The 53,017-nt window shown below is 66.3% G+C and carries 59 protein-coding genes and 1 pseudogene (2 of these 60 running past the window's edge); 30 read left to right on the top strand and 30 right to left on the bottom strand.

The window, feature by feature from the left end:
• A protein-coding gene (locus tag ACSQ24_RS10320; RefSeq protein ID WP_436094579.1) for an aminotransferase crosses the window boundary here: on the top strand, positions 1 to 154 show its 3' portion. The gene continues 1,031 nt to the left of window position 1, outside the view; 154 of the gene's 1,185 nt are visible here — the last part of the coding sequence; its start codon lies off the left edge, out of view; the stop codon is at positions 152 to 154.
• 168 nt (positions 155 to 322) lie between these two features.
• Here the strand turns inward: ACSQ24_RS10320 and ACSQ24_RS10315 are convergent, their stop codons facing one another.
• Together ACSQ24_RS10315 and ACSQ24_RS10310 are read right to left on the bottom strand one after the other, a co-directional pair.
• Positions 323 to 1,525, bottom strand: coding sequence for an ABC transporter substrate-binding protein (locus tag ACSQ24_RS10315; RefSeq protein WP_436094578.1), 1,203 nt, complete (start codon positions 1,523 to 1,525; stop codon positions 323 to 325).
• 46 nt (positions 1,526 to 1,571) lie between these two features.
• Positions 1,572 to 2,504, bottom strand: a complete 933-nt coding sequence (locus tag ACSQ24_RS10310) for an alpha/beta fold hydrolase (protein WP_436094577.1) — start codon at positions 2,502 to 2,504, stop codon at positions 1,572 to 1,574.
• An 87-nt stretch (positions 2,505 to 2,591) separates the two neighbouring features.
• Here ACSQ24_RS10310 and ACSQ24_RS10305 point away from each other — a divergent pair, with 87 nt between their 5' ends.
• Entirely contained in the window at positions 2,592 to 3,101 is a 510-nt protein-coding gene (locus tag ACSQ24_RS10305) for a MarR family winged helix-turn-helix transcriptional regulator (protein WP_436094576.1), read from the top strand.
• 9 nt (positions 3,102 to 3,110) lie between these two features.
• Here ACSQ24_RS10305 and ACSQ24_RS10300 read toward each other — a convergent pair whose 3' ends face one another.
• Positions 3,111 to 3,503, bottom strand: a complete 393-nt coding sequence (locus ACSQ24_RS10300; RefSeq protein ID WP_436094575.1) for a hypothetical protein — start codon at positions 3,501 to 3,503, stop codon at positions 3,111 to 3,113.
• Positions 3,504 to 3,756: 253 nt separating this feature from the next.
• On the opposite strand from ACSQ24_RS10300, the pseudogene ACSQ24_RS10295 reads away from it, so the two are divergent.
• Positions 3,757 to 3,864 (top strand): annotated as a pseudogene (locus ACSQ24_RS10295) (ClpX C4-type zinc finger protein); the annotation flags it as partial.
• Positions 3,865 to 4,120: 256 nt separating this feature from the next.
• Here the strand turns inward: ACSQ24_RS10295 and ACSQ24_RS10290 are convergent.
• The 3 genes from ACSQ24_RS10290 to gnd form a co-directional block, all read right to left on the bottom strand.
• Positions 4,121 to 5,650 (bottom strand): UxaA family hydrolase, encoded by a 1,530-nt coding sequence (locus tag ACSQ24_RS10290; RefSeq protein WP_436094574.1) that lies wholly within the window; start codon positions 5,648 to 5,650, stop codon positions 4,121 to 4,123.
• Between the two features lie 278 nt (positions 5,651 to 5,928).
• Positions 5,929 to 6,456 carry a gluconokinase gene (locus tag ACSQ24_RS10285; RefSeq protein WP_436094573.1) on the bottom strand — a complete coding sequence of 176 codons (528 nt, stop codon included), beginning with the start codon at positions 6,454 to 6,456 and terminating at the stop codon, positions 5,929 to 5,931.
• A gap of 4 nt (positions 6,457 to 6,460) precedes the next feature.
• Complete coding sequence (gene gnd / locus ACSQ24_RS10280) at positions 6,461 to 7,447, bottom strand: phosphogluconate dehydrogenase (NAD(+)-dependent, decarboxylating) (RefSeq protein ID WP_436094572.1); 987 nt, start codon at positions 7,445 to 7,447, stop codon at positions 6,461 to 6,463.
• 214 nt (positions 7,448 to 7,661) lie between these two features.
• Between gnd and ACSQ24_RS10275 the strand changes: the two genes are divergently transcribed.
• Complete coding sequence (locus ACSQ24_RS10275; protein WP_436094571.1) at positions 7,662 to 9,473, top strand: monovalent cation:proton antiporter-2 (CPA2) family protein; 1,812 nt, start codon at positions 7,662 to 7,664, stop codon at positions 9,471 to 9,473.
• 245 nt (positions 9,474 to 9,718) lie between these two features.
• On the opposite strand, the gene ACSQ24_RS10270 is transcribed toward ACSQ24_RS10275, so the two are convergent.
• Complete coding sequence (locus ACSQ24_RS10270) at positions 9,719 to 10,009, bottom strand: hypothetical protein (protein WP_436094570.1); 291 nt, start codon at positions 10,007 to 10,009, stop codon at positions 9,719 to 9,721.
• A gap of 5 nt (positions 10,010 to 10,014) precedes the next feature.
• Positions 10,015 to 11,025: a 1-aminocyclopropane-1-carboxylate deaminase gene (locus ACSQ24_RS10265; protein WP_436094569.1), complete on the bottom strand. Its 1,011-nt coding sequence runs from the start codon at positions 11,023 to 11,025 to the stop codon at positions 10,015 to 10,017.
• A 156-nt stretch (positions 11,026 to 11,181) separates the two neighbouring features.
• Here ACSQ24_RS10265 and ACSQ24_RS10260 point away from each other — a divergent pair, with 156 nt between their 5' ends.
• The 3 genes from ACSQ24_RS10260 (at position 11,182) to ACSQ24_RS10250 (ending at position 12,511) form a co-directional block, all read left to right on the top strand.
• Positions 11,182 to 11,646, top strand: coding sequence for an Lrp/AsnC family transcriptional regulator (locus tag ACSQ24_RS10260; RefSeq protein ID WP_436094568.1), 465 nt, complete (start codon positions 11,182 to 11,184; stop codon positions 11,644 to 11,646).
• 96 nt (positions 11,647 to 11,742) lie between these two features.
• Entirely contained in the window at positions 11,743 to 12,171 is a 429-nt protein-coding gene (locus ACSQ24_RS10255; RefSeq protein WP_436094567.1) for a MerR family transcriptional regulator, read from the top strand.
• Positions 12,107 to 12,511 carry a carboxymuconolactone decarboxylase family protein gene (locus ACSQ24_RS10250; RefSeq protein WP_436094566.1) on the top strand — a complete coding sequence of 135 codons (405 nt, stop codon included), beginning with the start codon at positions 12,107 to 12,109 and terminating at the stop codon, positions 12,509 to 12,511. Before ACSQ24_RS10255 ends, ACSQ24_RS10250 begins: the two co-directional genes overlap by 65 nt.
• A 182-nt stretch (positions 12,512 to 12,693) precedes the next feature.
• Here ACSQ24_RS10250 and urtE read toward each other — a convergent pair whose 3' ends face one another.
• From urtE to urtA, 5 genes are all read right to left on the bottom strand, one after another.
• A complete protein-coding gene (gene urtE / locus ACSQ24_RS10245) occupies positions 12,694 to 13,389 on the bottom strand; it encodes an urea ABC transporter ATP-binding subunit UrtE (RefSeq protein ID WP_436094565.1) in 696 nt (231 codons plus the stop codon).
• Between the two features lie 61 nt (positions 13,390 to 13,450).
• Entirely contained in the window at positions 13,451 to 14,215 is a 765-nt protein-coding gene (gene urtD, locus ACSQ24_RS10240) for an urea ABC transporter ATP-binding protein UrtD (RefSeq protein ID WP_436094564.1), read from the bottom strand.
• A 5-nt stretch (positions 14,216 to 14,220) separates the two neighbouring features.
• Entirely contained in the window at positions 14,221 to 15,360 is a 1,140-nt protein-coding gene (gene urtC, locus ACSQ24_RS10235; protein ID WP_436094563.1) for an urea ABC transporter permease subunit UrtC, read from the bottom strand.
• Positions 15,357 to 16,955, bottom strand: coding sequence for an urea ABC transporter permease subunit UrtB (urtB, locus tag ACSQ24_RS10230; RefSeq protein ID WP_436094562.1), 1,599 nt, complete (start codon positions 16,953 to 16,955; stop codon positions 15,357 to 15,359). Before urtB ends, urtC begins: the two co-directional genes overlap by 4 nt.
• A 292-nt stretch (positions 16,956 to 17,247) precedes the next feature.
• The gene (urtA, locus tag ACSQ24_RS10225; RefSeq protein ID WP_436097865.1) at positions 17,248 to 18,507 is read right to left on the bottom strand and encodes an urea ABC transporter substrate-binding protein; all 1,260 of its coding nucleotides are present in this window, start codon (positions 18,505 to 18,507) and stop codon (positions 17,248 to 17,250) included.
• A gap of 847 nt (positions 18,508 to 19,354) precedes the next feature.
• Here urtA and rnr point away from each other — a divergent pair.
• The 4 genes from rnr (at position 19,355) to rpmG (ending at position 23,231) form a co-directional block, all read left to right on the top strand.
• Positions 19,355 to 21,706 (top strand): ribonuclease R, encoded by a 2,352-nt coding sequence (gene rnr, locus ACSQ24_RS10220; RefSeq protein ID WP_436094561.1) that lies wholly within the window; start codon positions 19,355 to 19,357, stop codon positions 21,704 to 21,706.
• A 24-nt stretch (positions 21,707 to 21,730) separates the two neighbouring features.
• Positions 21,731 to 22,174, top strand: a complete 444-nt coding sequence (locus ACSQ24_RS10215) for a DUF983 domain-containing protein (protein WP_436094560.1) — start codon at positions 21,731 to 21,733, stop codon at positions 22,172 to 22,174.
• Positions 22,171 to 22,905, top strand: coding sequence for an NUDIX hydrolase (locus tag ACSQ24_RS10210; protein WP_436094559.1), 735 nt, complete (start codon positions 22,171 to 22,173; stop codon positions 22,903 to 22,905). Before ACSQ24_RS10215 ends, ACSQ24_RS10210 begins: the two co-directional genes overlap by 4 nt.
• A gap of 158 nt (positions 22,906 to 23,063) precedes the next feature.
• On the top strand, positions 23,064 to 23,231 hold the full coding sequence (gene rpmG / locus ACSQ24_RS10205) for a 50S ribosomal protein L33 (protein WP_091828458.1): 168 nt from the start codon (positions 23,064 to 23,066) through the stop codon (positions 23,229 to 23,231).
• Positions 23,232 to 23,316: 85 nt separating this feature from the next.
• Here rpmG and ACSQ24_RS10200 read toward each other — a convergent pair whose 3' ends face one another.
• A complete protein-coding gene (locus ACSQ24_RS10200) occupies positions 23,317 to 23,643 on the bottom strand; it encodes a hypothetical protein (protein ID WP_436094558.1) in 327 nt (108 codons plus the stop codon).
• A gap of 278 nt (positions 23,644 to 23,921) precedes the next feature.
• On the opposite strand from ACSQ24_RS10200, the gene ACSQ24_RS10195 reads away from it, so the two are divergent.
• Positions 23,922 to 24,125, top strand: coding sequence for a hypothetical protein (locus ACSQ24_RS10195; RefSeq protein ID WP_436094557.1), 204 nt, complete (start codon positions 23,922 to 23,924; stop codon positions 24,123 to 24,125).
• A gap of 290 nt (positions 24,126 to 24,415) precedes the next feature.
• Here the strand turns inward: ACSQ24_RS10195 and ACSQ24_RS10190 are convergent, their stop codons facing one another.
• Complete coding sequence (locus ACSQ24_RS10190; RefSeq protein WP_436094556.1) at positions 24,416 to 25,792, bottom strand: PleD family two-component system response regulator; 1,377 nt, start codon at positions 25,790 to 25,792, stop codon at positions 24,416 to 24,418.
• A gap of 16 nt (positions 25,793 to 25,808) precedes the next feature.
• The gene (locus ACSQ24_RS10185; protein WP_126110694.1) at positions 25,809 to 26,180 is read right to left on the bottom strand and encodes a response regulator; all 372 of its coding nucleotides are present in this window, start codon (positions 26,178 to 26,180) and stop codon (positions 25,809 to 25,811) included.
• A gap of 142 nt (positions 26,181 to 26,322) precedes the next feature.
• Between ACSQ24_RS10185 and ACSQ24_RS10180 the strand changes: the two genes are divergently transcribed.
• Both ACSQ24_RS10180 and ACSQ24_RS10175 read left to right on the top strand, forming a co-directional pair.
• Entirely contained in the window at positions 26,323 to 26,613 is a 291-nt protein-coding gene (locus ACSQ24_RS10180; RefSeq protein WP_436094555.1) for a DUF3572 domain-containing protein, read from the top strand.
• Positions 26,610 to 27,965, top strand: a complete 1,356-nt coding sequence (locus ACSQ24_RS10175) for a DNA polymerase IV (RefSeq protein WP_436094554.1) — start codon at positions 26,610 to 26,612, stop codon at positions 27,963 to 27,965. Before ACSQ24_RS10180 ends, ACSQ24_RS10175 begins: the two co-directional genes overlap by 4 nt.
• Here ACSQ24_RS10175 and ACSQ24_RS10170 read toward each other — a convergent pair.
• Together ACSQ24_RS10170 and ACSQ24_RS10165 are read right to left on the bottom strand one after the other, a co-directional pair.
• Entirely contained in the window at positions 27,922 to 28,743 is an 822-nt protein-coding gene (locus ACSQ24_RS10170) for a cell envelope integrity EipB family protein (RefSeq protein WP_436094553.1), read from the bottom strand. The genes ACSQ24_RS10175 and ACSQ24_RS10170 overlap by 44 nt on opposite strands.
• A 98-nt stretch (positions 28,744 to 28,841) precedes the next feature.
• Positions 28,842 to 29,417 (bottom strand): TetR/AcrR family transcriptional regulator, encoded by a 576-nt coding sequence (locus ACSQ24_RS10165; protein ID WP_436094552.1) that lies wholly within the window; start codon positions 29,415 to 29,417, stop codon positions 28,842 to 28,844.
• A 122-nt stretch (positions 29,418 to 29,539) separates the two neighbouring features.
• Between ACSQ24_RS10165 and ACSQ24_RS10160 the strand changes: the two genes are divergently transcribed.
• The 9 genes from ACSQ24_RS10160 (at position 29,540) to ACSQ24_RS10120 (ending at position 36,661) form a co-directional block, all read left to right on the top strand.
• Positions 29,540 to 30,352, top strand: a complete 813-nt coding sequence (locus tag ACSQ24_RS10160) for an SDR family NAD(P)-dependent oxidoreductase (RefSeq protein WP_436094551.1) — start codon at positions 29,540 to 29,542, stop codon at positions 30,350 to 30,352.
• 105 nt (positions 30,353 to 30,457) lie between these two features.
• Positions 30,458 to 30,931, top strand: a complete 474-nt coding sequence (locus tag ACSQ24_RS10155) for a RidA family protein (RefSeq protein WP_436094550.1) — start codon at positions 30,458 to 30,460, stop codon at positions 30,929 to 30,931.
• Complete coding sequence (locus ACSQ24_RS10150) at positions 30,931 to 31,680, top strand: glycerophosphodiester phosphodiesterase family protein (protein ID WP_436094549.1); 750 nt, start codon at positions 30,931 to 30,933, stop codon at positions 31,678 to 31,680. Before ACSQ24_RS10155 ends, ACSQ24_RS10150 begins: the two co-directional genes overlap by 1 nt.
• Positions 31,681 to 31,844: 164 nt before the next feature.
• Positions 31,845 to 33,032, top strand: coding sequence for a GNAT family N-acetyltransferase (locus ACSQ24_RS10145; protein WP_436094548.1), 1,188 nt, complete (start codon positions 31,845 to 31,847; stop codon positions 33,030 to 33,032).
• Positions 33,033 to 33,064: 32 nt separating this feature from the next.
• The gene (locus tag ACSQ24_RS10140) at positions 33,065 to 33,520 is read left to right on the top strand and encodes an HIT family protein (protein WP_436094547.1); all 456 of its coding nucleotides are present in this window, start codon (positions 33,065 to 33,067) and stop codon (positions 33,518 to 33,520) included.
• Positions 33,521 to 33,667: 147 nt separating this feature from the next.
• A complete protein-coding gene (locus ACSQ24_RS10135; protein WP_436094546.1) occupies positions 33,668 to 34,135 on the top strand; it encodes a carboxymuconolactone decarboxylase family protein in 468 nt (155 codons plus the stop codon).
• Positions 34,136 to 34,204: 69 nt separating this feature from the next.
• Positions 34,205 to 34,678, top strand: coding sequence for a carboxymuconolactone decarboxylase family protein (locus tag ACSQ24_RS10130; RefSeq protein ID WP_436094545.1), 474 nt, complete (start codon positions 34,205 to 34,207; stop codon positions 34,676 to 34,678).
• Positions 34,641 to 35,576, top strand: a complete 936-nt coding sequence (locus tag ACSQ24_RS10125) for a sigma-70 family RNA polymerase sigma factor (RefSeq protein ID WP_436094544.1) — start codon at positions 34,641 to 34,643, stop codon at positions 35,574 to 35,576. Before ACSQ24_RS10130 ends, ACSQ24_RS10125 begins: the two co-directional genes overlap by 38 nt.
• 299 nt (positions 35,577 to 35,875) lie before the next feature.
• Positions 35,876 to 36,661 carry a M48 family metallopeptidase gene (locus tag ACSQ24_RS10120; protein ID WP_436094543.1) on the top strand — a complete coding sequence of 262 codons (786 nt, stop codon included), beginning with the start codon at positions 35,876 to 35,878 and terminating at the stop codon, positions 36,659 to 36,661.
• A 112-nt stretch (positions 36,662 to 36,773) separates the two neighbouring features.
• Here ACSQ24_RS10120 and ACSQ24_RS10115 read toward each other — a convergent pair whose 3' ends face one another.
• From ACSQ24_RS10115 to ACSQ24_RS10080, 8 genes are all read right to left on the bottom strand, one after another.
• Positions 36,774 to 37,316 (bottom strand): hypothetical protein, encoded by a 543-nt coding sequence (locus tag ACSQ24_RS10115; protein WP_436094542.1) that lies wholly within the window; start codon positions 37,314 to 37,316, stop codon positions 36,774 to 36,776.
• Between the two features lie 224 nt (positions 37,317 to 37,540).
• A complete protein-coding gene (locus ACSQ24_RS10110) occupies positions 37,541 to 37,897 on the bottom strand; it encodes an AzlD domain-containing protein (protein WP_436094541.1) in 357 nt (118 codons plus the stop codon).
• Positions 37,894 to 38,628 (bottom strand): AzlC family ABC transporter permease, encoded by a 735-nt coding sequence (locus ACSQ24_RS10105; protein WP_436094540.1) that lies wholly within the window; start codon positions 38,626 to 38,628, stop codon positions 37,894 to 37,896. The genes ACSQ24_RS10110 and ACSQ24_RS10105 overlap by 4 nt, the downstream gene beginning before the upstream one ends.
• Positions 38,629 to 38,818: 190 nt before the next feature.
• Positions 38,819 to 39,094 carry a hypothetical protein gene (locus ACSQ24_RS10100; protein ID WP_436094539.1) on the bottom strand — a complete coding sequence of 92 codons (276 nt, stop codon included), beginning with the start codon at positions 39,092 to 39,094 and terminating at the stop codon, positions 38,819 to 38,821.
• A gap of 4 nt (positions 39,095 to 39,098) precedes the next feature.
• Entirely contained in the window at positions 39,099 to 41,612 is a 2,514-nt protein-coding gene (gene clpA / locus ACSQ24_RS10095; RefSeq protein ID WP_436094538.1) for an ATP-dependent Clp protease ATP-binding subunit ClpA, read from the bottom strand.
• Between the two features lie 43 nt (positions 41,613 to 41,655).
• Entirely contained in the window at positions 41,656 to 42,003 is a 348-nt protein-coding gene (clpS, locus tag ACSQ24_RS10090) for an ATP-dependent Clp protease adapter ClpS (protein WP_436097864.1), read from the bottom strand.
• A 246-nt stretch (positions 42,004 to 42,249) separates the two neighbouring features.
• Complete coding sequence (locus tag ACSQ24_RS10085; protein ID WP_436094537.1) at positions 42,250 to 43,335, bottom strand: Rieske 2Fe-2S domain-containing protein; 1,086 nt, start codon at positions 43,333 to 43,335, stop codon at positions 42,250 to 42,252.
• 199 nt (positions 43,336 to 43,534) lie between these two features.
• Positions 43,535 to 43,879 carry a phasin family protein gene (locus tag ACSQ24_RS10080; protein WP_436094536.1) on the bottom strand — a complete coding sequence of 115 codons (345 nt, stop codon included), beginning with the start codon at positions 43,877 to 43,879 and terminating at the stop codon, positions 43,535 to 43,537.
• 327 nt (positions 43,880 to 44,206) lie between these two features.
• On the opposite strand from ACSQ24_RS10080, the gene ACSQ24_RS10075 reads away from it, so the two are divergent.
• The gene (locus tag ACSQ24_RS10075; protein ID WP_436094535.1) at positions 44,207 to 45,901 is read left to right on the top strand and encodes a serine hydrolase; all 1,695 of its coding nucleotides are present in this window, start codon (positions 44,207 to 44,209) and stop codon (positions 45,899 to 45,901) included.
• A 16-nt stretch (positions 45,902 to 45,917) separates the two neighbouring features.
• On the opposite strand, the gene ACSQ24_RS10070 is transcribed toward ACSQ24_RS10075, so the two are convergent.
• Both ACSQ24_RS10070 and ACSQ24_RS10065 read right to left on the bottom strand, forming a co-directional pair.
• Positions 45,918 to 46,646: a DnaJ domain-containing protein gene (locus ACSQ24_RS10070; protein WP_436097863.1), complete on the bottom strand. Its 729-nt coding sequence runs from the start codon at positions 46,644 to 46,646 to the stop codon at positions 45,918 to 45,920.
• Positions 46,646 to 47,395 carry a VWA domain-containing protein gene (locus tag ACSQ24_RS10065; RefSeq protein WP_436094534.1) on the bottom strand — a complete coding sequence of 250 codons (750 nt, stop codon included), beginning with the start codon at positions 47,393 to 47,395 and terminating at the stop codon, positions 46,646 to 46,648. Before ACSQ24_RS10065 ends, ACSQ24_RS10070 begins: the two co-directional genes overlap by 1 nt.
• Before the next feature lie 84 nt (positions 47,396 to 47,479).
• Between ACSQ24_RS10065 and panC the strand changes: the two genes are divergently transcribed.
• Genes panC through ACSQ24_RS10050 form a run of 3 tightly spaced genes read left to right on the top strand, consistent with a single transcriptional unit; the run spans position 47,480 to position 49,024 of the window.
• Positions 47,480 to 48,328, top strand: a complete 849-nt coding sequence (gene panC, locus ACSQ24_RS10060) for a pantoate--beta-alanine ligase (RefSeq protein WP_436094533.1) — start codon at positions 47,480 to 47,482, stop codon at positions 48,326 to 48,328.
• Between the two features lie 17 nt (positions 48,329 to 48,345).
• Positions 48,346 to 48,567 (top strand): hypothetical protein, encoded by a 222-nt coding sequence (locus ACSQ24_RS10055; protein WP_436094532.1) that lies wholly within the window; start codon positions 48,346 to 48,348, stop codon positions 48,565 to 48,567.
• A gap of 4 nt (positions 48,568 to 48,571) precedes the next feature.
• Positions 48,572 to 49,024: an HIT family protein gene (locus tag ACSQ24_RS10050; RefSeq protein WP_436094531.1), complete on the top strand. Its 453-nt coding sequence runs from the start codon at positions 48,572 to 48,574 to the stop codon at positions 49,022 to 49,024.
• Between the two features lie 120 nt (positions 49,025 to 49,144).
• Here the strand turns inward: ACSQ24_RS10050 and ACSQ24_RS10045 are convergent, their stop codons facing one another.
• Positions 49,145 to 49,582 (bottom strand): DUF1489 family protein, encoded by a 438-nt coding sequence (locus ACSQ24_RS10045; protein WP_436094530.1) that lies wholly within the window; start codon positions 49,580 to 49,582, stop codon positions 49,145 to 49,147.
• Positions 49,583 to 49,966: 384 nt separating this feature from the next.
• Between ACSQ24_RS10045 and ACSQ24_RS10040 the strand changes: the two genes are divergently transcribed.
• Entirely contained in the window at positions 49,967 to 50,746 is a 780-nt protein-coding gene (locus tag ACSQ24_RS10040) for an SDR family NAD(P)-dependent oxidoreductase (protein WP_436094529.1), read from the top strand.
• 109 nt (positions 50,747 to 50,855) lie between these two features.
• Positions 50,856 to 51,695, top strand: coding sequence for an aminoglycoside phosphotransferase family protein (locus ACSQ24_RS10035; protein ID WP_436094528.1), 840 nt, complete (start codon positions 50,856 to 50,858; stop codon positions 51,693 to 51,695).
• A gap of 6 nt (positions 51,696 to 51,701) precedes the next feature.
• Here ACSQ24_RS10035 and ACSQ24_RS10030 read toward each other — a convergent pair whose 3' ends face one another.
• Complete coding sequence (locus ACSQ24_RS10030; protein ID WP_436094527.1) at positions 51,702 to 52,676, bottom strand: threonine ammonia-lyase; 975 nt, start codon at positions 52,674 to 52,676, stop codon at positions 51,702 to 51,704.
• Between the two features lie 96 nt (positions 52,677 to 52,772).
• Here ACSQ24_RS10030 and ACSQ24_RS10025 point away from each other — a divergent pair, with 96 nt between their 5' ends.
• On the top strand, positions 52,773 to 53,017 hold the beginning of the coding sequence (locus tag ACSQ24_RS10025; RefSeq protein ID WP_436094526.1) for a helix-turn-helix domain-containing protein. 376 nt of this gene lie beyond the right edge of the window; 245 of the gene's 621 nt are visible here — the first part of the coding sequence; the start codon lies at positions 52,773 to 52,775; the stop codon falls past the right edge of the window.

Raw genomic sequence — 53,017 nt, 5'->3', positions numbered from 1 at the left:
CGTGCGCCGGCTGGTGCAGGAGCGCGGCGTGCTTGCCCTGCCCGGCCCCTATTTCGGACCCGGACAGGAACGGCATTTGCGAATCGCCATCGCCAATGTCGCGGCCGAGCGTATCGCCGAGCTGGGCGAGCGATTGAAAGGGTTCGCGCTCTAGCTTCTCAGTTCCTTCGCCCTCCTCAGCCCTCATCCTGAGGAGCCATTCCGTCAGGAATGGCGTCTCGAAGGATGCTTCAGGAGGTTCCGGAGGCAACGGGAGCATCCTTCGAGACGCAGCCTTCGGCTGCTCCTCAGGATGAGGGCTATAGATGTGCGAGCAGCCCCTTCACCCCTTGGCCGCCGGGCAGCGGCTCTCGCTCAGCGGCCAGACCGTCTCCTCCGGCGCGATCTTACGCACGATCTCGAAATAATCCCACGGCCCCTTCGAATCCGCCGGCTTCTTGACCCTTGCGAGATACATCTCGCGCAGCACCCTGCCGTCGGCCCGGATCGTCGCGCCCTTGGTGAAGGCGTCGTTGATCGGCATGGCCCGCATCGCGGCAGCGACCTTGTCGGGATCGTCGGTGCCGGCCTGCCTGATCGCCTTGAGATAATGCAGCACCGAGCCGTAGACGCCGGCATGCAGCATCGACGGCATCATCCCGGCCCGCTCCAGGAACTGCTTCGACCAGGTGCGCGAGGGCTCGTCGAGGTCCCAATAGGAGGCGGTGGTCAGATAGGTGCCCTGCGTCGCCTTGAGCCCGAGGCTGTGCACGTCCTGCAGGAAGAAGATCAGTGCCGCGAGGTTCTGGCCCTGCTCGGTCAGGCCGAACTCGCCGGCCTGCTTGATCGCGTTGACCGTGTCGTTGCCGGCATTGGCAATGCCCACCACCTTCGCGCCCGAGGTCTGAGCCCGCAGCAGGAAGGAGGAGAAGTCGGCATTGTTCAGGGGGTGGCGCACCGCGCCGACGACCTTGCCGCCATTGGCCTCGACCACGTCGGTCGCGTCCTTCTGGAGCTGGTGGCCGAAGGCGTAGTCGGAGGCCAGCATGAACCAGGAGGTGCCGCCGGCCTTGACCACCGCCGAGGCGGTGCCGCGGGCGACGCCATAGGTGTCGTAGGTCCAGTGGAAGCCATAGGGCGAGCACTGCTCATTCGTCAGCGCCGTGGTGCCGGCGCCGGAATACATCACGATCCGCTTCTTCTCGCGGGCGAGCGATTGCAGCGCCAGCGCCACCGCCGAGTTGGGCACGTCGACGACGGCATCGACCTTGTCGATGTCGAACCATTGCCGGGCGATCGAGGTGCCGACATCGGCCTTGTGCTGATGGTCGGCGAAGACGATCTGGATCGGCTTGCCGAGCACGGTCGCTCCGAACTCCTTCACCGCCATCTCCGCCGCGATCACCGAGCCTTTGCCGCCGATATCGGCGGTCACCCCGCTCATATCGGTCAGCACGCCGATCTTGACGACATCGTCGCTGACCTGGGCCAACGCCGGCAGGCTGGCGAGCGCCATCAGGGCGCCGCCCGCTAGAAGCGACCGCATCAGATTCCCTCCCGAGCTATCGTCCGGCATTGCCGCCGGTTCGATCTCAAAGACCCTTTGCCTCCAGCCAGGCGACGATCAGGGCCGCGATCTCGTCGCTGTTGTCCTCGCACATCGGCATGTGGCCGTTACCGCTGATGCCGCGTTCCGGCAGCCAGATGAACTCGGCGCCGAGATAGCGCGCCGTCGCCTCGTCGATCGCGCGCGGATGGCGCGGGTCGCTATCGCCGGTGACGATCAGGATCGGCAGGTCGGCCAGGTTCGCCGGGTCGGCGATTCGCAGGCCCTTGCCGTCGATATTGAAGCGCTCGTTCATCAAGCGCGCGCTCTCAGGCACGATCGAGCGCCGATAGGCCTCGAAGGCCTGCTTCGGGAAGCGTTCGGAATTGGCCCAATAGGCCCGCATGAACTCGGGCGGGATGAAGAGCGGCCTGTCCTCCTCGACCCGGACCGGACAGCCGAGACTCTCATCGTCCTTGAGCTTCGCCACCGCCTCGGCATCGTCGGGCAGCACCGGCAAGAGGTTCGCCGGCCCGCCCGGCGCGACGCCGACGATCGCCGCGACCGCCTTTGGACTACGCTCCGCGATCCACCAGGCCATCGGACCACCAGCCGAATGCACCAGCAGCACCGCCGGTCCGATCTCCTCGAGCAGGCGTTGCAGGCTCTCCGCGATCTCGACGCTCGATAGAGTGGCGAAATCCGGCCGCATCGGCGAACGGCCATGACCCGGCCAGTCCGGCACGAAGACCTCGCGGCCCGAAGCGGCAAAGGCGGGCGCCCAGCCCGGCCGTCCATCCGGCGTGGTGATGTAGCAGGCGCCGGTATGGCCGCCGCCATGGACCAGCACGATCGGCAACCGCCCGGCTTGAGGCGCCCCGAGCCGATCGACATAGATCGGATGGGCGTCCGTGCCCGAATAGAAGCACTCCGGCGCGCGCGAAAGCGCCTGCCGACTTGTGGCACCAGCCTGGTCCATCGCCTCCTCCCGGCACGGCAAAACCGTGCCATTTATTGCCCGGAATGCTAGGACCAGCTTATGGCGCGCGCAACAAAAAAGTCTAATGTGAGACTAATTCAGCAGGACGATACCCGCGAGCTGGACGCCGGGCAGCGGCGCGCCATCCTCGACGGCACCGCGATCCCGACCGCCTACAAGATCGGCTACATCCTGAACTTCTACCGCGAACCGTCCTTCCGGGCGATCGAGATGGAGTTCGGGCTGACCCGGCCGGAGATCGTCATCCTGATCTTCCTGACCGTGCGCGACGGCGCCACCGCCAGCGAATTCTGCGAGTTCTCCGGCCATCTCAAGGCCAGCGTCAGCCGCGCCGTGATCCTGCTCGAGAAGAAGAAGCTGATCCGCCGCGAGCCCGACAAGGCCGACAGCCGCCGCCAGCTCCTTTTCCTGACCGCTGAAGGCCGCGCGCTCTACGAACGCTATATCCCGGCACTGCAGGCCAGGGAGCAGGCGATGCTCGCCTGCCTGTCAGGCGAGGAGCGGAACCAGCTCGGGCAGTTGCTCGACAAGCTCGCCGCCCATGTCCCACAATGGGGTTTCGCCTCCGAGTTGTGACGCCCGACCTCAGCGCAGCAGCGCCGCGTAGCGCTCGCGATAGGCATGGACCAGGAGACCGCCCGTCACGATCAGAATGATCGCGACCGGAATGCCGGCGGGGTTGATGGCGAAGTGGAACAGCACGATCACCGCCATCACCGGCGCGATCAGGGCAAGGCCAAGAGCCGGCACGACGTTGAGCAGCAGGCTCAGGCCGCCGGCGAGGTTCACCGCCTTGAGGAAGGGCCAGAAGAAGCCGGAATTCTGCAGCGCCGCCTCGAAGACGAGCCCACGCTCGGAGGTCGGCGGGTGGATCAGATGGGCGCCGGTGGCGAGCCACCAGAAGCCGTCGACGGCACTGACAATGAAGAGCAGGCCGAGCACCAGGCGAGGCAGCGTGACCAAGAGAAAATTGCGCATGGAAGAGGCTCGATGAGGCAGGAGGGAGTTGCTGGATAGCTGCGCCAGCTTGGTCCCGGCAGAGGCACTTTTGCCGCGCGACCCTACGTCATGATGCCTGCGCAAGGCGCGTCAAGCCGAACTTGACAAAATACTGGAAATGCCGGAGCCTCTTTGTCAAGCTTACCTTGACAAAGAGGCAGCTATGGCAGCTCCGGAGCAGGCTCACGACACCACGAGCTCGGGCAAGCGGCAACAGCGTCGAGACAAGGCCCTGAAGCCCAGCCTGCACTGTTCGTTCTGCGGCAAGAGCCAGCACGACGTCGAGAAACTCGTCGCCGGGCCGGCGGTCTTCATCTGCAATGAATGCGTCGCCAAATGTAATGCGTTCATGGCGATGCCAATCGATGCGCCGCGGCCGGATACGGAAGTCCGGAGCATTCAGCAGCTCGAGACACTCCCGACGGAGCGGCTCCTGCACTGGCTCAAGGTCGAGGCGGCCCTCTACGAGGACACCGCCAGCAAGTTGGCGAAGACAGTCGACGTCCTGCGCAAGCGCAAGACCTCGTGGGCCGCGATCGGAGAAGCGCTCGGGATTTCCCGCCAGGCGGCCTGGGACCGCTTCTCCTAACGACGCCTTACATCGTCGCGCCGATCTGCCAGGGCACGAACTCGGCGTCGCCATAGCCCATCTCCTCGGACTTGGAGCGCTCGCCCGAGGCGATCCGCAGCAGGTGCTCGAAGATCTCCTTGCCCTTCTCCTCCAGCGTCACGCCGTCGAGGACATCGCCGCAATTGATGTCCATGTCGTCGGTCTGCTTCAGATACATCGGCGTGTTGGTCGCGAGCTTGACCGAGGGCGTCGGCTTGCAGCCATAGGCCGAGCCGCGGCCGGTGGTGAAGGCGAGGATGTTGGCGCCACCGGCGACCTGCCCCGTCGCCGAGACCGGATCGTAGCCGGGCGTGTCCATGTAGACGAAGCCCTTGCTCCGGACCGGCTCGGCATAGTGGTAGACCGCGGCCAGCGTCTTGGTGCCGCCCTTGGCGGCAGCGCCGAGCGACTTCTCCAGGATGGTCGTCAGCCCGCCGGCCTTGTTGCCGGGCGACGGGTTGTTGTTCATGTCCATCCGCGCGCGGGCGGTATAGTCCTCCCACCATTTGATGATGCCGACGAGCTTCTCGCCGACCTCGCGGGTGGCGGCGCGGCGGGTGAGCAGGTGCTCGGCGCCGTAGATCTCGGGCGTCTCGGAGAGGATCGCGGTGCCGCCATGCTCAACCAGGAGGTCGACCGCCTTGCCGAGCGCCGGGTTGGCGGTGATGCCGGAATAGCCGTCCGATCCGCCGCACTGCAAAGCGAGCATCAGTTCGGACGCCGGCACCGTCTCGCGCTTGGCCTGGTTGGCAATCGGCAGCATCACCTTCAGCGCCTCGATCCCGGCCGCCACAGCCTTCCTGGTGCCGCCGGTTTCCTGGATGGTCAGTGTGCGGAAGACATCGCTCTCCTCGACGCCATAGGCTTCCTTCATCCGCTTGATCTGGAAGCCCTCGCAGCCGAGGCCGACGACCAGCACTGCGGCCATGTTCGGATTGCAGGCATAGCCCCAGGTCGTGCGCTTCAGGACCTCGAAGCTCTCGCCATTGTAGTCGATGCCGCAGCCGGTGCCGTGCGTCAGGGCGATGACGCCGTCGACATTGGGATAGTCGGCGAGCAGGCCCGAGCGCTTGACCTCCTCGGCCATGAAGCGCGCGGCGGAAGCCGAGCAGTTCACCGAGGTCAGGATGCCGACATAGTTGCGCGTGCCGGCATTACCGGCCTTGCGGCGAAAGCCCTCGAAGGTTGCCTGCTGCTCGACCGGCAGCACGAACTCGGTCTTCGCCTCGGCGGCATAGGCATAGTCGCGCTCGAAGGCGTGGAAGCCGGTATTATGCTCGTGTACCCATTCGCCCGGCGGGATATCGAGCGTGGCGAAGCCGATGATCTGGCCGAACTTGCGGATCGGCTCGTCCTTGGCGATCGGCACCAGCGCAACCTTGTGGCCACGCGGAATCCGCTTCAGCGCAGTGACACCGGCGGCCGTGACGCCGACATCGATCGGATCGACCGCGACCGCGACATTGTCGGCGGCGTTGAGCTTCAGCGTGCGCGGTGGGACGGCTTTGTCGAGCATGATGATACCTTGGAACGGCGGCTCCCCCGCCTCCCCCAAGCAATGCGCCGATTGCGGCCTTTTTTCAATCGGTTGAAAGAAGGAACGGAATTGCGTGAGGTGCGGCTCCCTTCTCCCCTTGCGGGAGAAGGTGGCTCGGCGAAGCCGAGACGGATGAGGGGTCGCGCGACCTTTCCGATGGACCGGCGCGCAATCGACCGACGGCAAGCGCGATGCGACCCCTCATCCGCCTGCCGGCCCCTTCTCCCGCAAGGGGAGAAGGGGTGCGCGCCAACTGCTCACCCCAACCGCAACTCGCGTACCACCTGCTCGACGATCGCGTCCTTGCTCGCCTCGACCTGGACGACGAGCGGGTTCTCGTCCGCGCCCGGCTCCTCCAGCGTCGCGAACTGGCTGTCGAGCAGGGCCGGCGGCATGAAATGGTGCTGTCGCGCCGCCATGCGCTCGCCGATCAATTCGCGCGAGCCCTTGAGGTAGACCAGCGCGACATCGGGCCGCTTCCCGACGATCACATCGCGATACGCCCTCTTCAGCGCCGAGCAGGTGACGATGCCGTTGCCGCCGGTGGCACGCAGTTCGTCGATCCAGGCCGCGATCGCAGCCAGCCAGGGCTTGCGGTCCTCGTCGGTCAGCGGGATGCCGCCCGACATCTTCGCGACGTTCGCAGGCGGGTGGAAACTGTCGGCATCGCGGAAGGGCCAGTCGAGCCGCTCAGCCAGCCGTTCGCCGAGCGAGGTCTTGCCCGAACTCGCCACGCCCATGACGACGATCACGGCCGGCGCGCCGGCCCCGTTCACGCGGGTCATCGGCTCAGCCCTGCTTCTTCGGCTCGACATGGCCGCCGAAGCCGGCGCGCATGGCGGAGAGGATCTTCTCGGCGAAGGTGTGGTCCTTGCGCGAGCGGAAGCGGGTGTAGAGCGAGGAGGTCAGCACCTCGGCCGGCGTCGCGGTCTCGATCGCGGCCTGCACGGTCCAGCGCCCCTCGCCCGAATCCGAGACATGGCCGGAATAGGCGCCGAGCTCCTCGTCGGCCGCCAGTGCCTCGGCGGTGAGGTCGAGCAGCCAGGAGGTCACGACCGAGCCGCGCCGCCAGACCTCGGCGATCTCGGCGACGTCGAAATCGAAGCCGTATTCCTCCGGCAAGCCGTCCCTGGCCGAGGCGTTGCGCAGCAGGTCGAAGCCCTCCGCGAAGGCCTGCATCATCCCGTATTCGATGCCGTTATGGATCATCTTGACGAAATGGCCGGCGCCGGCCGGGCCACAATGCAGATAGCCCTGCTCGGCCGTCGGATTGCGGCCGTCTCGATGCTTCGTCGGCTCGATCTCGCCCTTGCCCGGCGCCAGCGCCTGGAAGATCGGCTCCAGGCGATCGAAGACGCCCTTGTCACCGCCGATCATCAGGCAATAGCCGCGCTCCAGCCCGTGCACGCCGCCGGAGGTGCCGATGTCGAGATAGTGCAGCCCCTTCGCCTCGAGCTCGCGCCCGCGCCGGACATCGTCCTTCCAGAAGGCGTTGCCGCCATCGATCAGCGTATCGCCGGGCGCCATCATCGCGGCGAGCTCGGCAAGCGTTGTCTCGGTGATCTCGCCGGCCGGCAGCATGATCCAGATCGCGCGCGGCGCCTCAAGCTTCGCCACCATCTCCTTGAGATCGCCGACATTGACAGCGCCGTCCTTGGCGAGCGCCTCGCCCGGCTTCGGGTCGCGGTCATAGACCACGCATTGGTGCCCGGCGCGGTGCAGCCGGCGGACGATATTGGCTCCCATGCGGCCGAGGCCGACCACTCCAAGCTGCATCGCGAACGCTCCTACCGGCCGACGGGAAGCCGGCTTTGGCGACGCTACATGCCCCGGCAGAGAGCAGCGGGCAAGCGCAGGGGTAGCCGGCACGGCAGCTGCATGAGATCGCCCGGGCGGTCTGGCGGTCGAGCGAAAGCTTGCCTAAACGGCTCCGACGCCCTCTTTTTTGAATGCGCGGATATCCACAGCGAAGGCGGGCAAAGGGAGCGTTATGGCGGCGGAGGGCTTCTCGCAGGATCTGGTTCAGGCCGTCGGGCTTCTAGGGGCGGGCGTCATCGCGGTGCCGATCTTCCGGAAGCTCAAGCTCGGCTCGGTGCTCGGCTATTTCGCCGGCGGCCTCGTCATCGGCCCGTCCGGCATCGGCCTGTTTTCCAATCCCGAAAGCGTGCTCCACGTCGCCGAGTTCGGCGTCGTCATGTTCCTCTTCATCATCGGGCTGGAGATGCAGCCCTCGCGGCTCTGGAACCTGCGCGGCGAGATCTTCGGCCTCGGCGTCGCCCAGGTCGGGCTCTGCGGCGCGCTCCTGACCGGGGTCGGCATTCTCGCCGGCCTGCCCCCCGCCGCGGCTTTCATCGCGGGCATGGGCTTCGTGCTGTCCTCCACTGCGGTCGTGATGCAGATGCTGAACGAGCGCGGCGAAGCCTCGACGCCGCACGGCCAGCAGGCGGTCTCGATCCTGCTGCTCGAAGACCTCGCCATCGTGCCGCTGCTCGCGGTCGTCGCCGTGCTGGCACCGGCGAAGGCTGCCGACAGTGGCGGCCTCATGCCCCTGCTGATCGGCGCCGGCTCGCTGGTCGGCCTCGTCGTCGCCGGCAAATGGCTGCTCAACCCGATGTTCCGGCTGCTCGCCAATGCGCAGGCCCGCGAGGTCATGACCGGCGCCGCGCTGCTCGTCGTGCTCGGTTCGGCATTGGCGATGCAGCTCGGCGGATTGTCGATGGCGATGGGCGCCTTCCTCGCCGGCGTGCTGCTGTCGGAATCGACCTTCCGCCATCAGCTCGAGGCCGATATCGAGCCGTTCCGTGGCCTCTTGCTCGGCATGTTCTTCCTGGCGGTCGGCATGTCGCTCGATCTCAAGCTGATCGGCCAGGAATGGCGGGCCGTCGCCCTCGGCGTCGCCGCCTTCATGCTGGTCAAGGCGGCCGGCATCTTCATCGTCGCCAAGCTGTTTCGCACCCGCACGCGCGCTGCGATCACCCGCGTCGCGCTGTTCTCGCAGGGCGGCGAGTTCGCCTTTGTGCTCTACAGCGCCGCGGCCTCAGCCGGAATCTTCGATGCACGGATCAACGCCATCGCCAGCGCCATCGTGATCCTCTCGATGGCGATCACGCCGCTGGTCGTGCTCGCCATCGACCGCTTCATGCCGCCTGAGTCGGAATCGCTGGATGGCATCGAGCATGCCGACGGCCTCAAGGGACGCATACTCGTCGTCGGCTTTGGCCGCTTCGGCCAGGTCGCGAGCCAGGCTTTGCTCGCCCGCGGCTGCAGCATCTCGCTGATCGAGACCGATGTCGAAATGATCCAGGCCGCGGCCACCTTCGGCTTCAAGGTCTATTACGGCGACGGCACCCGCGCCGACATCCTGCATGCCTCGGGCGCCCATCAGGCCGAGGCGATCCTGGTCTGCGTCGAGAAGCGCGAGACGGCCAACGCGATCGTGCGGGTGGCGCAGGCCGAGTTTCCGCATGCGAAGCTCTTCGTGCGCGCCTTCGACCGCGGCCATTCGATGGACCTGATTCGCGCCGGCGTCGATTACCAGATCCGCGAGACCTTCGAATCCGCCATGGTCTTCGGCGGCGAGGTCCTGCGTGCGCTGGGCGTGCCCGAGGACGAGGCCGTCGAGATCGTCGAGGATATCCGTCGCCGCGACGCCGAGCGCCTCGACCTCCAAGTCGCGAGCGACATCTATGCCGGGCAGGATCTGATCCACGGCAACCAGCCGACCCCCGCCCCGCTCACCAAGCCGAAGGCGGCGGGCACTGTCCATGGCGACTTGCCGGATGCGGCCGGCGCCAGGCCGTAGCGGCCCGGCGCCCCTGTCAAATTCCTCTGCGAAAGGTGCGCGGGCTAAACCCCTCCCCCTTGTGGGGAGGGGCAGGGGTGGGGGTTGCAAAGCCGGAGCGGTCGGTCGAACCAGACAGCGCGACCGCTGCTGCCAAGCATCTTTTTCTGCTGACTATCGCCAGGCGGCGCCACCCCCATCCCCAGCCCTTCCCCACAAGGGGGAAGGGAGGAGCACAGGCGACCGGCCGCTCCCAGAGGATTCCGTCAGGGGAACATCAACGGCAGCGGCTCGGCCTGCCAGGTGGGCTCGAGCGCGAGCAGCCTGACGTCAGCCGGAGCAAGTCCGTCGCCGACCGCCTCGGCGCTGAAGCGCTCCGCCTCGATCTGCCTCGGAAAGCCGACCGCCACAATCGTGCTGCCGGGCGCATTCCGGTCGCGGGCGACGAAGCTCAGCTTCGCCCGCCCGCCAAGGCCGAGCCGACCGATGCGCGCGAGCAGGGCCTCGCGCAGATCGTCGCGGCCCGCCGCGATCTCACAAAGGACGAGCGCCTCCACGGCGCTCAACCGTTGCGGAAGGTGTAGCTGTAGCCGTTGATCGCCGGCACGCCGCCGAGATGGGCGTAGAGCACCTTCGAACCGGCCGGGAAGAAGCCCTTCTTCACCAGGTCGATCATGCCCTGCATCGATTTCCCCTCATAGACGGGGTCAGTCATCATGCCCTCGAGCCGCGCCGACAGGCGGATCGCCTCGATCGTCTCCTGCGACGGCACGCCATAGACCGGGTAGGCGTAATCCTCGTTCAGGACGATATCGTCTGCTGTGATCGCCTTGCCGCCGACGAGGTCTGAGGTCTTCTGAGCGATGTCGAGCACCTGCGCTTTCGTCTGCGCCGGCGTCGCGGAGGCGTCGATGCCGATGACGTTGCGCTGGCGCCCATCCTTGGCGAAGCCGACGACCATGCCGGCATGGGTCGAGCCGGTGACGGTGCAGACGACGATATAGTCGAACGTGAAGCCGAACTCGGCCTCTTGCGCCCTCACCTCCTCGGCAAAGCCGACATAGCCGAGCCCACCGAACTTGTGGACCGAAGCGCCAGCCGGGATCGCATAGGGCTTGCCGCCCTTGGCCTTCACATCCGCCAGCGCATTTTCCCAGCTCGCCCGGATGCCGATGTCGAAGCCCTCGTCGACCAGCTCGACATGAGCGCCCATCACCCGCGACATCAGGATGTTGCCGACGCGGTCATAGACGGCGTCCTCATGCGGCACCCAGCTTTCCTGCACCAGCCGGCACTTCATGCCGATCTTGGCGGCGGTCGCCGCGACCATGCGGGTATGGTTCGACTGCACGCCGCCGATCGAGACGAGCGTGTCGGCGCCGGACGCGATCGCATCCGGCACGATGTATTCGAGCTTGCGCAGCTTGTTGCCGCCGAAGGCGAGGCCGGAATTGCAGTCCTCGCGCTTGGCATAGAGCTCGACGCCGCCGCCGAGATGCGCGGAGAGGCGCGGCAGCTTCTCGATCGGCGACGGCCCGAAGGTCAGGGGATAGCGTTCGAACTTGGCGAGCATGGCGGGTCTTCCTCGTGAAATGGCTCGCAAAAGTTAGCAAAACGCCTTTGAAAGGTGCTCCCGAACTTCGCCCCAGATTTTTCTTTCGCTTTCACATAACTCGCAATCTGCTAGCTTTGAGCCACATCAGCTGCGGCAAAAACGGAAGAATCCTTCATGGAGGTCGAACTCGACAAAACCGACCTCAGAATCCTGCGTTTGCTGCAGGCCGATGGGCGCATGGGCAATGCCGAGATCGCCAAGCGGGTGAACACCAGCGCCGCCACCTGCCATCGCCGCATCCAGCGCCTGTTCGCCGAAGGTTATGTCACCGGCGTGCGCGCGCAGATCGATCCGCACAAGGTCGAGAAGGGCACGCTCGCCATCGTCGGCGTCGTGCTCGACCGCTCGACGCCGGAAAGCTTCGGCCTGTTCGAGGAGGCGGTGAAGCAGCTCCCCGTGGTGCTCGACTGTCACATCGTCGCCGGCGATTTCGACTATTTCCTCAAGATCCGCGTGCGCGACCTCGCCGACTTCAACAGGCTGCACGCCAAGACGCTGCTCGCTTTGCCGGGCGTGCGCCAGACCCGCACCTTCTTTGTGATGAAGGAGGTCATCGACAACGCGCCGCTGGAGTTTTGAGACGGCGCAGCCCTCTCAAAAAAACTCGCGCGGCGGCATTGACTTAGAGTGCGCTCGAACTCGTAGCTTCCCCGGCGTCGTGACGAGAAGGCAGCCATGAAGATCGGTGAACTGGCAAGGCGATCGGGGCTGTCGGCCCATACGATCCGCTACTACGAGCGGATCGGGCTGCTGCCCTATGCCGACAGGGATCGGTCACGCCAGCGCGACTACGACGCCTCGATCCTGACCTGGATCGATTTCCTCGGCCGGCTCAAGACCACCGGCATGCCGATCCGCGAGATGCTGCACTATGCGGCCTTGCGCGAAGAGGGAGCCGGCACGGAAGCCGACCGTCGTAGTTTGCTGGAACGGCACCGCGAGCAGGTTCGCGCTCGCGTCGCCGAACTCGAAGCCTGCCTTCTCGTCCTCGACACCAAGATCGCCGGCTATGCCGACATCGAGAAGAGGATCGAAGACCATGACGCACATCAACGCACACGCCGAAACAAGCAGGCTGGAGCGCGGCAGGCGGGCTCTCGCTGAGATCGATGGCGAAGCCGGCCACAGAGTGATCGCAGCGCTCGCCGACATCGCACCCGATTTCGCAAACTACGTATTCGAGTTCTCGTTCGGAGACATCTATTCGCGTCCGGGACTCGACCTGCGTTCCCGCGAGATCGCGACGATCGCGGCGCTGGCCGCGCTGGGCAATGCCCAGCCGCAGCTCAAGGTGCATATCGAGGCCGGGCTGAACGTCGGCTTGTCGCGCCAGGAGATCACCGAGATCCTGATTCAGATGGCGGTCTATGCCGGCTTCCCGGCGGCGCTCAACGGGTTGTTCGCGGCGAAGGAGGTCTTCGCCGCGCGCGACCTCGCGGCTTGAACCAAGGCCGCATCGGACCCGCTGACTCCTGATCAGCGGTTCAGATCTCCGTCATGCTCGCCCTTGTGGCGAGCATCCACGTCTTGAACACCGCATGCCCGAAAGACGTGGATGGTCGGTACAAGCCCGACCATGACGGATGGGGCACGCACCTAAATCGGTTTGCCTCAACGCCTTGGCAGCTACACCTGAATCAATCTCTGAACCTGCGCCCCGTCGAGCTCCGCCATCGGCCCGGCCAGCACGACCTCGCCACGGTCCATCACGAACATCGTGTCGGCAAGGTCGCGGGCGAAGTCGAAATACTGCTCGACCAGCACGATCGCCATGTCGCCGCGCTGGCGCAGATAGTCGATGGCGCGGCCGATATCCTTGATGATCGAGGGCTGGATGCCCTCGGTCGGCTCGTCGAGAACCAGCAATTTGGGTCGGGTGACCAGCGCTCGCGCAATGGCGAGTTGCTGTTGCTGGCCGCCCGAGAGGTCTCCGCCGCGCCGGCCCAGCATGGACTTCAGCACGGGGAATAGGTTGAAGAGCTCGTCCGGGATGTAGCGCTCCTTGCGGGGCAAGGGCGCGAAGCCGGTCTCCAGGTTCTCTTTGACGCTCAATAGCGGGAAAACCTCGCGGCCCTGCGGCACGAAGCCGATGCCGGCGCGCGCCCGGTCCTCGGTGCGTAAGGTCGAGATGTCCTGGCCGCCGAAACTGATCCTGCCGCCGCTGATCGGCTGCTGTCCGACGATGGCACGCATCAGCGAGGTCTTGCCGACGCCGTTGCGGCCCATGACGCAGGTGACCTTGCCGATCTCCGCAGTGACCGAGACGCGTCGCAGTGCCTGGGCGGCACCGTAGTGCAGGTCGATGGCGTCCACAGTCAGCATGAGCAGTTGTCCCGCCGCATGATCTGATCGGAAGACCGGTTTTCACGTTTCCGCATCACCCTTACCGCCCCAGATAGACTTCGACGACTCGCTCATTGGCACTAACCTGATCGAGGGGGCCCTCGGCCAATACCGAGCCCTCGTGCAGCACCGTGACCTTCACGCCGAGCTCGCGGATGAAGCCCATGTCGTGCTCGACCACGATCACGGAATGGTCTTTCGCGATCTCCTTCAGCAGCACCGCCGTCTGCGCCGTCTCGCCATCGGTCATGCCGGCGGCCGGCTCGTCGACGAGCAGGAGTTTGGGATCCTGCGCCAAGAGCATGCCGATCTCGAGCCATTGCTTCTGGCCGTGCGAGAGCGAGCCGGCGAGCCGCTCGCGCTTGTCCGCGAGCTTGATGATGCCGAGGATTTCGTCGATGCGCTTCTGCTGGGCGCTCTCGGTCTGCCAGAACAGCGTCTTCAGCACGGTCCGCTTCGACTTCAGCGCCAGCAGGATGTTGTCCTCGATCGTGTGGAAGTCGAACACCGTCGGCTTCTGGAACTTGCGGCCGATGCCGAGATTGGCGATCGCCGCCTCGTCGAGCTTGGTCAGGTCGACCGAACCGCCGAACATCACGGTGCCTTCGTCCGGCCGGGTCTTGCCGGTGATGATGTCCATCATGGTGGTCTTGCCGGCGCCGTTCGGGCCGATGATGGCGCGCATCTCGCCGGGCTCGATCGTGAGCGACAGACCGCGGATCGCCTTGAAGCCGTCGAATGAGACGCTGACGCCGTCGAGATAGAGCAGCGAGGAGGTCAACGCGCCGGGAGTGGGAGCATTCATGCGCGTCACTCCGCCGGAGCCGGTTCGGCCGCCGGCACGGGAGCGGGCCGCTTCCGGCTCTCCCACCAGCCCTGAGCGGTGCCGAGAATACCCTTGGGCATGAACAGCGTGACGAAGACGAAGAGTGCACCGAGCGCAAACAACCAGTACGGCGCCATGAAGCCGGAGGTGAACACCGTCTTGGCCCAGTTGACCACGACGGCGCCCAGCGCCGCGCCGACCAGCGAGCCGCGCCCGCCGACCGCGACCCAGATCACCGTCTCGATCGAGTTGGCCGGGGCGAATTCGCTCGGATTGATGATGCCGACCTGCGGTACGTAGAGCGCCCCGGCGACGCCCGCCATGCAGGCCGAGACGGTGAAGACGAAGAGCTTGAAGCGGTCGACCCGGTAGCCGAGGAAGCGCGTGCGCGATTCAGCGTCGCGGATCGCGATCACCACCTTGCCGAGCTTCGACGAGACGATGCCGCGCGCGATCAGGAAGCCGGAGATCAGCATCACGCAGGTCATCGCGAACAGCGCCGCGCGTGTGCCCTGCGCCTGCACGTTGAAGCCGAGTATGTCCTTGAAATCGGTCAGGCCGTTATTGCCGCCAAAACCCATGTCGTTGCGGAAGAAGGCGAGCAGCAGCGCGTAGGTCAGCGCCTGGGTGATGATCGAGAGGTAGACGCCGGTGACGCGGCTGCGGAAGGCGAACCAGCCGAAGACGAAGGCGAGCAGGCCGGGAACCAGCAGCACCATCAGCATGGCGAAGGGGAAGGATGAGAAACCGTACCAGTACCAGGGCAGTTCCTGCCAATTCAGGAAGACCATGAAATCGGGCAGCACCGGATTGCCGTAGACGCCGCGCGAGCCGATCTGGCGCATCAGGTACATGCCCATCGCATAGCCGCCGAGCGCGAAGAACGCGCCGTGGCCGAGCGAGAGGATGCCGCAATAGCCCCAGACCAGATCGAGCGAGATCGCCAGCAGCGCGTAGCAGAGATACTTGCCCCAGAGCGACATGGTCGCGGTCGAGACGTGGAAGGGCGAGCCGGCCGGCATCAGCAGGTTCGCCAGCGGCACCAGAACGCCGATCGCGGCGATCAAAGCGAGGAAGACGAGGCCCCGCTTGTCCATGTTCGAGAGGAGGAAGCGGGTGATCATGCTTCCACCGCCCTGCCCTTCAGCGCAAACAGGCCGCGCGGGCGCTTCTGGATGAACAGGATGATGAAGACGAGCAGCGCGATCTTGCCGAGCACGGCGCCTGCATAGGGTTCGAGCAGTTTGTTGGCGACGCCGAGGCTCATCGCGCTGATCAGCGTGCCCCAGAGATTGCCGACGCCGCCGAAGACCACGACCATGAATGAGTCGATGATGTAGCTCTGGCCGAGATTGGGGCTGACATTGTCGATCTGCGAGAGCGCGACGCCGGCCAATCCCGCGACGCCGGAGCCGAGTCCGAAGGTCAGCGCGTCGATCCGGCCGGTGCGGATGCCCATCGCCGAGGCCATGCGCCGGTTCTGGGTGACGGCCCGCATCTGCAGGCCCATCGGCGTCAGTTTCAGGATCACCAACAGCGCCGCGAAGACGAGGGCGGCGAAGACGATGATCCAGAGCCGGTTCCAGGTGATGGCGAGGCCGCCGAGCTCGAAGGCGCCGGACATGAAGGCTGGCGCGCCGACCTCGCGATTGGTCGGCCCAAACGCGGTGCGCACCGCCTGCTGCAGGATCAGGCTGATGCCCCAGGTCGCGAGCAGCGTCTCCAGCGGCCGGCCATAAAGGAAACGGATGACGCCGCGCTCGATCGCGATGCCGACTGCGCCGGCGACGATGAAGGCGGCCGGGATCGCGATCGCCAGCGACCAGTCGAACAGCCCCGGGAAGCGCGCCCGGATCACCTCCTGCACGATGAAGGTGGTGTAGGCGCCGAGCATGACCATCTCGCCATGGGCCATGTTGATCACGCCCATCACGCCGAAGGTGATGGCAAGGCCGATCGCGGCGAGCAGCAGAACCGAGCCGAGCGAGAGCCCGTACCAGAGGTTCTGCCCGGCCCGCCACAGAGCGAGCTTGCCTTCGATCTCGGAGATGGCGCGCGCCTGCGCTTCCTTGAGGCCCGGCGAGGCGTCGCCCGGCAAAGCGCGCAGCGTCGCCAGCGCATCTTGGTCGCCACGCTCGCGCAGAACGTCGACCGCGGCCATGCGGTCGAAGGGCGGCGCGTCGGTCTTGGCGATCAGGATCGCAGCCTGCGCCTGCCTGAGCGCCAGGCGTGCCCGGTTGTCGGTCTCCTTGGCGATGGCGGCTTCGAGCACCGGCAGCACCGAGACGTCGCGCGCCCGGAACACCGCCTCGGCGGCGGCAACGCGCTTGCCGGGATCGGGATTGATCAGCCCGAGCCCGCCGAGCGCGCCCTGGATCACGCGCCTGACATTGTTGTTCAGCCTGACTGGATTGACGCCAGCCGGCTGGGCGACGAGCGCCTGTCCCGTCCGCGCGTCGAGGAAGCCGCCCTCCTTGGTCTTCACCGCGACCGCGCCGCCACCGGCGAGCAGCCGGCCATCGGCGAGCGCCTCGATGATGACAGCCGCATTCGGATGCGCGCTCTGGACGAGGATGTCGATGGCGCGCGCCGTATCCGAGAAGCTGTCGGCACCGAGCCGGGTGAAAGCTTCGTCGGCGGACTGCGCGAGGGCGACGGCCGGCGCGAACAGCGCCATCATGACAGCCAGCGATCGCAGGAAGGATAGGAGGAAGGGCATCGGCTCGCTTCTGGTCTTGATGCACAAGCCGCGACTATTGAGGCGCGGGATCCCCTCTCCCGTGTGGGAGAGGGGTAGGGGTGAGGGCCTGCCCGCAAACGAAAGGGCTCGATCGGCTCTCATCAAAGAAGCGGCCAGGGCACGGTTAGGGCGTCTAAGGGCGGTCCCTCACCCCTGCCCCTCTCCCATCCGGGAGAGGTTCCCCGCGCTTATCCGTTTGGTTGATCAGCTCTGACTGAAGTTTCGAAGGGCGGCCGGGCTTTCCGACCGTGCCGCCCTTCCCCCTCTTAACTCAGGCGCCGCCGCCGCATTTGCCGGTCTTGACGTTGAAGTTGCCGCACTTCTTCTCGACCCAGTCGCCGACCAGGTCCTTGGAGCCGTCGAGCTCCTTCGACCAGGCGTCGCCGGCGACGAGACCGGTCTTCGACACGACGTCGAACTGGCCGTCGGCCTTGATCTCGCCGATCAGCACCGGCTTGGTGATGTGGTGGTTCGGCAGCATCTTCGAGACCCCGCCGGTCAGGTTCGGCGCCTCGACGCCGGGCAACGCGTCGATGACCTTGTCGGGATCGAAGCTCTTGGCCTTCTCGACAGCCTTCACCCACATGGCGAAGCCGATGACATGGGCCTCCATCGGGTCGTTGGTGACGGCCTTCTCGTTCTTCTTGTAGGCCTTCCACTGCTTGATGAAGGCCTCGTTCTCCGGCGTCTTGACCGACTGGAAGTAGTTCCAGGCGGCGAGATGGCCGAGCAGCGGCTTGGTGTCGATGCCGGCGAGCTCTTCTTCACCGACCGAGAAGGCCACGACCGGGATGTCGGTCGCCTTGATGCCCTGGTTGCCGAGCTCCTTGTAGAACGGCACGTTGGCGTCGCCGTTGATGGTCGAGACCACCGCGGTCTTCTTGCCGGCCGTGCCGAACTTCTTGATGTCGGAGACGATGGTCTGCCAGTCGGAATGGCCGAACGGCGTGTAGTTGATCAGGATGTCCTCCTTCTTCACGCCCTTGGCGAGAAGATAGGCCTCCAGGATCTTGTTGGTCGTGCGCGGGTAGACATAATCGGTGCCGGCGAGGACCCAGCGCTGGACCTTCTCCTCCTTGGCGAGGTAGTCGACGGCCGGAATCGCCTGCTGGTTCGGCGCGGCGCCGGTATAGAAGACGTTGCGCTCGCTCTCCTCACCCTCGTACTGGACGGGATAGAACAGGATCGAGTTCAGCTCCTTGAACACCGGGAGCACGGACTTGCGCGAGACCGAGGTCCAGCAGCCGAACACGGCCGCGACCTTGTCCTTGACGATCAGCTCGCGCGCCTTCTCGGCGAAGAGCGGCCAGTTCGAGGCCGGGTCGACCACGACCGCCTCGAGCTTCTTGCCGAGCACGCCGCCTTTCTTGTTCTGCTCCTCGATGAGCATGAGCATGACGTCTTTCAACGTCGTCTCGGAGATCGCCATCGTGCCGGAGAGCGAGTGCAGGATGCCGACCTTGATGGTCTCTTGCGCCGCCGCCGGCAGCAGCGAGGAGAGAACCGTGGCGCCCGCGAAGGCGGCGCCCATGACCGTGCGACGAGTGAGTTTCACTGCGATGTCCCCTGAGGTCCCTGTTGACCGCGCCCTTGCCGGGCGCCGGCTGCCGTTCCGGCTAGCGGGGAAGATCGCAAGCGACGTGCCAACCTGGGTCAAGACCATCGGGTCATCGCAACAAGGCGTGTTCAGGGCGGTTTCGCGAGCGATTTCCTGCCGACAGGTTCCCATCTCACGCAAGGATCATGCGTCGAGGCGCTATCTGAACAGAAAATAGGCAAGTCGCTCGCCCATGAATTAGGCAACTCTATCCAAAGCCGGCTTAGCGCCTGATTTTGTTGCAGCCATGCGAGCTGTGAGCCGCTGAATCTTTGCCGTTTACGAGGTGCTTGGAATCACCCTAGCCTCCTCCTTGTCGGTAACAACTGAAAGGAGGTGATCCAGTGTCTCATTGTCATCAACCGCTGTCGCGGGGACTGCGTGACCTGGTCTCGTCCCATAAGGGGTTCGGTTGCGCTTGAGTTTCCGTGACGCTTAGCCCTGTTACCGGGGCTGCGGTTCGGCAATGGAAGGGCTGCCCGCAAGGGCAGCCCTTCTCCGTTTCGGACTCCTCTGTGAAAGCCGCAAGGAGCGGGAAACCCCTCCCCCTTGTGGGGAGGGGCAGGGGTGGGGGTCGCAAAGCCGGAGTGATTGGCAGGACCCGAGGGAGCTGTCGCTGCTGCCAGACCTCATTTCCTGCCGACGATCACCAAGCGGCACCACCCCCATCCCCGGCCCTTCCCCACAAGGGGGAAGGGAGGAGCCCGGTGCCCGGCCTGTCGCCGAGGAATTTTTCGGATAGCAGTTCTGCACAGGCCGTTCTGGCGCGCCCGGCCGCGGCATGGCAGAACTCGTGGATGTCCTTCGCGCCCAGCCGCTGCTGACGAGGCCCCAACCTTTGCCCCGTCCCGACTCCGACCTCTCCCGCGACGCCATCCTCGCCTTCATCGAGGAGGAGCGTGCAGCCGGCCGCGAGCCCGGCCGACGCGACATCGCCAAGGCCTTCCAGCTCGATGGTGGCGGCAAGATCTGGCTGAAGCGCCTGCTGCGCGAGCTCGAGCTGGAGGAGAATGGCGGGTCCAGCCCGGTCAAGCCGCATGCCGCCCTCCCTGCCGTCCTGCTCTGCGAGATCAAGACGCGCGACCGCGAGGGCGATCTCATCGCCGTTCCGCTCGAATGGAACGAGGAGGACCAGGGCGAGGCGCCGAAGATCCTGCTCGAACGCCAGCGCGAGTTCCGCCGCAAGCCGAAGACCACGACCGCCGCCGCTCCGGGCGTCGGCGACCATGTCCTGCTCAAGCTGACGAAACTGCGCGGCGTCGAGGGCTATCAATGGTCCGGTCGCACCCTCAAGGTGATGGGCAAGGCCAAGGCGCAGGTGCTCGGCATCTTCCGCGCCCTCCCCGACGGCTCCGGCCGGCTCGTCCCTGTCGACAAGAAGGCGCAGGGACGCGAGGCGATTGTTCCGAAGGGGCAGACCGGCAATGCGGAGGACGGCGATCTCGTCTCGGTCTCCTTCGCCCGCGAGAGCCGTTTCGGCCCGCCCCAGGCCAGGGTGCGCGAGCGGCTCGGTTCGCTGAAATCCGAGCGTGCCGTCTCGCTGATCGCGATTCACGCCCACGGCATTCCCAACGAATTCTCTCCCGCCACCATTGCCGAAGCGGAAGCAGCCAAGCCGGCCTCGCTCGCCGGTCGCGAGGACTGGCGCGCCTTGCCGCTGATCACCATCGACCCGGCCGACGCCAAGGACCATGACGACGCGGTCCATGCCGCGCCGGACGACGATCCCGACAATCCCGGCGGCCACATCGTCACCGTCGCGATCGCCGACGTCGCCTCATACATTCGCCCCGGCTCGGCGCTCGACCGCGAGGCGCTGGAGCGCGGCAACTCGGTCTATTTCCCCGATCGCGTCGTGCCGATGCTGCCCGAGCGCATCTCGAACGATCTCTGCTCGCTACGCGGCGGCGAGGACCGCCCTGCCCTCGCCGTCCGCCTGATCCTCAAGGCCGACGGAGCCAAGAAGAGCCACAGCTTCCACCGCATCATGATGCGCTCGGCGGCGAAGCTCTCCTATCAGCAGACCCAGGCCGCGATCGACGGCAAGCCGGACGAGACGACCGCTCCGATCCGCGACAGCATCCTGATGCCGCTCTGGGCCGCTTATGGCTCGGCAGCGCGCGCCCGCGACGCCCGCCAGCCGCTCGATCTCGATCTGCCCGAGCGCAAGCTCGTGCTCGACGCCAACGGCAAGGTCACCCGCGTGATCGTACCCGAGCGCCTCGCAGCCCACCGGCTGATCGAGGAGTTCATGATCCTCGCCAACGTCGCCGCCGCCGAGACCTTGGAGAAGGCGAGCAGCCATCTGATCTATCGCTGCCATGACGAGCCCTCGCTCGAGAAGATGCGGGCGCTCGGCGAGGTCCTGGCCTCGATCAGCATCAAGCTGCCGAAGGACGCGGCGCTCAGGCCGGTGCTGTTCAACCGCATCCTCGCCATGATCAAGGGCTCGGAGAACGAGCTGCTAATGAACGAGGTCGTACTGCGTACCCAGGCCCAGGCTGAATACGTCGCCGAGAATTACGGGCATTTCGGCCTGAATCTGCGCCGTTACGCTCATTTCACCTCGCCGATCCGCCGCTATGCCGACCTGATCGTGCATCGCGCCCTGGTGGCGGCCCTCAAGCTCGGCGAGGACGGCCTGCCGAAGGCGACCACGCTCGCAGAGCTGCGCGAGGTCGCGACCCGGATTTCGGCGGCCGAGCGGCGCGCCATGGCGGCCGAGCGCGAGACCACCGACCGGCTGATCGCGCATTTCCTCGCCGACCAGATCGGCTCGAGCTTCGACGGCCGCATCGCCGGCCTCAACCGCGCCGGCCTCTTCGTCAAGCTCGACGGCACCGGCGCCGACGGCTTCATCCCGGCGTCGACGCTCGGCGCCGACTATTATCGCCATGACGAGCGCGCCCATGCGCTGGTCGGCGACCGCACCGGCGAGAGCTGGCGCCTCGGCGACCGCGTCCATGTCAAGCTGGTCGAGGCAGCGCCGGTCGCAGGGGCGCTTCGCTTCGAGTTGCTCACAGAGGGCCGCCCCGCGACATCCGACCGCTCTGGCAAAAGGTCACGGCCTGCTTTACCTATGGGGCGAAAGCAGGGCCGCCCCCCGCCCAAACGATCGGGCCGCAAGCGCTGACGCCCCGCATAACGAAGACATCCCATGTCCATACATTGTCACCAACCCAAGCCGGTCCAGGCCCGCGACTGGCGTCAGGCTATGCGTCGCGGCCTCTTCGGTCGCTGCCCGCATTGCGGCGAGGGCCGGCTCTTCCGCGCCTTCCTGAAGCCGGTCGATTCCTGCGAGGCCTGCGGCGAGACGCTGCATCACCAGCGCGCTGACGACCTGCCGCCCTATATCGTCATCACCATCGTCGGCCATGTCGTCGTCGGCGGCATCCTGCTGGCGGAAAAGTACAGCGACTGGTCGATCGCCATGCACCTCTGGGTCTGGCTGCCGCTGACAGTGCTGCTCAGCCTCGCCCTGATGCAGCCGGCGAAGGGCGCGGTCATCGGTCTGCAATGGGCCATGCGCATGCACGGCTTCGGCGGCGCCATGCCCAAGCCCGAACGCCAGCCCGCGATGAAGGCCGTGGGCGGCCGATGAGCGACCATACGGTCACCCTGACGCAGGCCGAGCGGGCGCGCACCAACGTCAACCTACGCCCGCGCGATGCGGCGACGATGCTGATCCTCGATCATTCCGGGAAGAAGCCCAGGGTGCTGATGGGCAAGCGCCATGCCGGCCACAAGTTCATGCCGGGCAAGTACGTCTTCCCGGGCGGGCGCATCGAGGCGGGCGACCGCCGCATGGCCGCTAGCGGCGCGCTTGCCGGCTCCTGCGAGCAGCGCCTGCTCGCACGCTGCGTGCGCCCGAGCGTGCAGCGTGGCCGCGCGCTGGCGCTCGCCGCGATTCGCGAGACCTTCGAGGAGACCGGCCTGCTTTTCGGCAGCGCCGATTACGGCGCACCCGAGAACCCGCCTGGCGGCGTCTGGGCCGACTTCGCCGCCAGGGGCGTCTTCCCCGACCTCGGCGCCATCACCTTCGTCGCCCGCGCCATCACGCCGCCGCGCCGGCCCAAGCGCTTCGACACGCGTTTCTTCGCGGTCGATGCCCGCGCCGTCGCCGCCAAGGTCGAGGACGTCATCGGCCCTGATTCGGAACTCGTCGACCTCGTCTCCGTCACCTTCGACGAAGCCCGCGAGCTCGACCTGCCGACCATCACCAAGGTGATCATCGCCGAGGTCGAGGAACGGCTGAAGGCCGGATTCAGCCAGCATCTGCCGGTTCCGTTCTATTGGGAGAAGCGCGGCAGCTTCGTGCGCGAGCTCCTCTGACACCATCGGGCGGCGGAAAATCCTTATCCCCCGCCCGATATTCCTTGACTTGCCACCGCCGATACGGCATTTCCTGCCCATCGGATTGCCGGGCTCGCCCGGCCATTTTGTTTTTTGCGCGGGCCGAAGGCGGCCCCATCTGTATCGAGGGCTCCGCCATGGCCAAGGCCGTGACCATCAAGATCAAGCTCATCTCGACCGCGGACACCGGGTACTTCTACGTGACCAAGAAGAACTCGCGCACCATGACCGAGAAGATGTCGAAGAAGAAGTACGACCCGGTCGCGCGCAAGCACGTCGAGTTCAAGGAAACCAAGATCAAGTAAGGGCTGCGCCCTAACCGCTTGATCCGGTTCGAAGAGCCGCCGGTTTCCGGCGGCTTTTTCATGTCTGCCTTCCGAAACGCTGGCTTCAGAACGCCGGCTTCGGCACGAACAGGCAGAACGGCCGCTGCGACGGCGCGATGACCGTACCGGTCAACATCCCGCCGCTGCGGCAGATGTGGAAGCGCCCGTCTCGCGAGACGCGCGTTGCCTGCTCCGGCACGAAATGTCCGTCATGGGTGAGATACCCACCCGGAACGATGCGTGGATCAGGCTCTTTCGCATCGGCATCGAGGCCCATCGGCCAGCAATCCCGGTCGCTGCAGCAATCATACGGGTACCAGCTATGCGCGTGAACAGGCCCTCCGCCCCACGGCAACAGCGCGAGGCAGAGCGCCGATGCGATGAGACGCATGGGTCGCTCCTTGGCGAGGATGTCAGGCCAGCATCTTCGCAGCCAAATAGCAGGGCATGCGAATCGTCATCAGATTAGCATGAGACGACGCTGGTCAATGAGACCTTACGTCGCTCAACTGCCTAATCTTCGGCCAGTATTTGCCGAGATCGACAGCTGATGACTTCAACGCGATCAGCGGTCCACTGTTCCGCTGCGACGTCGCTGGCGTCGGATGCTTCGATCTTTTACCCTGCCGCTCGGGCGCGGCACCGCCGCCCACCGGCAGGAGCACCGTCTTGAACAGCCGCCCCGACCCAACAGAACAGTCACCGCGTTCGGGCGGGTTGTTGCGCGGCTTCCTGCGCCTGATCGTCGAGGTCGACGAGTCGCGCCGCTGGACGCATCGTCTGCGCGCCGCCCTTCTTCTGCTGCTGCTGCTCGCAGGCTTCGGCCTGATCGGTTACTGGGTGCCGGAGCTGATCGAGCGCCATCTGCGCTGATACGGGCTGCGGCTTCGGGCCCGAAATCCACTCATGAATGAGGTGGCCGGCCGACGACGGGGCTGAGGAGGCCAGGATCCCGCCATCGACCGGCCGAGCCCAGCGGTAACCCAGGAGATGCGGCGGAACCTGGGCTTCCGAAGGGCGTTCCGGACGGCCGCTGAAGCAGCCGTTCTCTTGGAAACCACCCTACGTGGAAGCCCCCTCGAATCAATCGAATCGATTGATTCACCATTATTCATCGAAACTTAACCCTACTTGGAAACCTTACCGGCCGGGTGCCGTGCCCTTCAGGCGGCGCTCGCGACGATGACGCGATTGCGGCCGGCGGCTTTCGCCCGGTACACCGCCTCGTCGGCCCGTTTCATCATCTCGACCGGCCCGGCATCGCCCGCGCGCCGGCTGGCGACGCCGATCGACACGGTCACCACGACCGACTTCTGCCCGCGCTGGATCTGGAAGGGCTCGCCCTCGACCCGCTGCCGAATCCGTTCCGCCACCGCGCGCGCCGCGTCGAGCGCGGTGTCCGGCAGGACCACGACGACCTCCTCGCCGCCCATGCGCGCCACCAGGTCGATGCCGCGCGTGCAAGCGCGGATCCGGTCGGCGAATTCGCGCAGCACCTCGTCGCCGGCGTCGTGACCCCAGCTGTCGTTGACCACCTTGAAGCGATCGACGTCGAGCACCAGCAGCGAGAGCGCCCGGGCCCGGAGCGCCGACTCGTCGAACAGCACCGACAGCCTGCTGTCGAGATACCGACGATTGTGCAGACCGGTGAGCTGGTCCATCACCGCCATTTCCATCGAGGACTGCACGCTGTCGCGCAGCCGCTCGGTGAAGCGCTTGCGGCGAACCAAAGTCCGGGCCCGCGCCAGCAATTCGTTCCGGTCGATCGGCCGGACCAGGAAGTCATGCGCGCCGATCTCGAGGCCGCGCAGCACACGGGTCCGGTCTTCGGCCTCACCGAGCAGAAGCACGGAAACATTGCGGGTCCGTTCGAGCGAGCGCAGCTGACTGCACAGGCGCAGGCCGTCATAGTTCCGCAGGTCGAGGCTCACCAGCACGATCTCGAAATCACCTTCGGCGGCGCGGGTGAGCGCCGCCTGCGCATCTGGCTCGGTCTCGATCGAATGGAAGGCGGAGAGCGCCTGGACCAGACGCTGGGCGATCAGGGGCCTGTCCTCGATCAGGAGGACGCGGCCATTGAGCCCGGTTTCGGCCGCGGCGGCGGCGAGCGGATCGGCGATGCCGAGCTGGCGCGAGGCGAGCGCACGCTGGCGCAATTCGTCCGTGACCGATTTGAGCCGGACGAGACTGCGCACGCGGGCAAACAGCGCGGTGTCGTCGATCGGCTTGGTCAGGAAGTCGTCGGCGCCGGCATCGAGCCCCTTCAGCCGGTCGCTCGGCTGGTCGAGCGCCGTGACCATGACCACGGGGATATGGGCCGTGGTCGCGCTGTTCTTCAGCCGGCGGCAGACCTCGAAACCGTTCATGCCCGGCATCATCACGTCGAGCAGGACGAGATCGGCCTCGCCGCGCTCGCAGATCGCCAGCGCCTCGATGCCGTTCGTCGCGGTAGCGACGTCGAAATATTCGGCGCTGAGCTTGGCTTCGAGCAGCTTCACATTCGCGGCGATGTCGTCGACGACCAGGATCCGGGCTGACATGGCTCAGCGCTTCCCTTCAGGCCGTGCCGACATAGGCGCGAACAGTCTCCAGGAATTTGCCGACCGAGATAGGCTTCGAGATATAGGCCTCGCAGCCGCCCTCCCGGATGCGCTCCTCGTCGCCCTTCATCGCGAAAGCAGTGACCGCGATGACCGGGATCGACTTCAGCGCATCGTCCTCCTTGATCCATTTGGTCACCTCCAGCCCCGAGACCTCCGGTAGCTGGATGTCCATCAGGATAAGGTCGGGCCGGTGCGTGCGCGCCAGCTCGATCGCCTCAATGCCGTCGGCGGTCTTGAGCGTCGCATAGCCATGCGCCTCCAACAGATCGTTGAAGAGCTTCATGTTGAGCTCATTGTCCTCGACGATCAGAACCGTCTTTGTCATTTGTCCCCCAAGGCCGCCCGGCCAGGCATCCGACAAGACGGATTTCCCGGGCCGGCGACCGCGTTCAGTGCTAGCTTTAGCATGCGAGCTGTTGACGAAACGCAAACCTGAAACCAGACTCGTCGGTCATAGATAGATAGCCATGCCGCACCCGATCACCAGCGAGGAAGCTGAGACGCTGGCACTGAAGGCCCTCGCCTTCCTGGCCTCGGAGCCGGAGCGGCTGGAACCGTTCTTGGCTGTCACCGGCCTTGGCCCGGCCACCTTGCGCGGCGCGGCGCAGGAACCCGGCTTTCTTCTAGCCGTGCTGGACCACATCTGCGCCAGCGATTCGCTGTTGCTGGAGTTTGCCGGAAACTTGAGCCTGAATCCGGAAATCGTCGCGCAGGCGCGCGAAATCCTCGCCGGCCCACCTGAAGCCTTCGAGCCATGACCCCGCCGGCGGGCGCCGCCAGCTCCGGCCGGGTGCTCTGCCGCGATTGCCTGCAGGACCATGGCGAGGCGTTTTCCCCGCCGGGTCTGCGTCGCTGCCCGGCCTGCGGCTCGCCGCGCCTCCTTCGCCATGCCGAGCGCGACAGTCTCCATCTCGCCCATATCGATTGTGACGCCTTCTATGCCGCGATCGAGAAGCGCGACGACCCCAGCCTGCTCGACAAGCCGGTGATCGTCGGAGGCGGCAAGCGCGGCGTGGTCTCGACCTGCTGCTACATCGCGCGCATGTCCGGCGTGCGCTCGGCCATGCCGATGTTCAAGGCGCTGAAGGCCTGCCCCGAGGCGATCGTGGTCAAGCCGGACATGGCGAAATACGTCGCCGTCGGCCGCCAGGTCCGCAAGTTGATGCAGGAATTGACCCCGCTGGTCGAGCCGATCTCGATCGACGAGGCCTTCCTCGATCTCGGCGGCACCGAGCGGCTCCACCATGCCAGCCCGGCGCTCACCCTCGCCCGCTTCCAGCGCCGGATCGAGGATGAGATCGGCATCACCATCTCGGTCGGGCTGTCCTACGCCAAATTCCTGGCCAAGGTCGCCTCCGACCTCGACAAGCCGCGCGGCTTCTCGATCATCGGCCAGGCCGAGGCTGTCGCCTTCCTCGCGCAAAAGCCGGTCGGGATGATCCCGGGCATCGGCCAGGCCGGCGTGGCAAAGCTCGGCCTGGCCGGTTTCCGCACCATCGGCGACCTCGCCAAGGCCGAGATCGCCACGCTCTATCGCCTGGTCGGCAAGGACGGGCCGCGCCTGAAGAACCTCGCTCTGGGTATCGACCCGCGCAAGGTCACGGTTGAGCACGAGGCCAAGACCGTCTCATCCGAAACGACGCTCGACGTCGACCTCGCCCGCTTCGAGGAGCTGGAGCCGATCCTCTGGCGGCTCTGCGAGAGGACTTCGCGGCGGCTGAAGGCGCAGGAGCTCGCCGGGCGCACCATCACCCTCAAGCTCAAGACCCATGATTTCCATCTCATCACCCGCGCCACGCGCCTGCCCGAGCCGAGCCAGCTCGCCGCCCGTCTCTTCGCCGCCGGGCGCGACCTGCTCAAACGCGAATGCACCGGGCCGCGCTATCGGCTGATCGGCATCGGCATGAGCGATTTCTCAGATCCGGCCGAGGCCGATCGCGGCGACCTCGCCGACCTGCAGACGCCGAAGCTGAAGGCAATGGAAAACGCCCTCGACGCGGTCCGCGCCAGGTTCGGCGAAGCCGCGATCGAGAAGGGCCTGTCGCTGCGCGATACTCGCCGTCGCGCTACTTCGCGCACTCGCTCGCCGGAAGCAGATCCAGACGGGTGAGCGTGCCGCGCAGCGCGAACGAGCCGTAGTCGAGCCGGATCGCACCGGTGACGCCGTTCTCGTAGAGCTCGAAGGAGACAGTATAGGCTGGCGTGCTCTCGCCCGATCCGACCTTGAAATAGGAGATCGTCACTGGCCAGCGGGCGAGCTTCTCGAATTCCGGCTTCCGCAGCGGCGCCTCGGTGGCGGGCGTCGCGATCTTGCGGCCGATCACCGAAAGCGTGTCGTAGACGTCCTTGCCGGAATTGGCGCCGTCATAGAGGCGGACGTTGAAGGTGTTCTGCCCGGCTCGCGCCGCCTTGATCACCGCCTTCATCTGCTCGTTCGGGAACATCGCCGCGCTCGCCTCGCGATGCGTCTCGGGCTTGGGCGCGCGCAAGCTCACCTCGTAGCCGGCCTCGCCCTTCTTGGCGGTGCCGTCGACGACGTCGGCAGGCGCACCGGCGGCCGAGCTCTCGGTCTTGAAGCGGTAGCTCTTGGCGTCGCCTTCCTCGAAACTCGTGGTCCGGGCATCGATGACGCGCGGGCCGCCCTCGCTGGTGAGCTCCGTGACCTGGCGGAAGGAGAGCGCATAGCCGTCGCAGGCGTCGCCCGAGAAGTCGAAGGCGATGCGGCCGCGCGCCGTGGTGATGTCGCGCGACGGCTTGCCGTCGTCGAGCACGAGATCATAGACCGCCCGATGCGGCACCAGCACGACGCGATCTGTCGGGCTCTGAGCCCAAGCTCCCGTAGCCGCCATCACCGCCAGGCCTGCGATCCCGCCGCGATACGTCTTCATGCCGATCCTCGATTCGCGCTCTGCTTAAGTCGAACTGCAGCCCCTGCGAATCTAGGTGCATTGCGGCAATGGCGCAAACAAGGCGAGCGGGACGCCGCTCACTGTTGCGTGGGTTCGAGCGCGACCCTGGCCGCAGCGAGGACCTCGTCCGACAATGCCTCGTCGTCGACCATGCGGGAGAGGACGAGCGCGCCGACCAGCGTGGCGTAGCTCGCAATTGCACTGGTCCTTCGCTCATCCGCGGTTTTTCCCGGCGCAAAGGCAGAGAGGCCCGCGATCCCCGCGCGCACGCCCTCCGTCGCAGCCAGACGCGACGCCTCGCCCTGCCGAGCAATGTCGCAGCCGAGCGCCGCGACCGGACAGCCATGGCCGGGATCGTCGCGATGCGACGGTGACAGATAGTGGCTGGCAATCGCCTGCAGGGGCGCCTGCGGCTGCGCCGCCCCCGCCTCGGCGGCCCATCGATTGGAATTGACGAAAGCGCGCCCGATCGCCTCGGCCGCGAGATCGTCCTTCGAGGCGAAGTGCCCATAGAAGCCGCCATGGGTCAGGCCGACCGCCTTCATCACATCGGCGACGCCAACCCCGTCGAAACCGCGCTCGCGAAACAGCGTCGCCGCCGTTTCGAGAATGCGCTCGCGGTTCTCCCGCATCTGTTCGCGACTGACCCGCATCGCCCGCTCCTCTGAAAATCCAAAAATCCAGCTCTTGACTCTTTATATGATGATCGCCATCTAAATTCAATCGTGATGATCATCATGAAAAACATGATGCCGAACCCGAACAGGAGATGGACATGGCTACGCAGCAGCTAGGCACCGCCCTTATCACCGGCGCATCGACCGGGATCGGTGCCGTCTATGCCGACAGACTGGCCCGCCGCGGCTATGATCTCGTCCTCGTCGCCCGCGATGAGGCGCGCCTTTCCGCCCTGGCCGAGCGTCTCGGCCGCGAGACCGGCCGCAAGGCCGAATGGCTGAAGGCCGACCTGACGGCCAAGGCGGATCTCGCTTTGGTCGAGCAGCGCCTGCGCGAGGACGAGAGCCTGACCGTGCTGGTCAACAATGCCGGCATGTCCGTCGCCGGCACGCTGGTCGAAGGCGATATCGATCGCTTCCAGACCATGATCGAGCTCAATGTCATCGCACCGACCCGCCTCGCCGCCGCGGCCGCCCGCAACTTCGCTGCCCGCAACCAGGGCGCCATCATCAACATCGCCTCGGTGCTGGCGCTCGCGCCGGAGCTGTTCAACGGCAGCTACAGCGGCACCAAGGCCTATGTGCTGAACCTCAGCCTCTCATTGCAGAAGGAGCTCGAGGCCGCCGGCGTCCACGTCCAGGCCGTGCTGCCGGGCGCCACCCGTACCGAGATCTGGGGCCGTGCCGGCGTCAATGTCGACGGCTTCCCACCCGAAATGGTGATGGAGGTCGACGATATGGTCGATGCGGCGCTGGCCGGTTTCGACCAGGGCGAGCTCGTCACCATTCCCTCGCTGCCGGATCCGGCCGACTTCGAGCGCTACAGCGCGGCGCGGCTGGCACTCGGCCCCAATCTCTCGCGCAACCGGCCTGCCGAGCGCTATCGCACGGTGCGTGCCGACGCCGCCTGATCCGCCCTGCTCGGCAGGCACATCGGCCAAGCCGCGCCGCGCTTGCGACCCGGCTTGGCATCGGCGATGAAAGGCTCCTGTTCAGATCCGGTCAGGAGCCCTCCGATGAACGCCGTCGACACCAAGCTCGCCGCCCTCGGCATCACCCTGCCCGCCCCGGCCGCTCCGGTCGCGAACTACGTGCCTTACGTGATCACCGGCAACCTGCTGATCATCTCCGGCCAGATCTGCTTCGGCCTCGATGGCAAGCTCTCCGACGCGCACAAAGGCAAGCTCGGCGGCGAGATCTTCAACGAGGCCGGGCTCGAGGCGGCCAGGCTCTGCGCCATCAACGTCCTCGCCCAGGCCAAGGCGGCGCTCGGCGGCGATCTCGGCCGGATCGTGCGCTGCGTCCGCCTCGGCGGCTTCATCAACGCGACCCCGCATTTCGCCGCATTGCCGGCTATCATGAACGGCGCCTCCGACTTCATGGTCGAGGTGCTCGGCGATGCCGGCCGCCATGCCCGCTCGACCGTCGGCGTCGCCAACCTGCCGGCCGACGCCGCTGTCGAGGTCGAAGCCATGTTCGAGATCGCCTGATGCCGGCTGAAGCCTGGCTCACCGCCCGTCCGATCGCGCATCGTGGCCTGCACGATGCCGCCGGCGGCGTGATCGAGAATTCGCTCTCGGCGGCCGCGGGCGCGATCGCCGGCAACTTCGCCATCGAATGCGACGTCCAGCTCAGCGCCGACGAGGATGCGGTCGTCTTCCACGACTTCGTCCTCGACCGGCTCACAGCAGAGAGCGGCCGCGTCGATGCCCGCAAGGTGGCCGAACTCACGCAGATCGGCCTGAAGGGCGCCAGCGATCGTATCCCGACGCTGACCGCCTTCCTCGACGCCATCGGCGGAAAGACGCCCCTCGTAATCGAGGTCAAGAGCCGCTTCGACGGCGATCTGCGCCTGGCGAAGCGCACTGGCGAGATCCTCGCCGCTCACAAGGGCCAGCCGATCGTGCTGAAATCCTTCGATCCGGTGATCGTCGCCGCCTTGCGCGAGCTCGCGCCCGGATTCGCCCGCGGCATCGTCGCGATGAACGAATACGGCTATGCTGATTACGACCATCTCTCGGCTTCGCAGAAGCACGCGCTCGCCAACCTCCTGCACTTCGAGGAGAGCCGGCCGGACTTCGTCTCCTGGAAGGTCGCCGATCTGCCGAGCGCCGCGCCCTTCCTCTGCCGCAAGGCGCTGGGCCTGCCGCTGATGAGCTGGACGGTGCGTACGCCGGAGGACCGCGCCCGCGCTGCCGAGCATGCCGACCAGATGGTCTTCGAGGGCTTTCTGCCTTGAGCGAAACCGGCACACGCGAAACTCTTCGGGTCCGCGTTGCCACCTCGCTGAAAAGCGTCCCGGCCGAGGACTGGGACGCTTGCGCCAATCCCGGCGCCGCAAAACGATCGCCTGAAGCGCCGGACCGTCCCCTTCCCCCCGCTTGCGGTGGGGAAGGGTCAGGGATGGGGGGCCGCAAAGCAGGCCTCGACGATTCTCCAGTCTCGCACCAAGCGGCACTGCCCCCCACCCAACCCTCCCCACCGCAAGCGGGGGGAGGGCTAGTGCCAGACCCGGACAACCCCTTCGTTTCGCACGCTTTTCTGCGTGCGCTGGAGGAGAGCGGCTGCGTCGGCGGTCGCACCGGCTGGTCGCCGGCCTATCTCCTGGTCGAGGATGCGAACGGCCGCCTGATCGCCGCCGCGCCGTCCTTCGTGAAGGGCCACAGCCAGGGCGAATACGTCTTCGACCACAGCTGGGCCGACGCCTATATGCGCGCCGGCGGCCGCTACTACCCGAAGATCCAGGTCGCGGCCCCGTTCACCCCCGCCACCGGGCCGCGCCTGCTCGTCGCCGAGGGAGCCCGGGCAGTCGAGGCGCGTGAGGCCCTGATCGCCGGGCTCGACGCACTTCGCGAGCAGGTCCGCGGCTCGTCCATCCATGTCACCTTCGCGCAGGAGCCGGACATGACGGCGCTGCTCGAGGCCGGCTTCCTCGAACGCCACGACATCCAGTTCCATTGGCAGAACCAGGGCTTCGGCAGCTACGATGATTTCCTCGCCACGCTGGCTTCGCGCAAGCGCAAGGCGCTGAAGCGCGAGCGGCGCGAAGCCCTCTCGGCCGGGATCGAGATCGCAGTGCTCTCCGGCTCCGACCTCACCGAAAGCGTCTGGGACGATTTCCATGCGTTCTACGAGGACACCGGCTCGCGCAAATGGGGCCGGCCCTATCTCAACCGCCGCTTCTTCTCCGAGATCGGCGCTGCGATGAGCGAGCGCGTCGTGCTGATGCTCGCCCGCCGTGCCGGCCGCAACATCGCCGGCGCCATCAATTTCCGCGGCGGCAACACGCTCTACGGCCGCAACTGGGGCTGTATCGAGGACCACCCGTTCCTGCATTTCGAGCTCTGCTACCACCAGGCCATCGACTATGCGATCGCGCACGGGCTCGCCCGGGTCGAGGCCGGCGCCCAGGGCGAGCACAAGCTCGCGCGCGGCTACCGCCCGGTGATCACCCGCTCGGCCCATCTCCTCGCCGATCCCGGCCTCGCACGCGCTGTCGCAGCCTATCTGCCCGGCGAGCGCCGTGAGATCAGCTCTGCAGTGGCTGCGCTTGCGCAGGAGAGCCCCTTCCGCAAGGCTGGAGACAGCTGAACCACCTCGTCGAACCACCGGGACACGCGCCGATGACCGCCTATGATCCGAACAACATCTTCGCCAAGATCCTGCGCGGCGAACTGCCGGCCCACCGCGTCTATGAGGACGAGCGGGCGCTTGCCTTCCTCGACATCATGCCGCGCGCGCCCGGCCACACCCTGGTGATCCCGAAGAACCCGGCCCGCAACCTCCTCGACATCGATCAGGGCGACCTCGGCTATGTCGCGGGAATCGCGCAGCGCATCGCCAGGGCGCAGATGGCCGCCTTCGCCGCCGATGGCATCACGGTGCAGCAGTTCAACGAGAGCGCCGGCGGCCAGGTCGTCTTCCACCTCCACGTCCACGTGATCCCGCGCCATGAAGGCGTCGCGTTGCGGCCGCCGGCCACCTACAAGGCGAGCCAGGATGAGCTCGCAGCCTCCGCGGAAAAAATTCGCGCTGCCTTGGAGCATGTTCCGCAAAAGTGGGAACCACTTTTGCGATAAGAACATGCTCAACTTATTGGTTTTGCGCGAATTCTTGTCGTCCGGCCTCCGGCCGAACGGAAAGCGCGCCAAAAATCTTTGAGAAGCATGTCACGCGGGCGCTGGCCGTCTCGTCCTGTCTTCATCACCACCTGATGGAGAGACAAGATGACCCAGCGCCTCAACGGCTTCCAGACCGCCCCCGACGCCTACAAGGCCATGCTCGGCCTGCAGGATTATGTGAACCAGTCGAAGCTGGAGCACAGCCTGCTCGAGCTGGTGAAGATCCGCGCCTCGCAGATCAACCGCTGCGCCTACTGCCTGCACATGCACATCGCCGACGCGCGCAAGGCCGGCGAGAGCGAGGTCCGCATCAACCTGCTCAGCGCCTGGGAGGAGTCGGAGCTCTACACCCCGCGCGAGCGTGCCGTCCTGCGCTGGACCGAGGAGCTGACACGGCTCGTCGACCGCAGCCCGAGCGACGAAGCCTTCGCCGAATTGCGCGAGCACTTCGACGAGAAGGATTGCGTCGACCTCTCGGTCGCCATCGGCATGATCAATCTCTGGAACCGGATCAATTGCGGCTTCCGCACCTTGCATCCGCTGGATCGCCGCCGCGAGGCGGCCGCGGCCTGACGCTGCGCCGACATAAGCCTGCTGGCTCGGACCGCCGAGCCAGACCTGCCTCAGTCCGAAAGCCCAATCATGAGCAAGCGCCTCAACCCCTACGTCACCGCCCCCGACACCATGAAGCCGCTGCTCGCACTCGAAGCCACGATCAAGGAGAGCGGCCTCGAGCACAGCCTGATCCATCTCGTGAAGATGCGGGCCTCGCAGATCAATGGCTGTGCCTATTGCCTGCACATGCATTCGGCCGATGCGCTCAAGGAGGGCGAGAGCCCGGCCCGGCTCTTCCTGCTCGACGCCTGGCACGAGTCGGCGCTCTATACGCCGCGCGAGCGCGCCGCTTTGGCCTGGACCGATGCGCTGACGCTGATCTCGCAGACCCATGCGCCCGACGAGGCTTATGACGAGGTACTGCGCCAGTTCAGCCCGGAGGAAACGGTGAAGCTCACGCTCCTGATCGGCACGATCAACACCTGGAACCGGATCGCCATCGGCTTCCGCACGAGCCATCCCAATGACCGGCCGGCCAAAGCCGAAGCGACAGCCGCCTGAGACGATCACCATGACCGCCCCGGACGACATCTTCGAGACGCATCGCCGTTTCCTGACCCGCCTCGCCTATCGCATGCTCGGCTCGGTCAGCGATGCCGAGGATATCGTCCAGGAGGCCTGGCTGCGCTGGCGCGACGTGCCGCAGGACGCGGTCGAGGCGCCGCGCGCCTATCTCGCCCGCACGGTCACGCGCCTCTGCCTCGACCAGATGAAATCCGCCCGCAGCAAGCGCGAATTCTATGTCGGCGCCTGGCTGCCGGAGCCGCTGGTCGAGGAGATCGGCGCGGCTGAATCCGACGTCGACACGCAGCTCGATGCCCCGATCGCACTGATGCTGGCGCTCGAACGGCTGACGCCGCTCGAGCGCGCCGCCTTCCTGTTGCACGACGTCTTCGACCTGGATTTTGCCGAGATCGCCCGCACCATCGATCGCAGCGAGAGCGCCTGCCGTCAGCTCGCCAAGCGCGCCCGCGAGCATGTCCGCATCGACATGCCCCCGCGCAACAAGGTCGAGCCCGCCGAGGCGAAGCGCTTCGTCGAGGCCTTCTTCAAGGCCGCCCACAAGGCCGACACCAGCGATCTGCAGACCTTGCTCGCCCAAGATGTCGCCTTCCATAGCGATGGCGGCGGCAAGGTGCTGGCGGTGCTCAACCCGCTCTACGGCATCGAGCGCGTCCTGCGCTTCTTCGCCGGCATCGCCAACAAGGTCATCAGCCAACAGAAATCGACGACCGTTTTCAAGCCTGTGATGATCAACGGCCTGCCCGGCTATCTCAGCCTCGAACGCGGCGAGACCTTGCAGGCGACCGCCCTCGACATCCGCGACGGCCGCGTCCACGCGATCTATGTCGTGCGCAACCCGGACAAGCTCAGGCACATCTCGCTGACGGCGAGTTAAGACTACTCACTCACCTGCCGTCATTCCGGCCGCAGCGAAGCGGAGCGCCGGAATCCACCGTGGTGGCCTTCGATGGATGCCGGAGCTGCGCGGCTACGCCGCTTGTCCGGAATGACGAGTGATCAGGACGATAGCCAATTCAGCGTCGTCCGGGCGCCCGCTCCGAGCCAACGCGATTATGGCTCAAATGTGGGCAAGGCATTCCGGCTAGCTGATTTGAATCTTTGCTGGAGCCTTGCGCTATGAATTTTGACATTTCCCAAGTCAAACACCCAAAAGAAAAGCTCTACGGCAGCATCATGCTCGTCGTCGGAATCGCCATCTGGGCGGTGGTACTCGGTGCCATCGCCGTTGCCCTGTTGAGCGGGTCGGTCTGGCACGCGCTGCTGCTGCTCTTCTATTTCGGCATCTTCTGGCTGGTCTCCTATTGGGCCCGCGCCCTCACCCGCGCCTACATGATCGGCCATTTCGTCATGGTCGGGCCCGACCAGTTCCCGCATCTCCATCGCATGGTCGAGGACGGCGCCCGCGCGCTCGGCCTGCGCGAGATTCCGCAGACCTTCGTTTACAATTCCAGCGGCGTCCTCAACGCGATGGCGCTGCGCCTCGTCGGCCGCCAGCGCTATATCTGGCTGACCTCGGCCCTGCTCGACGCCGACAATGACGAGCAGATCCGCTTCGTCGTCGGCCACGAGCTCGGCCACCATGTCGCCGGCCATCTCGACGAGCCCTGGAGCTATCTGCGCCTGCCCGGCCACATCATCCCGTTCCTCGGCGCTGCCTATTCCCGTGGTCGCGAATTGACCTGCGACCGCATCGGCGCCTTCGTCGCCCGCGATCTTCAGGCTGCCCGGACCGGCTTGCAGATGCTGGCCTGCGGCAGCGCCAAGCTGAACGCCCAGATGAACCCCGACGCCTTCCAGAAGCAGGAGCAGATGGTGCCGGGCATTGCCGGCTTCTTCCTGAAGATCGTCTCGCACTATCCGCGCCACACCCGCCGCGTCGAAGCGGTGACGCAATGGTACCGCTCGCAGCAAGGTGCAGCCGTTGCGGCTCAGCCTGGGCTGCGCCCCCGCCTCGCCTGAGCGAAACGCGGCTGACAAAATTGAACCCGGCGCGAGCAACTCGCGCCGGGTTTTTGATATGGCGGAATTGGTTCTGAATGCCGTCAGGAAACCGGTGCCGGATCCTTTCCTCTCACCAGCCGCGGCTGCCGAAAGATGGCATCGTCCACTGCATCGCCGGCTTGAACCCCTTGGCGATACCTGCCTTGATCACACGCGCCTCACTATTGATCAGCAGCGCGAAGGTCAGTGTTTCTGCCGGTGTCCATACCGCCTTCTTCGCGTAGTTCAGGCAATCGAAGCTGAGGCAGGCGCCACCGGCCAACAGCACGTTCGCCACCGCGGATGCGCAGTTCTTGACCGTCATGTTGTAGGTCAGGTCCTTCTTCATCTCCTGGTACTTTGCCCGCATACGGCCCTCGTCGAGACAATCGATGACGACCGCCCGATCCGGATCGCGCCCTTCCGCGTGCACATCATGGACATAGGTCGGAGTTCCCGCACCGAACATTTCCGCCGGCTTGAGCGGCTTGGCGCCGGGTGTTCCCTTGCTGCCGGCTCCTTTCGGCCACCAGCTCACATACTCCGCCTTGCCGCCGCCCGCTCCGAAGGAAATGTCCATGGAGGCGTGGCCAACATTCGGCAGCTTCGGATACCAGCAATAGACTTTGTTCATTGACGCCCTCGAAAAAGACGAGGGTCGCCAATCGTCCTGGAGACGACAGGAGCGCACCCTCGCATATCGGCTTCGCTCAACGCAGCTGGAGCGGATCAGATTGAACCCGCCGCTCGGCAGCCTCGTCTCTCTTGAAAACAGGCCCGCCGCGATAATCGACTTGCGACGCGCGGGAGCCCTTCAGGCAGCTTGCTGTATTCTGGCTGGTATTCGCGCCCAGGTTGTCAGATCAGCCACCAGGCGCCGCCGATCAGCACCGCTTCGCCGATGACTACGGCCAGCATGACCTTGCGCCGGTCGACCAACACGACCGTCACGGCGACGGCGAGCGCCGCCAGCCTGACCGCGAGCGGCACGCCGGCGAGTGCGCCCGGCGCCGCCAGCACCAGCTTGGCCACCACCCCAGCGAGCAGCGCGGTTGCAACCAACCTCACCCATTCGAGCCAGGGCGAGTTCTCGTCGAGCCGGCGCGCGAAGACGACGGCGAGCCAGCGCCAGATCTCGGTCGGCAGCACCGCGAACAGGAGAAGCGCGAGATAGGGCCACCACGGCCCGTCGAGAAAGGCGATCGGCTGCGTCATGCGCCCGCCTTCGGCGCCTTGCGCCGGCGCTGCACCAGGAAGGCGATGCTGCCGCCGACGACACCGCTGGCGATCAGGTCGAAGCCGCCGCCGATCGCCCAGCCGGCCGCGGGCCCGAGCGCGAGGCCAAGCCCGATCGCGACCATGTCGCCCAGGCCCCGAATGCCAGCCGTCATCGAGCTCAGGAAGAAGATCGGCGTCAGGCAGAGCAGTCCGGCTGCGACCGGCGCTGGCACGACGCCGGCGAGATGGAAGCCAATGAAAGTGGTGAACGAGCTGACGACGATCAGCGCATTGGCGAAGCCGAAGAAATAGGGCACACGCTGCTCGGGCGGCATCGCCGGCAGGCGCCTGAGACTTTCGACCCAGGAGGTCACCGCGACATAATGGGCTATCAGCAGCTGCGTCCCAATCCCCTGCCCCGGACGGCGCAGCAGCGGCAGCAGTGCCACCGTCATCGGCAGGAAGCGCAGCGAAGCGAAGCCGATCGCCAGCGCGATCGCGCTCCAGGCGGCCCCGGCTGCGATCGAGGCGAAGAACAGGACCTGCGACGGGCCGGCCCAGACCAGGATCGTCGAGAGCACGGCGGCCTCGACCGAATAGCCGACATCCCGCGCGAGCGAACCGACGCCCATCAGCGACAGCCCGACCACCCAGGCCGGGAGCATCACGGCATCGCGAAAGCCGGTGAAGGCCGGCCGCACCCAGGCGCTGCGGGCGGACTTGCTCATGCTGCTAGAGACGCGGGCGAGCGCCCGCTATCTCTCGAAGGTTGGGATGCTCTGGATTGCTGGATCATCGAACCCGCTGAAACGAAACACGGCCCGCAGCGATAGCGGGCCGTTTCGCTTAAAGCGCATCGCGTCAGCGGGATAACAGCCCCAGGACTGCGCGTCCGCCCTGCATTCGGCGCACGCCAGATCAGAAGCTCTTCATCGCCAGGCCCATCAGCTCGTTCCCGAAGTCGATGATCTCCTTGGGCACGCCGCCGATAGCGCGATAGCCGAGCCAGAGCAGATAGAGGAAAGCCGGAACCAGGATCCAGCCCAGCACCTCCTCGAACACTATGCGCCGCCGGCGGCGGCGCGCCCGCTTCTCGAACCAGCCGAGCTTTTCCTTCGGCGCCGGCGCCGCCGCTTGCGCGGCGACCTCTTCTTGCTGTGCCCAGGCACTGGCGGGCTTGCGTTTGAAGAACACTGGATCAGGCCTTGGTCAGCGGAACTTTCGGCACGGTGCGCACGCTCCGCGCCGCCTTGGGCGGCTCGACCGGAGCATCCGGCTTCGGACCCCGCTTCGAACTACCGGACGAGGCCACCTTGGCCTTGCCCAGCCCCTTGGCCCGCGGCTTGCGCGTACGCTTCTCGGCTGCGTTAGCGACGTCCTTCTCCGGCTTGGGCTTGACCGGCCCATCGGGGAATTCGAGGCCAAGCACCTTGATGCCGGTCTCGGACTGGATGACCACGACCTTGACCGCGCCACCGTTCTTCAGCCGGCCGAACAGCACCTCGTCGGCGAGCGGCGTCTTGATCGTCTGCTGGATCAGGCGGGCCATCGGCCGGGCCCCCATCGCCTCGTCATAGCCGTTCTCGACCAGCCATTCGCGCGCCTCGTCCGAGAGCTCGATGGTCACGTTGCGGTCGGCGAGCTGGGCCTCGAGCTGCAGCACGAACTTGTCGACGACGCGGGCCACGACCGTCTTCGGCAGGTGGCCGAAGGAGATCGTCGCGTCGAGCCGGTTGCGGAATTCCGGCGCGAACAGCTTGTTGATCGCCTCGGTGTCGTCGCCCTCGCGCTTACTGCGGGTAAAGCCATAGGCGTTGCGCGCCATGTCGGCCGCTCCGGCATTGGTGGTCATGATCAGGATGACGTTCCTGAAATCGACCTGCTTGCCATTGTTGTCGGTCAGCTTGCCGTGGTCCATCACCTGCAGGAGGATGTTGAACAGGTCCGGATGGGCCTTCTCGATCTCGTCGAGCAGCAGCACGCAATGCGGATGCTGGTCGATCTGGTCGGTCAAGAGGCCGCCCTGGTCGAAGCCGACATAGCCGGGAGGCGCGCCGATCAGCCGCGAGACGGTGTGGCGCTCCATGTATTCCGACATGTCGAAGCGCACGAGCTCGACGCCGAGCGAGGAGGCGAGCTGGCGCGCGACCTCGGTCTTGCCGACGCCGGTCGGGCCGGCGAAGAGGTAGCAGCCGATCGGCTTCTCGCCGTCGCGCAGGCCGGCACGGGCGAGCTTGATCGAGGAGGACAGCGCCTCGATCGCCTTCTCCTGGCCGTAGACGGTGCGCTTCAGCGTGGTCTCGAGGTTGCGCAGCACCTCGGCATCGTCCTTGGAGACGGTCTTGGCTGGGATGCGCGCCATCGTCGCGACCGCCGCCTCGATCTCCTTGACGCCGATCGTCTTCTTGCGCTTGGCCTCGGTCACCAGCATCTGCGAGGCGCCGGTCTCGTCGATCACGTCGATCGCCTTGTCCGGCAGCTTGCGGTCATGGATGTAGCGCGCCGACAATTCCACTGCCGCCTTGATGGCGTCGTTGGTGTAGCGCAGCTTGTGGAACTCCTCGAAATAGGGCTTCAGCCCCTTCAGGATCTCGATCGTGTCCGGGACCGACGGCTCGTTGACGTCGATCTTCTGGAAGCGCCGCACCAGCGCCCGGTCCTTCTCGAAATACTGGCGGTATTCCTTATAGGTGGTCGAGCCGATGCAGCGCAGCCCGCCCGAGGCGAGTGCCGGCTTCAGCAGGTTCGAGGCGTCCATCGCACCGCCCGAGGTCGCACCGGCGCCGATCACCGTGTGGATCTCGTCGATGAACATGATCGCCTTGGGGTGCTGCTCGATCTCCTTCATCACCTGCTTGAGGCGTTCCTCGAAATCGCCGCGATAGCGCGTGCCGGCGAGCAGCGTACCCATGTCGAGCGAGAAGACAGTGGCGTCCTCCAGCACCTCGGGCACCTCGCCGCGCACGATCTTGAGGGCGAGGCCCTCGGCGATCGCCGTCTTGCCGACGCCGGGCTCGCCGACCAGCAGCGGGTTGTTCTTCTGCCGACGGCAGAGGATCTGGATCGTGCGCTGCACCTCAGCCTCGCGGCCGATCAGCGGATCGATGCGTCCATCCCTCGCCTTGCGGTTGAGGTTGACGCAGTAAGCGTCGAGTGCACTTTCCTTTTTCTTCTTGTCCTTGTCGCCGTCATTGCCGGAATCCGAGCGCTGCTCGCGCTGCTGCTCAGGTTCCTCCTCGGCGCCGCGCACCGGCCGGCTCTCGCCGGCGCCGGGGCGCTTGGCGATGCCGTGGCTGATGTAGTTGACCGCGTCGTAGCGGGTCATGTCCTGCTCCTGCAGGAAGTAGGCGGCGTGGCTCTCGCGCTCGGCGAACATCGCCACGAGCACATTGGCCCCGGTCACCTCCTCGCGGCCGGACGACTGGACATGGATCACCGCGCGCTGGATCACGCGCTGGAAGCCGGCGGTCGGCTTGGAATCGTCGCGTCCATCGGTGACGAGATTGGTCAGCTCCGCGTCGATGTAGTCGACGAGGTTGCGACGCAGCGTGTCGAGATCGACGCTGCAGGCGCGCATCACCGCGGCGGCGTCCTGGTCGTCGACCAGCGCCAGCAGCAGATGCTCCAGTGTCGCATATTCATGGTGGCGCTCATTGGCGAGCGCGAGGGCCCGGTGAAGCGCCTGTTCGAGGCTGCGCGAGAAGCTCGGCAAGGTCAGCGCTCCCAATCCAGTTTCGAGAGGATGATGTTCAAAACTACTTTTTCTCCATCACGCACTGCAGCGGATGCATATGCTTACGGGCGAGGTCCATCACCAGGGTGACCTTGGTCTCCGCGACCTCGTAGGTGAAGACGCCGCATTCGCCGACGCCATTCTGGTGGACATGCATCATGATGCGTGTCGCCTCGGCCCGATCCTTGTTGAAGAACCGCTCCAGCACGTGCACCACGAATTCCATCGGGGTGTAATCGTCGTTGAGGATCAGCACGCGATAGAGGTTCGGCTTGCGTGTCCGGGTGCGAGTCAGGACGGCAGTGCCCGTACCGGATCTGTCAGTGTCCGACGGCGTCGCAGGCGACCTGGGCTTTGACGCCAGCCGCAGCGCAAAGCCGGGCGCGATCCCGCGCGGCGCGATGCCGGCTGGCAGGTCCTGGTCGATCGGCGTGGTGGCTGCGTGGCTCAAGGTGTCCGTCCCGAAGGCTGACCTCAAGATAGTGCTTCGCTCACGAATTTACAGACGTCGCCACGGCTCCGCCAGCCCGTTGCGACCGCAGGTCACAAAGAAGTGCCGCCGCGAGCCCTGTGAGAGCCCGCCAACGAGACGATCGAGGTTGATTTCCGTGCGGCGTCAGGTGCGCCAGCGCAGCCGTTCCGGCGCGAGCGTGTTGCTGAAGGCCTTTCCTTCATGGCGGGCAGCGGCGTAGTCCCGCTTCAGGCGGAAATACCATTGCCCCAGCCGGTCGGCCTGTCCGAGCAGCAGCATGGTCGGCTTGCGCTCCAATCCCTGCTGGGCCAGCTCGAGAATCCTTTGGTCCTGCCGCAGGAAGGCGCGCCCGGCCCATCCGATCAGCGGCGCCAGCGGCATGAGTTGCGGCAGATCCGAGAGCAGCACATTGGTGAGCAGCGTCCGGCGCGCATCGATCGGCGTGGCGAAGGTCGCGTTGATGATCGAGCGTTCGCCCATGCGGATGCGTTCGATCCGCTGGCCGGGCAGCAGGAAGTCGACCTCGGTCTGCGGCCGGCCAAGCAGGCGGTAGCCGCGCGAGTTCGCCGCCGCCTTGTGCGCCTTCATCCGGAAGCCGAAGGGCAACGGCTCGAAATCCTTGACCTTCTCCCGTGCTGTCGCCGTCGGCCGCCACCACCAGGAGTTATGGACATAGCCGACATGCCCCGGGTCGATCAGGCTGAGCACGCACAAATCATAGGACGCCTCGACCAGGACCGATACGGCGACCCGGCAGCGGGTCGCGCCCGCCAGGGTCAGTGCCGGCACCGGCGGCGCCTCGGCCGACCCCGCGCCCATATAGAGCCAGATGATGCCGTCGCTCTCGCGGACCGGGAATTCGCCGACCTTGACCTGGCCGGGATCGGTGACGTCGCCCTCGACCAGCGTCGGCATCGCCTGACAGCGGCCATCGGCACCGAAGCGCCAGCCATGGAAGGGACAGGTGATCGCGCTGCCGTCGAACTGGCCCTCCGACAGTGGCGCACCGCGATGGGGACAGCGATCGCGCAAGGCAAAGAGCCGGCCGGCCTTGGTGCGCCCGATGACGATCTGATCGCCGAGCACCGTCACGCTCGCCATCGCGCCCGGCGCCAGGCTGCCGGCGCTCCTGACGCAGTACCAGGCTTCTCGGGGCGGCTCGCGAAATTCGCTCGCCGGAGGTGCCTCGGCAGAGGTCCGTGCCTCTCCGATCGTCGTCGAACTGCTCATTGCGGCCTCTGGCTCCAGCCGCGGCCTCAGACGGACTACGGCCGCCGCAAGCAGCTATTCGCCAGTTGCAAGAGCATTGCCGAGAAGCGCACTCGGCCTGGACCATGGGTCCAAACGCAAAGAAGCCCGGCCGGAGCCGGGCTTCTCGAAACTGTGTCGCAATCAGCTGCGGCTGAACGAAGTCAGCTACTTGCCGAAATCACTTGGCCGGGGTCGGGACGGCCTTGGCGACGATGCCTTCGAACGGCTTGTAGGCGTCCTTGGCGATCGCGGCATAGAGCTCGCCGATCTTGGTGACCTGGGCGACATAGCCCTCGAAAGCGGTCTTGACGTAGTCCGACTGGATCTCGATCGCCTTGTCGAGCGTCTTGACGCCGGCAAGCTTCTCGATCGTGGCCGTGCCGGCCTCGAACGACTTCTTGGCGTAGTCGGTAGTCTCGACGGCGAGAGCCTGCACGCCCTTCGAGGTGGCGCCGAACGCCTTCAGGGCCGCATCGACGTTCTCTTTGGAAGCCTTCTGGATGGTCTCGAACTGCTGGATCATCGTTTCCTCCGACGCTCGTAGGCGCCGCCTCTGCTGACGAGCCGAAATGGCCCGGGTTCCGTGCCCCCAAGGTCAGATGAAGAGATCCATCACCGGGGCGCTTTCTGATATTGTGCACCGCAACATAAAAGTCAAGCTCGCGCTGCGATGCACCAAACGCAGAGCCCCCCAGCGTGCATCGGCGACGGTTTGCAACCGGACAGATTCAATGCGGGCTTTTGGCGCTTAACTCCTCCGTAACCGCATCCACCTAACCTCCTCTCCTGTGTCCTTCGCGCCACGCTGCAAAGCCTGCGACGGACGGGTGGGTGAGTTGAGGCGAGTTGCATGGCTTTTGGTTGCGTTGGTTCCCGGCGCGGGCGCTGGCTCGCGTTCATCGGGCTGGTGAGTGTTGCTGCCGTTGCGCTGACCGCGACGGTCTCGCCCGCAGAGGCGGCCCGCAAGAAGCGGCGCCATGTCTCGGGCGGCTACGCCCCGCCCTATGCGGCCATGGTCGTCGACGCCAAGACCGGCCGCACCCTGCACGCCGTCAACGAGGATGCGCCGCGCATCCCGGCCTCGCTCACCAAGGTAATGACGCTTTACATGCTCTTCGAGCAGATGGAGCGCGGCCGCTACACCATGAATTCCGAGCTCAAGGTCTCGTCCTACGCCGCCTCGCAGCCGCCGACCAAGCTTGGCCTGCGCGCCGGCTCGACCATCGAGGTCGAGGACGCCATCAAGAGCATGATCACCCTCTCGGCCAACGACTCCTCCGTCGTGGTCGCCGAGGCCATCGCCGGCTCGGAAGAGGCATTCGCCGAGCAGATGACACGCAAGGCGCGCTCGCTCGGCATGGAGTCGACGCGCTTCTACAACCCGCACGGCCTGCCGAACTCGCCGCCGAACATCACGACGGCGCGCGATCTGACCATCCTGGCGCGGGCGATCCAGGAGCGCTTTCCGCGATACTTCCCACTCTTCCAGACGCGCTCGTTCCAGTACGGCGCCCGCACCATTCGCGGGCATAATCGCCTGCTCGGCCGCATCGAGGGCGTCGACGGCATCAAGACCGGCTATACCCGCGCCTCCGGTTTCAACCTGATGACCTCGGCCAAGGCCGAAGGCCGCCAGATCGTCTCGATCGTGCTCGGCGGCCGCTCCGGCGCGGCGCGCGACAAGATCATGTCCGACCTCGTTCTCGCCAGCCTGCCGCGCGCCAGCACCGGCGGCCGCAGCGCCCCGATGATCGCCGAGGTCTCCGAGCCGCAGCAGGAGCGCTACCGCGCGCCCGCTCCGGTCCCTGCGCCCGAGCCGCCGGCCCGCCCGGCTGTCATCGCCCAGGCGCCGGAGCCTGCCCCGGCCCCCACGCCGCTCCCAGTGCCGCGTCCGCGTGCCGAGCCGGAGGTTCCCGCCGCCGCCCGCGCCTATGCCGCGACGACGACGACCGCGCAGATCGCCCCGCCGCGCGCGCTCAGCGGCAGCGCCCAGGCGCTCGCTCTCTCCAACATGCGCCCGGTCGCCGCGACCACGACGCCGTCGGCCATGCGCTGGTCGATCGGCGCCCCGCCGGCCGAGGGCAAGGTCCTGCGTCCGCCGGCGAATGTCGACGTCACCTCTTCGATCGCCAAACTGGCTGAGCCCGCGGACAAGGACGAGGTCCAGCCCATGCCGAAGAAGATCGAGGCCCGCCTGCCCGAGCCGGCGCCGCTGCCGGTCAAAGTCGCGCAGGCCGCCGCCAAGGCACCCGAGAGCAAAGCACCTGAAAGCAAACCGGCCGAGAAGGCCGCGATCGCCTCGAAATGGGTGATCCAGCTCGGCGCCACTGACGACGAGGCCAAGGCCAAGGACATCCTGACCCGGGCCCGCGCCAAGGCCTCCGGCTCGCTCGCCGACGCGTCCGGCTTCACCGAGAAGGTCGAGAAGGGCGGCGCCACCCTGTTCCGCGCCCGCTTCGCCGGCTTCGAGGAGTCAAAGGACGCCGAGAAGGCCTGCGCCCAGCTCAAGCGTGGCGGCTTCGCCTGCTTCGCGACCCGCAGCTGATCGATCGGAAAGGAGATCAGCCATGCTTTTTCAGCAAGGTATCCTTGGCCTGGTTGACCCGAGCGGCAAGCCCGCTGGTTCCGCCGGCATCCGGATGGATGCGCTTCATCAGGCCCCGATGGGCATCGCGGATCGCCTCCTGGCCCGCCCCCGGCTGAAGCCCCAGGATCTCGTAGGCCTCCTCGTCCGTCATCGCGCCCGTGCGCGCCGGGCCGCGCTGCCCCGCGTCGCGGTGACGATCAGCGTCTTCACGCCAGCCGGGCGCCCGGCGGTCGAGATATGCCTCTAGCAGGCGCGCCCCGTCGGGATCCCCGGCGAGGCATTCGCGCAGCAGCGCGCTGAGCTCGGCGGGCGTCAGCTCGTCGAGATCGCGGCCGGCGAAGGCGCCGGTCAGAACCTTGCCCTTGATGCCGCCGCTGTCATGGTCGAGCTCCATCTCGAGCATCGCTGATGCAACCTTGGACCGGCCGGCCGAACCGCCGGCCCCGCCCCAATCCCTCGCCCATTCCGGCATCTTGAGCCCGCCGGGACCATAGGCGCTCCAGCCGAGCAGCCAGGCTCCGAGCCCGCCCAGGAAGATCGCCATATCCGCCCGGCCGCGCAGCATCAGCAGCGCCGCGACGCCGAGTGAAAGAGTCCCGCCGACGACCTTGCCGAACCTGACCAGCTTCTTCGGATCGGCCCCGGCGAAGAACTTGGCCACCCACCAGATCAGGATCAGCGTTGCGACGCCATAAAGCAGCATCACGGCTTGCGGCCCTCCATCGCCGTGAGCAGTCTCTGCGCCGCGGCATTCTGCCCGGCGAGCTTCAGCAGCGCCTCGCGCCCGCCGCTGGCATAGGCTGCAGCTCCCCGCAGCAGCTCGAGCAGCGAGTTCGGCGCATTGACGTCGAAACGGGCATGGGCGCCGCCGGTCAGGCGCGCGATCTCGGCGAAGGCGGCGCTGGCGTCAGGATCGGAGCCCTCCTGGAAGACGAAGCCCTTGATGCCGCGCAAGCCGAGTTCGCCGGCGAGCGCGCAGAGCCGGTCGATATTCTCCTCCATCGCATCGCCGACATAGACGAAGGCGCGGATCGGCATCTGCCGCTCCTCGTCGCGGATATGCTTGAGTACGCGAGCGATCTGCGTCTGCCCGCCACGGCAGTCGATCCGGTTCATCAGCCCGGTCAGGCGCTGCGGCTCGCCGAGCCAGCCTGAGGCACGGCATTCGTCGAAGCCGCGGAAATAGACGAGTTGCACCGCGAGCCCGCCGGTCTTCGCCGCGACCTCGAACATCTGGCCCTGCAGCGAACAGGCGAGATCCCAGCTCGGCTGTCGGCTCATCGTCGCATCGAGCGCGAAGACAAGCCGCCCGGCCTGGCCCGTCGCCAGCGGCGCGAGCTGCGTGGCCGCGGTGAGAAAGCGGTCGATCTCGCCGGGCTTTGAACGTGCAGCGCCCTCGGACGGGCGTGTCTCGCCCGCCTTGCCAACCGCCTTGCCGTCTTCGCGCGTCATGCTGCCCGCCGGGATTCGCCCATGCCAGAGATATTGGCCGCGCCGCCGGCATTTGCTACCCGTCGAGCGGGTTGGAGGAGCGCTATGTCACAGGTCGCGGTTTTCGAGACGGTCAAGGCGATGCGCGAGGCCGTCGCGTCCTGGCACGCCGCCGGCGAGAAGGTCGCGCTGGTGCCGACCATGGGCGCGCTGCACGAGGGCCATATCGCGCTGGTGACCGAAGCGCAGAAGCATGCCCGCCGCGTCATCGTCTCGATCTTCGTCAACCCGACGCAGTTCGCGCCGCACGAGGACTTCAAGAAATACCCGCGCACCTTCGACAGCGACCGCGCCCAGCTCGAGGCGGTCGGCACCGATGCGATCTACTTCCCGGCGGTCGAGGAGATGTACCCGCCCGGCTTCGCCAGCCGCGTGCTGCTCCTCGGCCCGGCCGCCGTCGGCCTGGACGATCGCTTCCGCCCGACGCATTTCGAAGGCGTGGCAACGGTTTGCTGCAAGCTCTTCACGCAGAGCCAAGCCGATTTCGCCGTCTTCGGCGAGAAGGACTACCAGCAGCTCAAGGTGGTGACGCGGATGGCCCGCGACCTCGATCTCGGAATCGAGATCGTGCCGCTCGCGACCTTCCGCGAGGCCGACGGCCTCGCCATGTCCTCGCGCAACCGCTACCTCTCGGCCGAGGAGCGCGCGCTCGCTCCGACCCTGCACAAGGTCATGCAGGACCTCGCCGCCCGCATCCGCAACGACGACCCGCTGTTCCAGGCAGTCGCGGACGCGCAGACCGAGATCATCACGGCCGGCTTCGAGCTCGACTATCTCGAAGCCCGCCACGCCGAAACGCTGGCGCCGGTGACCTCGCGCGCCGACGGGCCGATCCGGCTGCTGATCGCGGCGCGGATCGGAGGGACGCGGCTGATCGACAATATCGGGGTGTGAGGAGTAGGCCCGATCTGATGAGTTCTATGGACCGCAAGACGACCTTCACGCTCGACGAGCTCGATCTGCGCCGGGCGGTCCGCCTGCATGCCTTCAGCGCCTTCCGGGAGAAACGCACACTCACCCGCATGGCGGTCCTCTGGGTCATCGCAATGGCCGCCTTCATTGGCTTCTTCTCCGCCGCCGGCTCGACCGGGTTCGCCCCTGTCGCACGCAAGTCGTATTCGAGGTATCTGTGAAGGCGTGAGCGCTGCCTGCCTGAGCTGTGAGATTGCTTCCGGACGCAGGGCAAGCGTTGGCGGCGCGATCTATGAGACAGAGCATTTCCACGCTCACCAGGATGTCGCATATCCCGTCCCCGCGCTCGTGATCGTCGCGTCGAAACGTCACTTCCGGTCACTTTTGGACATGAATGCGGTAGAGACGCTCGAATTCTTACCGCTTGTCCAAATGATCAGGCGCGCTCAGGCGCAGATCGGGATCGAGTTCGTCTATTATTTCTACAACGAAGACACCAAGCACCATTTCAACTTCTGGATGGTGCCTCGCTATCCCTGGATGGCCCAGTTCGGAAAATCCATCGAAGCCGTGCGCCCGGCGCTGCTGCATGCACGTGACAGAATGAACTCCGAGCAGGAGTTGGCAGCTGTGACGCAGGCGGCCGCAAAGCTGCGAGAATCGTTGAGGAGCAGCTAAAGACTCAGCAGCGTCTCTAAGAAGTGTGGGCGCAGCCCTTTCCGCGGACACTGAGGCTCCGATCAAGCCTGCGGCGCAGATCATCAAAGAACGCGGCGATGGCGGCGCGCCGCCCCGAGCTTACAGCAGCCCCAACTCCGCCAGTTCACGCCGCATCTGCTCCGGCATCACGCCGAGATCGCCGCTGCGCTCGGAGATGTCGCGCGGCGCGTCCTTGTCCTGCAGATAGCGCCAACCCTGGAACGGCCGGAACGGGCGCGGCTCGACCGGCACCACCACTGGCTCCATCACCAGATGGCAGCGGCCGATGCCCTCGCCATCGGTGAAGGGGCGGATGTCGATCAGGCGCTGGCGGGCCGAGACCTGGCCCTTGATCACCCAGTAGAGCGAGCCGCCGGAGACGATCTCCTCGATCCGCTTCGGCACCATGCGGGTGGTGTGCAATTGCTCCGCCGGTTCGCCGCGGGCGCGGCGCTGCGCCTGCCGCTCGGCGATCCACTGTTCGAGATCGCTGATCGATTCGGCGCCGACGCAGAGCTTGAGGATATGGAGCGGCATGGCGGGCAACCTAATCCTCGCCGGCGCCCCTCGCCAGAGGTTCACCGTATTCTCCACAGACGCCGCCATGTGACAGGCGCGACATATCCCCTCTCCCCCTGCGGGAGAGGGTTAGGGTGAGGGGTCGCGTAACGCTGATCGTCGGCTCAGCCCAGGCCTGTCCGAAGCCTCAAAGACCTGCGCGACCCCTCATCCGGCCCTGCGGGCCACCTTCTCCCGCAGGGGGAGAAGGGAACGAGCTGCCCGCACGGCGGCAAGGCACAGGCACGCGACAAGGCCGAGCATAACGACAACGCGCCGCGCGGGGGTGGCCGGCGCCAGCGCGATCATGACGGCGCCTTTCCTACAGGCTAGTAAGGCGGCCGACCCGAACGGAGGCACGACATGCGCGGACTACAAGGCAAGGCCATTCTCGTCACCGGCTCATCGACCGGCATCGGCTACGCCATGGCCGAGCGGCTGATCGCCGAGGGCGCCAAGGTGCTGATCCATGGCCGCGATCAGGGCGAGGTCGACACCGCCTGCCGCAAGCTCGGTCCCTCGACCGCCGGCGCGATCGGCGATCTCGCCGAGCCGGCAACCGCGCAGACACTGGTCGACGCGACGCGCAAGGCCTTCGGCCGCATCGACGGCCTCGTCAACAATGCCGGCATCTACCCGCGCGGCGTGCTCGGCGAGACCACGGCGGCCTTCTTCGACCACATGATCGCGATCAACACCCGGGCGCCGCTGCTCTGCGCCGAGGCGGCGATCCGCGCCTTCCGCCTGCAGAAATCCGGTGGCTCGATCCTCACCGTCGGCTCGATCAACGCCTGGTGCGGCAACTCCAACCTCACGGTGTATTCGATGTCGAAGGGGGCGCTGATGACGATGACGCGCAACCTCGCCAACACGCTCGGGCGCGAGCATATCCGGGTCAACCAGCTCAATGTCGGCTGGACCTTCACCGCCAACGAGGACTTAACGCAGCAGCGCGAGGGCAAGAAGCCGGGCTGGGAGAAGGAAGTGCCGCTCGAATTCGCCCCCTTCGGCCAGATCATGCAGCCGGCCGAGATCGCCGCCCACACCGCCTTCTGGCTGTCGGAGGAGAGCGGCCACGTCTCCGGCCAGATCTATGAGGTCGAGCAATTCCCGCTGATGGGCCGTGGCCGGGCCGCCGATTGACATCCGACGTCATTGCGAGGAGCGCAGCGACGAAGCAATCCAGAACGGTACACGCAATCCCCCTGGATTGCTTCGCTTACGCTCGCAATGACGGAACAGACGACCGACGATGCCAACCAGTGTTTTTTCGCCTTGGCTGACCCGCTGGAATCTCGAACCCGATGGCACGCCGATCAGGACGCCCGGCAGCCACCTCCTGCCAGTCCTGCAGCATGGCGAGCCGGCGATGCTGAAGCTCCCGGACGGAGACCACGAGCGGCTCGGCTATCTGCCGCTCGACTACTGGGCCGGCAACGGCGCCGCCCGCCTGCTCGCCCGCAGCGACAATGGCGAGGCGATGCTGATGGAGCGCGCCACCGGCTCCCGCTCGCTCGCCGCCATGGCCCGCAGCGGCGCAGCGGGTGACGACGAGGCGACCGCCATTCTCTGCGACGCCATCGCCGCCTTGCAGAAGCCACGCGGATCGGCACCCTCTGGGCTGATTCCGCTGGAAGTCTGGTTCGAGGACCTCTTCTCGATGACGCAGGAGCACGGCGGCATCCTCACCCGCTCCGCCGCGGCGGCGACCGAATTGCTGCCGGCGCAGCGCGAGATCGTGCCGCTCCATGCCGACCTGCACCACGACAACGTCCTCGATTTCGGGGCGCGCGGCTGGCTCGCGATCGACCCGAAATGCGTGATCGGCGACCGCGCCTTCGAATACACCATCCTGTTCTGCGATCCCGACCTCGCCGATCCCGAGCCGCCGGTCGCGACCCTGCCCGGCCGATTCGAGCGCCGGCTGGAGATCGTGCTGGCAAAATCTGGGCTGGAGCGCCGCCGCCTGCTGATGTGGATCCTGGCCTGGTGCGGTCTCTCGACCGCATGGTTCCTCGGCGACGCCGATCCGCTTGCGGAGATCAATCTCGCCGTTGCCGAGCGGGCGATCGTGGCGCTGGACGCGCTCTGATCTCGCTCAGCCCTGCGCTTGCATCCATGCGCTGAAGGTATCGGGCAAGACGTTCGCCCCACAGATCACCGTAGCCACGCGCTTGCCGCGATAGCGCCCGGGGTCCTCCAGCATGGCCGCGATGCCGAGCGCCGCGGACGGCTCGGTGACGAGCGCGGCGTGCCGGTAGAGCAGCCGCATGCCCTCGATGATGCTGGCCTCCTCGACCAACGGCACATGGTCGGCGGTGGCGAGCAGGTCGTCGAGCACCTCCGGAATCGGAAACCGCCCGGCGACGCCATCCGCGATGGTATCGGTACTCTCGGTGGTCACGACCGACCGGGCCCGCCAGGACAGCGCCAGAGCCGGAGCGCCTTTCGGCTGGATGCAGACGATCTCGGTCGCCGGCGACAAGGCTTTGAAGACATGGCCCACGCCGGTGGCCAGTGCGCCGCCGCCGAGCGCGAGCAGGACCGTATCGATGCGATCAAAGCCCTCGACGAGTTCGAGACCGATCGTGCCCGCGCCCTCGCAGGTGTCGAGATTTTCGCTGTCCTCGATCAGGAACGCCTCGCCGCGCGCCGCGATCTCGCGGGCGCGCTCGCGGGCGGTCTCGATATCGCCCTCGACCAGTTCGACCATTCCGCCCAACCGGCGGATGCGCTCGATCTTCGCGGCATTGGCGCCCTTCCCCGCGATCACACTGACGGCGATGCCGCGTGCCCGGCCGCTATAGGCGAGCGCCTGGCCGAGATTGCCGGCGCTGGCGCAGACGGCGGCCTTGGGACCGGAGCTTCTTGCCAGCCGTGCCATCGCGACCTCGGTCCCGCGCCCCTTGAAGCAGCCGATCGGATTCGCGGTCTCGAGCTTGATGATGAGTTCACAACCCAGCAATGCGCCGAGGGTGGAAGCGACGAACTGCGGCGTGTCGCGAAACACTGGCGCGATCTCCCGCCGCGCTTGCCGGATGCGTTCGAGGTCGAGCCTGGTGCGCGGCTGCATGGGACAAGCCTTCGATAGGATGATACGACGGCGCGTGCGCTTTAACGCACAAAAAAGGACTGTGCGCAATAACGCACAGATCGGAGATTACCCGCCATGAAGCCCGTCGGCCCCGTCGACACACCCAGACTGCTCAAGTCGATCCGAAGCGACCGCGGCTGGAGCCTCGACCAGACTGCAGCGAACACCGGCGTCAGCAAGGCGATGCTCGGACAGATCGAGCGCGGAGAATCGATGCCGACCGTCGCGACGCTCTGGAAGATCGCCACCGGCCTGGGCGTGCCGATGACCGCGCTGCTGGAGACGGATAGCGGCGACGATGATGTCCTGCTCATGCGCGA

It is taken from the genome of Allobosea sp. LjRoot237 (genome assembly GCF_964253285.1).
In the GTDB taxonomy this organism is placed as follows: domain Bacteria; phylum Pseudomonadota; class Alphaproteobacteria; order Rhizobiales; family Beijerinckiaceae; genus Allobosea.
This window is presented reverse-complemented; position numbering and strand designations above follow the sequence as displayed.

What these genes read in the sequence shown, in the direction of transcription:
- ACSQ24_RS10200 (WP_436094558.1), bottom strand. Translation starts at nt 23,643, where the DNA reads ATGCGTCTCATCGCATCGGCGCTCTGCCTCGCGCTGTTGCCGTGGGGC.
- ACSQ24_RS10145 (WP_436094548.1), top strand. Translation starts at nt 31,845, where the DNA reads ATGGGGGGCCGCAAAGCAGGCCTCGACGATTCTCCAGTCTCGCACCAA.
- rnr (WP_436094561.1), top strand. Translation starts at nt 19,355, where the DNA reads ATGGCAGAACTCGTGGATGTCCTTCGCGCCCAGCCGCTGCTGACGAGG.
- ACSQ24_RS10065 (WP_436094534.1), bottom strand. Translation starts at nt 47,395, where the DNA reads ATGACGCGCGAAGACGGCAAGGCGGTTGGCAAGGCGGGCGAGACACGC.
- ACSQ24_RS10070 (WP_436097863.1), bottom strand. Translation starts at nt 46,646, where the DNA reads ATGCTGCTTTATGGCGTCGCAACGCTGATCCTGATCTGGTGGGTGGCC.
- ACSQ24_RS10055 (WP_436094532.1), top strand. Translation starts at nt 48,346, where the DNA reads ATGAGTTCTATGGACCGCAAGACGACCTTCACGCTCGACGAGCTCGAT.
- ACSQ24_RS10035 (WP_436094528.1), top strand. Translation starts at nt 50,856, where the DNA reads ATGCCAACCAGTGTTTTTTCGCCTTGGCTGACCCGCTGGAATCTCGAA.
- ACSQ24_RS10215 (WP_436094560.1), top strand. Translation starts at nt 21,731, where the DNA reads ATGTCCATACATTGTCACCAACCCAAGCCGGTCCAGGCCCGCGACTGG.
- gnd (WP_436094572.1), bottom strand. Translation starts at nt 7,447, where the DNA reads ATGCAGCTTGGAGTGGTCGGCCTCGGCCGCATGGGAGCCAATATCGTC.
- ACSQ24_RS10105 (WP_436094540.1), bottom strand. Translation starts at nt 38,628, where the DNA reads ATGAGCAAGTCCGCCCGCAGCGCCTGGGTGCGGCCGGCCTTCACCGGC.
- ACSQ24_RS10140 (WP_436094547.1), top strand. Translation starts at nt 33,065, where the DNA reads ATGACCGCCTATGATCCGAACAACATCTTCGCCAAGATCCTGCGCGGC.
- ACSQ24_RS10045 (WP_436094530.1), bottom strand. Translation starts at nt 49,582, where the DNA reads ATGCCGCTCCATATCCTCAAGCTCTGCGTCGGCGCCGAATCGATCAGC.
- ACSQ24_RS10165 (WP_436094552.1), bottom strand. Translation starts at nt 29,417, where the DNA reads ATGCGGGTCAGTCGCGAACAGATGCGGGAGAACCGCGAGCGCATTCTC.
- ACSQ24_RS10040 (WP_436094529.1), top strand. Translation starts at nt 49,967, where the DNA reads ATGCGCGGACTACAAGGCAAGGCCATTCTCGTCACCGGCTCATCGACC.
- urtE (WP_436094565.1), bottom strand. Translation starts at nt 13,389, where the DNA reads ATGCTGACTGTGGACGCCATCGACCTGCACTACGGTGCCGCCCAGGCA.
- ACSQ24_RS10110 (WP_436094541.1), bottom strand. Translation starts at nt 37,897, where the DNA reads ATGACGCAGCCGATCGCCTTTCTCGACGGGCCGTGGTGGCCCTATCTC.
- ACSQ24_RS10275 (WP_436094571.1), top strand. Translation starts at nt 7,662, where the DNA reads ATGGCGGCGGAGGGCTTCTCGCAGGATCTGGTTCAGGCCGTCGGGCTT.
- ACSQ24_RS10315 (WP_436094578.1), bottom strand. Translation starts at nt 1,525, where the DNA reads ATGCGGTCGCTTCTAGCGGGCGGCGCCCTGATGGCGCTCGCCAGCCTG.
- ACSQ24_RS10250 (WP_436094566.1), top strand. Translation starts at nt 12,107, where the DNA reads ATGACGCACATCAACGCACACGCCGAAACAAGCAGGCTGGAGCGCGGC.
- ACSQ24_RS10190 (WP_436094556.1), bottom strand. Translation starts at nt 25,792, where the DNA reads ATGTCAGCCCGGATCCTGGTCGTCGACGACATCGCCGCGAATGTGAAG.
- ACSQ24_RS10080 (WP_436094536.1), bottom strand. Translation starts at nt 43,879, where the DNA reads ATGATCCAGCAGTTCGAGACCATCCAGAAGGCTTCCAAAGAGAACGTC.
- ACSQ24_RS10285 (WP_436094573.1), bottom strand. Translation starts at nt 6,456, where the DNA reads ATGACCCGCGTGAACGGGGCCGGCGCGCCGGCCGTGATCGTCGTCATG.
- ACSQ24_RS10135 (WP_436094546.1), top strand. Translation starts at nt 33,668, where the DNA reads ATGACCCAGCGCCTCAACGGCTTCCAGACCGCCCCCGACGCCTACAAG.
- ACSQ24_RS10075 (WP_436094535.1), top strand. Translation starts at nt 44,207, where the DNA reads ATGGCTTTTGGTTGCGTTGGTTCCCGGCGCGGGCGCTGGCTCGCGTTC.
- ACSQ24_RS10155 (WP_436094550.1), top strand. Translation starts at nt 30,458, where the DNA reads ATGAACGCCGTCGACACCAAGCTCGCCGCCCTCGGCATCACCCTGCCC.
- ACSQ24_RS10130 (WP_436094545.1), top strand. Translation starts at nt 34,205, where the DNA reads ATGAGCAAGCGCCTCAACCCCTACGTCACCGCCCCCGACACCATGAAG.
- ACSQ24_RS10115 (WP_436094542.1), bottom strand. Translation starts at nt 37,316, where the DNA reads ATGAACAAAGTCTATTGCTGGTATCCGAAGCTGCCGAATGTTGGCCAC.
- panC (WP_436094533.1), top strand. Translation starts at nt 47,480, where the DNA reads ATGTCACAGGTCGCGGTTTTCGAGACGGTCAAGGCGATGCGCGAGGCC.
- ACSQ24_RS10175 (WP_436094554.1), top strand. Translation starts at nt 26,610, where the DNA reads ATGACCCCGCCGGCGGGCGCCGCCAGCTCCGGCCGGGTGCTCTGCCGC.
- ACSQ24_RS10260 (WP_436094568.1), top strand. Translation starts at nt 11,182, where the DNA reads ATGGAGGTCGAACTCGACAAAACCGACCTCAGAATCCTGCGTTTGCTG.
- ACSQ24_RS10310 (WP_436094577.1), bottom strand. Translation starts at nt 2,504, where the DNA reads ATGGACCAGGCTGGTGCCACAAGTCGGCAGGCGCTTTCGCGCGCGCCG.
- ACSQ24_RS10255 (WP_436094567.1), top strand. Translation starts at nt 11,743, where the DNA reads ATGAAGATCGGTGAACTGGCAAGGCGATCGGGGCTGTCGGCCCATACG.
- ACSQ24_RS10300 (WP_436094575.1), bottom strand. Translation starts at nt 3,503, where the DNA reads ATGCGCAATTTTCTCTTGGTCACGCTGCCTCGCCTGGTGCTCGGCCTG.
- urtA (WP_436097865.1), bottom strand. Translation starts at nt 18,507, where the DNA reads ATGGGCGCCGCCTTCGCGGGCGCCACGGTTCTCTCCTCGCTGCTGCCG.
- ACSQ24_RS10160 (WP_436094551.1), top strand. Translation starts at nt 29,540, where the DNA reads ATGGCTACGCAGCAGCTAGGCACCGCCCTTATCACCGGCGCATCGACC.
- urtC (WP_436094563.1), bottom strand. Translation starts at nt 15,360, where the DNA reads ATGATCACCCGCTTCCTCCTCTCGAACATGGACAAGCGGGGCCTCGTC.
- ACSQ24_RS10265 (WP_436094569.1), bottom strand. Translation starts at nt 11,025, where the DNA reads ATGCTCGCCAAGTTCGAACGCTATCCCCTGACCTTCGGGCCGTCGCCG.
- ACSQ24_RS10150 (WP_436094549.1), top strand. Translation starts at nt 30,931, where the DNA reads ATGCCGGCTGAAGCCTGGCTCACCGCCCGTCCGATCGCGCATCGTGGC.
- ACSQ24_RS10120 (WP_436094543.1), top strand. Translation starts at nt 35,876, where the DNA reads ATGCTCGTCGTCGGAATCGCCATCTGGGCGGTGGTACTCGGTGCCATC.
- ACSQ24_RS10290 (WP_436094574.1), bottom strand. Translation starts at nt 5,650, where the DNA reads ATGCTCGACAAAGCCGTCCCACCGCGCACGCTGAAGCTCAACGCCGCC.
- ACSQ24_RS10180 (WP_436094555.1), top strand. Translation starts at nt 26,323, where the DNA reads ATGCCGCACCCGATCACCAGCGAGGAAGCTGAGACGCTGGCACTGAAG.
- urtB (WP_436094562.1), bottom strand. Translation starts at nt 16,955, where the DNA reads ATGCCCTTCCTCCTATCCTTCCTGCGATCGCTGGCTGTCATGATGGCG.
- rpmG (WP_091828458.1), top strand. Translation starts at nt 23,064, where the DNA reads ATGGCCAAGGCCGTGACCATCAAGATCAAGCTCATCTCGACCGCGGAC.
- ACSQ24_RS10170 (WP_436094553.1), bottom strand. Translation starts at nt 28,743, where the DNA reads ATGAAGACGTATCGCGGCGGGATCGCAGGCCTGGCGGTGATGGCGGCT.
- ACSQ24_RS10210 (WP_436094559.1), top strand. Translation starts at nt 22,171, where the DNA reads ATGAGCGACCATACGGTCACCCTGACGCAGGCCGAGCGGGCGCGCACC.
- ACSQ24_RS10125 (WP_436094544.1), top strand. Translation starts at nt 34,641, where the DNA reads ATGACCGGCCGGCCAAAGCCGAAGCGACAGCCGCCTGAGACGATCACC.
- ACSQ24_RS10185 (WP_126110694.1), bottom strand. Translation starts at nt 26,180, where the DNA reads ATGACAAAGACGGTTCTGATCGTCGAGGACAATGAGCTCAACATGAAG.
- ACSQ24_RS10085 (WP_436094537.1), bottom strand. Translation starts at nt 43,335, where the DNA reads ATGAGCAGTTCGACGACGATCGGAGAGGCACGGACCTCTGCCGAGGCA.
- urtD (WP_436094564.1), bottom strand. Translation starts at nt 14,215, where the DNA reads ATGAATGCTCCCACTCCCGGCGCGTTGACCTCCTCGCTGCTCTATCTC.
- ACSQ24_RS10030 (WP_436094527.1), bottom strand. Translation starts at nt 52,676, where the DNA reads ATGCAGCCGCGCACCAGGCTCGACCTCGAACGCATCCGGCAAGCGCGG.